General features: G+C 70.5%; 49 protein-coding genes, 2 pseudogenes and 1 riboswitch (1 of these 52 running past the window's edge). Of the genes and pseudogenes, 28 read left to right on the forward strand and 23 right to left on the reverse strand.

Going from position 1 to position 57,671, the window contains the following annotated elements:
- Positions 1-922: 922 nt before the first annotated feature.
- From GVY64_RS10725 to GVY64_RS10740, 4 genes are all read right to left on the reverse strand, one after another.
- On the reverse strand, positions 923-1,888 hold the full coding sequence (locus GVY64_RS10725; protein ID WP_159840374.1) for a phytoene/squalene synthase family protein: 966 nt from the start codon (positions 1,886-1,888) through the stop codon (positions 923-925).
- Positions 1,885-3,603 carry an alpha-(1->6)-mannopyranosyltransferase A gene (locus tag GVY64_RS10730; RefSeq protein WP_159840375.1) on the reverse strand — a complete coding sequence of 573 codons (1,719 nt, stop codon included), beginning with the start codon at positions 3,601-3,603 and terminating at the stop codon, positions 1,885-1,887. The genes GVY64_RS10725 and GVY64_RS10730 overlap by 4 nt, the downstream gene beginning before the upstream one ends.
- A gap of 63 nt (positions 3,604-3,666) precedes the next feature.
- Positions 3,667-5,250 (reverse strand): phytoene desaturase family protein, encoded by a 1,584-nt coding sequence (gene crtI / locus GVY64_RS10735; RefSeq protein ID WP_159840376.1) that lies wholly within the window; start codon positions 5,248-5,250, stop codon positions 3,667-3,669.
- A 46-nt stretch (positions 5,251-5,296) separates the two neighbouring features.
- A complete protein-coding gene (locus GVY64_RS10740) occupies positions 5,297-6,430 on the reverse strand; it encodes a polyprenyl synthetase family protein (RefSeq protein WP_159840377.1) in 1,134 nt (377 codons plus the stop codon).
- Positions 6,431-6,613: 183 nt separating this feature from the next.
- Between GVY64_RS10740 and GVY64_RS10745 the strand changes: the two genes are divergently transcribed.
- The gene (locus GVY64_RS10745; RefSeq protein ID WP_159840378.1) at positions 6,614-7,615 is read left to right on the forward strand and encodes a methylenetetrahydrofolate reductase; all 1,002 of its coding nucleotides are present in this window, start codon (positions 6,614-6,616) and stop codon (positions 7,613-7,615) included.
- A gap of 178 nt (positions 7,616-7,793) precedes the next feature.
- Here GVY64_RS10745 and GVY64_RS10750 read toward each other — a convergent pair whose 3' ends face one another.
- The 9 genes and pseudogenes from GVY64_RS10750 to GVY64_RS10790 form a co-directional block, all read right to left on the reverse strand.
- On the reverse strand, positions 7,794-8,954 hold the full coding sequence (locus tag GVY64_RS10750) for an LLM class flavin-dependent oxidoreductase (protein WP_159840379.1): 1,161 nt from the start codon (positions 8,952-8,954) through the stop codon (positions 7,794-7,796).
- Positions 8,951-9,757 (reverse strand): DUF1684 domain-containing protein, encoded by an 807-nt coding sequence (locus GVY64_RS10755; RefSeq protein ID WP_159840380.1) that lies wholly within the window; start codon positions 9,755-9,757, stop codon positions 8,951-8,953. Before GVY64_RS10755 ends, GVY64_RS10750 begins: the two co-directional genes overlap by 4 nt.
- Before the next feature lie 85 nt (positions 9,758-9,842).
- Complete coding sequence (locus GVY64_RS10760; protein ID WP_159840381.1) at positions 9,843-10,172, reverse strand: hypothetical protein; 330 nt, start codon at positions 10,170-10,172, stop codon at positions 9,843-9,845.
- A 176-nt stretch (positions 10,173-10,348) separates the two neighbouring features.
- On the reverse strand, positions 10,349-11,971 hold the full coding sequence (locus tag GVY64_RS10765; RefSeq protein ID WP_159840382.1) for a dipeptide ABC transporter ATP-binding protein: 1,623 nt from the start codon (positions 11,969-11,971) through the stop codon (positions 10,349-10,351).
- Positions 11,968-12,780, reverse strand: coding sequence for an ABC transporter permease (locus tag GVY64_RS10770; RefSeq protein WP_442939561.1), 813 nt, complete (start codon positions 12,778-12,780; stop codon positions 11,968-11,970). Before GVY64_RS10770 ends, GVY64_RS10765 begins: the two co-directional genes overlap by 4 nt.
- A 128-nt stretch (positions 12,781-12,908) precedes the next feature.
- On the reverse strand, positions 12,909-13,913 hold the full coding sequence (locus GVY64_RS10775; RefSeq protein ID WP_159840383.1) for an ABC transporter permease: 1,005 nt from the start codon (positions 13,911-13,913) through the stop codon (positions 12,909-12,911).
- Positions 13,914-13,915: 2 nt separating this feature from the next.
- Positions 13,916-15,535 carry an ABC transporter substrate-binding protein gene (locus GVY64_RS10780; protein ID WP_159840384.1) on the reverse strand — a complete coding sequence of 540 codons (1,620 nt, stop codon included), beginning with the start codon at positions 15,533-15,535 and terminating at the stop codon, positions 13,916-13,918.
- 63 nt (positions 15,536-15,598) lie between these two features.
- Positions 15,599-16,150 (reverse strand): annotated as a pseudogene (locus GVY64_RS10785) (ABC transporter substrate-binding protein); the annotation flags it as partial.
- Positions 16,147-16,488: pseudogene (locus tag GVY64_RS10790) on the reverse strand (ABC transporter permease subunit); the annotation flags it as partial. The pseudogenes GVY64_RS10790 and GVY64_RS10785, both read right to left, overlap by 4 nt.
- 107 nt (positions 16,489-16,595) lie before the next feature.
- Positions 16,596-16,689: riboswitch (SAM riboswitch) on the reverse strand.
- Between the two features lie 387 nt (positions 16,690-17,076).
- Here GVY64_RS10790 and GVY64_RS10795 point away from each other — a divergent pair.
- Positions 17,077-17,784, forward strand: a complete 708-nt coding sequence (locus tag GVY64_RS10795) for a hypothetical protein (protein ID WP_159840385.1) — start codon at positions 17,077-17,079, stop codon at positions 17,782-17,784.
- 25 nt (positions 17,785-17,809) lie between these two features.
- Here GVY64_RS10795 and GVY64_RS10800 read toward each other — a convergent pair whose 3' ends face one another.
- The 5 genes from GVY64_RS10800 to GVY64_RS10820 all read right to left on the reverse strand — a co-directional run bounded on the left by GVY64_RS10800 (position 17,810) and on the right by GVY64_RS10820 (position 22,915).
- A complete protein-coding gene (locus GVY64_RS10800) occupies positions 17,810-18,976 on the reverse strand; it encodes a glycosyltransferase (protein ID WP_159840386.1) in 1,167 nt (388 codons plus the stop codon).
- 34 nt (positions 18,977-19,010) lie between these two features.
- Positions 19,011-19,793, reverse strand: coding sequence for an LppM family (lipo)protein (locus tag GVY64_RS10805; protein WP_442939558.1), 783 nt, complete (start codon positions 19,791-19,793; stop codon positions 19,011-19,013).
- A gap of 80 nt (positions 19,794-19,873) precedes the next feature.
- Positions 19,874-20,734, reverse strand: coding sequence for a carotenoid biosynthesis protein (locus GVY64_RS10810; RefSeq protein ID WP_159840388.1), 861 nt, complete (start codon positions 20,732-20,734; stop codon positions 19,874-19,876).
- Positions 20,731-22,296, reverse strand: a complete 1,566-nt coding sequence (locus tag GVY64_RS10815; RefSeq protein ID WP_159840389.1) for a phytoene desaturase family protein — start codon at positions 22,294-22,296, stop codon at positions 20,731-20,733. Before GVY64_RS10815 ends, GVY64_RS10810 begins: the two co-directional genes overlap by 4 nt.
- A 7-nt stretch (positions 22,297-22,303) precedes the next feature.
- Entirely contained in the window at positions 22,304-22,915 is a 612-nt protein-coding gene (locus GVY64_RS10820; RefSeq protein WP_159840390.1) for a GNAT family N-acetyltransferase, read from the reverse strand.
- Between the two features lie 170 nt (positions 22,916-23,085).
- Here GVY64_RS10820 and GVY64_RS10825 point away from each other — a divergent pair, with 170 nt between their 5' ends.
- From GVY64_RS10825 to GVY64_RS10935, 23 genes are all read left to right on the forward strand, one after another.
- Positions 23,086-23,526: an SAV_6107 family HEPN domain-containing protein gene (locus tag GVY64_RS10825; protein WP_201297969.1), complete on the forward strand. Its 441-nt coding sequence runs from the start codon at positions 23,086-23,088 to the stop codon at positions 23,524-23,526.
- A 153-nt stretch (positions 23,527-23,679) separates the two neighbouring features.
- Complete coding sequence (locus tag GVY64_RS10830) at positions 23,680-24,093, forward strand: DUF3040 domain-containing protein (RefSeq protein WP_159840391.1); 414 nt, start codon at positions 23,680-23,682, stop codon at positions 24,091-24,093.
- Between the two features lie 400 nt (positions 24,094-24,493).
- Positions 24,494-24,925, forward strand: coding sequence for a division/cell wall cluster transcriptional repressor MraZ (mraZ, locus tag GVY64_RS10835; RefSeq protein WP_039797118.1), 432 nt, complete (start codon positions 24,494-24,496; stop codon positions 24,923-24,925).
- Positions 24,926-25,108: 183 nt separating this feature from the next.
- Positions 25,109-26,083 (forward strand): 16S rRNA (cytosine(1402)-N(4))-methyltransferase RsmH, encoded by a 975-nt coding sequence (rsmH, locus tag GVY64_RS10840; RefSeq protein ID WP_159840392.1) that lies wholly within the window; start codon positions 25,109-25,111, stop codon positions 26,081-26,083.
- Positions 26,084-26,210: 127 nt separating this feature from the next.
- Positions 26,211-26,987, forward strand: coding sequence for a hypothetical protein (locus GVY64_RS10845; RefSeq protein ID WP_236566738.1), 777 nt, complete (start codon positions 26,211-26,213; stop codon positions 26,985-26,987).
- Positions 26,988-27,118: 131 nt separating this feature from the next.
- On the forward strand, positions 27,119-28,882 hold the full coding sequence (locus GVY64_RS10850; RefSeq protein WP_159840420.1) for a peptidoglycan D,D-transpeptidase FtsI family protein: 1,764 nt from the start codon (positions 27,119-27,121) through the stop codon (positions 28,880-28,882).
- Positions 28,883-29,184: 302 nt separating this feature from the next.
- The gene (locus GVY64_RS10855) at positions 29,185-30,768 is read left to right on the forward strand and encodes a UDP-N-acetylmuramoyl-L-alanyl-D-glutamate--2,6-diaminopimelate ligase (RefSeq protein ID WP_236566739.1); all 1,584 of its coding nucleotides are present in this window, start codon (positions 29,185-29,187) and stop codon (positions 30,766-30,768) included.
- Positions 30,765-32,294, forward strand: coding sequence for a UDP-N-acetylmuramoyl-tripeptide--D-alanyl-D-alanine ligase (locus GVY64_RS10860; RefSeq protein ID WP_159840393.1), 1,530 nt, complete (start codon positions 30,765-30,767; stop codon positions 32,292-32,294). Before GVY64_RS10855 ends, GVY64_RS10860 begins: the two co-directional genes overlap by 4 nt.
- On the forward strand, positions 32,291-33,367 hold the full coding sequence (gene mraY, locus GVY64_RS10865) for a phospho-N-acetylmuramoyl-pentapeptide-transferase (protein WP_159840394.1): 1,077 nt from the start codon (positions 32,291-32,293) through the stop codon (positions 33,365-33,367). Before GVY64_RS10860 ends, mraY begins: the two co-directional genes overlap by 4 nt.
- Before the next feature lie 47 nt (positions 33,368-33,414).
- Positions 33,415-34,872, forward strand: a complete 1,458-nt coding sequence (gene murD / locus GVY64_RS10870) for a UDP-N-acetylmuramoyl-L-alanine--D-glutamate ligase (protein ID WP_159840422.1) — start codon at positions 33,415-33,417, stop codon at positions 34,870-34,872.
- A gap of 160 nt (positions 34,873-35,032) precedes the next feature.
- Entirely contained in the window at positions 35,033-36,538 is a 1,506-nt protein-coding gene (ftsW, locus tag GVY64_RS10875; RefSeq protein WP_201297970.1) for a putative lipid II flippase FtsW, read from the forward strand.
- Complete coding sequence (gene murG / locus GVY64_RS10880) at positions 36,535-37,638, forward strand: undecaprenyldiphospho-muramoylpentapeptide beta-N-acetylglucosaminyltransferase (RefSeq protein WP_201297971.1); 1,104 nt, start codon at positions 36,535-36,537, stop codon at positions 37,636-37,638. The genes ftsW and murG overlap by 4 nt, the downstream gene beginning before the upstream one ends.
- Positions 37,635-39,158 (forward strand): UDP-N-acetylmuramate--L-alanine ligase, encoded by a 1,524-nt coding sequence (gene murC, locus GVY64_RS10885; protein ID WP_159840397.1) that lies wholly within the window; start codon positions 37,635-37,637, stop codon positions 39,156-39,158. The genes murG and murC overlap by 4 nt, the downstream gene beginning before the upstream one ends.
- A gap of 6 nt (positions 39,159-39,164) precedes the next feature.
- The gene (locus GVY64_RS10890; protein WP_159840398.1) at positions 39,165-39,887 is read left to right on the forward strand and encodes an FtsQ-type POTRA domain-containing protein; all 723 of its coding nucleotides are present in this window, start codon (positions 39,165-39,167) and stop codon (positions 39,885-39,887) included.
- A gap of 350 nt (positions 39,888-40,237) precedes the next feature.
- Positions 40,238-41,482 (forward strand): cell division protein FtsZ, encoded by a 1,245-nt coding sequence (gene ftsZ / locus GVY64_RS10895; protein ID WP_159840399.1) that lies wholly within the window; start codon positions 40,238-40,240, stop codon positions 41,480-41,482.
- 275 nt (positions 41,483-41,757) lie between these two features.
- Positions 41,758-42,486 carry a peptidoglycan editing factor PgeF gene (pgeF, locus tag GVY64_RS10900; RefSeq protein ID WP_159840400.1) on the forward strand — a complete coding sequence of 243 codons (729 nt, stop codon included), beginning with the start codon at positions 41,758-41,760 and terminating at the stop codon, positions 42,484-42,486.
- Positions 42,487-42,763: 277 nt separating this feature from the next.
- Complete coding sequence (locus GVY64_RS10905) at positions 42,764-43,525, forward strand: YggS family pyridoxal phosphate-dependent enzyme (protein ID WP_159840401.1); 762 nt, start codon at positions 42,764-42,766, stop codon at positions 43,523-43,525.
- 105 nt (positions 43,526-43,630) lie between these two features.
- Complete coding sequence (locus GVY64_RS10910; protein ID WP_159840402.1) at positions 43,631-44,407, forward strand: cell division protein SepF; 777 nt, start codon at positions 43,631-43,633, stop codon at positions 44,405-44,407.
- 89 nt (positions 44,408-44,496) lie between these two features.
- Positions 44,497-44,799 carry a YggT family protein gene (locus GVY64_RS10915; RefSeq protein ID WP_039797136.1) on the forward strand — a complete coding sequence of 101 codons (303 nt, stop codon included), beginning with the start codon at positions 44,497-44,499 and terminating at the stop codon, positions 44,797-44,799.
- A 69-nt stretch (positions 44,800-44,868) separates the two neighbouring features.
- Entirely contained in the window at positions 44,869-45,726 is an 858-nt protein-coding gene (gene wag31 / locus GVY64_RS10920) for a DivIVA-like cell division protein Wag31 (RefSeq protein ID WP_159840403.1), read from the forward strand.
- Positions 45,727-45,803: 77 nt separating this feature from the next.
- A complete protein-coding gene (locus GVY64_RS10925; RefSeq protein WP_084488747.1) occupies positions 45,804-46,004 on the forward strand; it encodes a hypothetical protein in 201 nt (66 codons plus the stop codon).
- Positions 46,005-46,274: 270 nt separating this feature from the next.
- Entirely contained in the window at positions 46,275-49,409 is a 3,135-nt protein-coding gene (gene ileS / locus GVY64_RS10930; RefSeq protein ID WP_159840404.1) for an isoleucine--tRNA ligase, read from the forward strand.
- Positions 49,410-49,962: 553 nt separating this feature from the next.
- On the forward strand, positions 49,963-50,514 hold the full coding sequence (locus tag GVY64_RS10935) for an NlpC/P60 family protein (protein WP_236566740.1): 552 nt from the start codon (positions 49,963-49,965) through the stop codon (positions 50,512-50,514).
- Between the two features lie 390 nt (positions 50,515-50,904).
- Here the strand turns inward: GVY64_RS10935 and GVY64_RS10940 are convergent, their stop codons facing one another.
- On the reverse strand, positions 50,905-51,792 hold the full coding sequence (locus GVY64_RS10940) for a UTP--glucose-1-phosphate uridylyltransferase (RefSeq protein WP_201297972.1): 888 nt from the start codon (positions 51,790-51,792) through the stop codon (positions 50,905-50,907).
- A gap of 406 nt (positions 51,793-52,198) precedes the next feature.
- Here GVY64_RS10940 and GVY64_RS10945 point away from each other — a divergent pair, with 406 nt between their 5' ends.
- Both GVY64_RS10945 and GVY64_RS10950 read left to right on the forward strand, forming a co-directional pair.
- On the forward strand, positions 52,199-53,515 hold the full coding sequence (locus tag GVY64_RS10945) for a DNA polymerase IV (protein ID WP_159840424.1): 1,317 nt from the start codon (positions 52,199-52,201) through the stop codon (positions 53,513-53,515).
- 194 nt (positions 53,516-53,709) lie between these two features.
- The gene (locus tag GVY64_RS10950; protein WP_159840406.1) at positions 53,710-54,210 is read left to right on the forward strand and encodes a hypothetical protein; all 501 of its coding nucleotides are present in this window, start codon (positions 53,710-53,712) and stop codon (positions 54,208-54,210) included.
- Positions 54,211-54,318: 108 nt separating this feature from the next.
- On the opposite strand, the gene GVY64_RS10955 is transcribed toward GVY64_RS10950, so the two are convergent.
- The 4 genes from GVY64_RS10955 to rarD all read right to left on the reverse strand — a co-directional run bounded on the left by GVY64_RS10955 (position 54,319) and on the right by rarD (position 56,539).
- Positions 54,319-54,825 (reverse strand): PaaI family thioesterase, encoded by a 507-nt coding sequence (locus tag GVY64_RS10955; protein ID WP_159840407.1) that lies wholly within the window; start codon positions 54,823-54,825, stop codon positions 54,319-54,321.
- Between the two features lie 77 nt (positions 54,826-54,902).
- Entirely contained in the window at positions 54,903-55,295 is a 393-nt protein-coding gene (locus GVY64_RS10960; RefSeq protein WP_159840425.1) for a type II toxin-antitoxin system VapC family toxin, read from the reverse strand.
- Positions 55,292-55,546, reverse strand: a complete 255-nt coding sequence (locus GVY64_RS10965) for a type II toxin-antitoxin system Phd/YefM family antitoxin (RefSeq protein ID WP_159840408.1) — start codon at positions 55,544-55,546, stop codon at positions 55,292-55,294. The genes GVY64_RS10960 and GVY64_RS10965 overlap by 4 nt, the downstream gene beginning before the upstream one ends.
- A 45-nt stretch (positions 55,547-55,591) precedes the next feature.
- Positions 55,592-56,539 carry an EamA family transporter RarD gene (gene rarD / locus GVY64_RS10970; protein ID WP_442939563.1) on the reverse strand — a complete coding sequence of 316 codons (948 nt, stop codon included), beginning with the start codon at positions 56,537-56,539 and terminating at the stop codon, positions 55,592-55,594.
- 32 nt (positions 56,540-56,571) lie between these two features.
- Between rarD and GVY64_RS10975 the strand changes: the two genes are divergently transcribed.
- Positions 56,572-57,671: the 5' portion of a cation-translocating P-type ATPase gene (locus GVY64_RS10975; RefSeq protein WP_159840410.1), read on the forward strand. It continues 1,324 nt past the right edge of the window; only the first 1,100 of its 2,424 coding nucleotides appear in the window; the start codon lies at positions 56,572-56,574; the stop codon falls past the right edge of the window.

Genomic DNA, 57,671 nt, shown 5'->3' on the forward strand with positions numbered 1-57,671 from the left:
GCGGATGTTCGGTCTCGCTTCGCTCGGAAGACGTGGTTGCGGTGAGCTGGGCGCGTTGGAGATGAACCTTGCGGCCCGTAGCGCGCCGTTTCGGAGGCTCCTTTGCGGTGGCCGCCGCTTGCTCCTTCGTCGCGTACGCGGCGGCCACGCAAACGCGAGCCGGGCCGCGAACGGCGGATGTTCGGTCTCGCTTCGCTCGGAAGACGTGGTTGCGGTGAGCTGGGCGCGTTGGAGATGAACCTTGCGGCCCGTAGCGCGCCGTTTCGGAGGCTCCTTTGCGGTGGCCGCCGCTTGCTCCTTCGTCGCGCACGCGGCGGCCACTCGAACGCGAGCCGGGCCGCGAACGGAACATGCTCGGTCTCGCTTCGCTCGAAACCTGGGGTCGAGGTGCGCTGGGCGCGTCGGTAGCGGAACGCGCTGCCCGATGCACGCGGTCCGGAGCGACTGGCCGACAGACCGCCCGAGGCCGTTGCCTGCTTCTTCGTCGAGTGCGTGGCGGCCTTACTGGTATGGGTTTCGCTCGAAGCCGGTGGTCGAGCTGGTGTGGTTGCCTCGGGTGGTGTCCGCGCGATCAGGGGTTGCGGCGTTGCCGTCGGCCTGATGCCGCGCTGGCGGTGCCACTACGGCTGGTGTGTTGGTTCGATCGTGCTTCAACGGCGCTTGCCGGTCTCGCTTCGCTCGAAGCTGGTGGTTGTGTCTGACTGTGACCTTGCTACCACGGGTTGTGCTGTTGCCGCTGGTTTGAGATCGCTGCTCTCGGGATCGCTTCCGGCTGCGGTGCCGGTTCGACCGGGTTTCGGACCGCTTGCTCGGTCTCGCTCTGCTCGAAGCGGAGTTGAGGCGGAAGGCTGTTGGGATTGTGTCGTTGGAGATCGTCTTCGATGTGAGGGTCCGGGCGAAGTCGGAGGGGGTACTGCCGCCGTCAGCGTGTGCGGCGGCTGCGGAGGGTGGCGGTGGTGAACTCGGTGGCGGCGATGCGGAGGCGGTGGTGGTGGGGGACGACCGCGCGGTGGCCGAAGACGGCGTAGTCGCTGCGTTCGATGTGCCGGAGGATGTCGGCGTACAGGGTGGCCGCGGTGCGGATGGCGGGGCGGACCCGTGGTTCGAGCAGGTCGATGCCCGGTTCGGCGCGGCGGTAGAGATCCCGGTTGACGGCGATGAGGTGGGCGAGGGCGCGGCGTACGCGCGGATCGGTCCGGCCGGTGCGGCGGCATTCGAACAGCAGTTCCTCGTCGACGCCGAACGCGGCGAGGGCGTCGGCGGGCAGGTAGACCCGGTCGCGGTCGAGATCCTCGGCGACATCGCGCAGGAAGTTGGTCAGCTGGAACGCCTCGCCCAGCGCGGCGGCGGCGGGCTCGGCCTCACGCACCGGGACGATCGTGCCGAGCACTGGTAGCAGCTGCAATCCGATCGCGGCCGCCGAGCCCCGCATGTATGCGCCTAGCTGAGCCATGGTGGCGTAGCGATTGCGGAAGGCCGGGGTACCGGGCGCGTCCATGCGCATGGAATCCAGGAACGTCCAGAAGTGCTGTGCCGCAATACCGTAGCGGTGGATGGTGTGGGTGACGGCGGCCAGCACCAGGGCACGTGGCTGTGGGCTCGCGGTCCGGCCCACGGGGGATTCGAGTGCGGCCCGAAGGTCCCGCTCGATCAGGTCGAGTTCCGCGGCGGGGACGCGATCGGGCGCCCCGGCGGGACGGTCCGCCCGGTCGACGACGTCGTCCACCATGCGTGCGAACGCGTACAGTGCGTGCACGGCGGGCCGTCGCTCGGCCGACAGCAGTCGGGTGGCCAGGAAGTAGGTGCGGCCGTGCGTGGCGGCGATCTGCCTGCACTCGCGATAGGCGAGCGGAAGCAGAGCGGAATCGGACAGCCGATCTCCGGTCATGGGGCGGCGGACGAAGCGGTGGCCTTGCCGGGCGTGGCCGCGACAGTGCTCGGCGGCGCGGTGCGCAGGCGCAGCGGGTCCACCGTGCGCAGCGACAGCGCCGCCACACCCGCGGCGAAGGTGGCGGCGGCGACGTGCCAGAAGTTGTACAGGCCGATCGAGCCGTCCGGCTGGAAGACCAGCATCAGCCAGGTGCATACGCCGACCAGCGCCATCAGCGTGGTGGTGGACAACGCGAACCCGGCGGCCAGCGCCAGCGGCCAGGAGTAGTACCAGGGCAGTGCGGCGGGCGAGAGGATGACGATCGCGACGAACGCGATGAGGATGCCGAGCACCGCCTCCCGCTCGCTGTGCCGGAACCGCCACCAGGTCAAGGCCAGCACCGCGACCAGCGCCAGCGCGCACAGCGCGCGGGTCACCTCGAGCACCGATTCCAGGCGCAGTGGGGTGATCCAGGTGACCGCGTGCGCCATCACGGTGGGCAGCGACAGCCAATTGATGATCTTCTTGGAACCGGACAGCGCGGTGAGCCAGCCGATGCCGACGCCTGCGATGGCCGAAGCGGCGACGAAGACGACGGCGAACACGCTCAGACCGAGCCCCGCGATCTTGCCGAACACGAGAGCGGGATGCGGCATGTCCTCGGTGGGCTCCGCGGCGTCACCGGGTCGCTCGCCCGCGGGCAGGTGCGCCGGATCGCGTCCGACCCGCTGCGCCGCGCGGCGCTCGCGTTCGTGCAGCATCCAGATCCAGACCAGGAACGGCAGCGCCACGCCCGCGGTCGCCTTGATGGCCACCCCGATCGCGACGACCACGATGCCCGCCACGTGGTGGCGCTCCAGCACCAGCGCGATGCCCGCGCACATCAGCCCGACCATCAGCATCTCGTTGTGCACGCCGCCGATCAGATGGATCAGCACCAGCGGGTTGAGCACCGCCAGCCACAGCGCGACGGTCGGCTTGCCGCCGAGGTGCTTGGTCAGGTACGGCACCGCCCACATCATCAGCGCCAGGCCGGGCAGCATGACCAGGCGCATCGCGATGGTGCCCGCCACCACGTTGTCGCCGGTGACGGCGGTGATCGCGCGTCCGAGCAGCAGGAAGACCGGCCCGTAGGGGGCGGTGGTGGTGGTCCACACGGGGCTGACGTTGTCCAGCAGCACACCGGGATTGGCGACCGGTCCGACCTGATAGGGGTCGAAGCCGTCGCGCAGCAGCGCGCCCTGGGCGAGGTAGGAGTAGGCGTCGCGGCTGAACATCGGCACCGCGAACAGCAGCGGCGCGATCCAGATGCCGACGATGGCGCGCAGCTCGTTGAGCGTCACCTCGGCGCCGATCCGGTCGCCCGTCCCGATCGTGGCGCGCCCGAGCCGGACCCAGGCGGTGATCATGAGCAGCACGCCGATCCAGATGCAGATCGTCGACAGCGCGTAGCCGTGCCCGAACCGCAGCCAGGACAGGTGCATGGCCTCGAGCAGCGGATCGCGCTTGCGGACGCTGCCCGCGCCGAAGCCGCCGAACATGATCATGATCGCGCCGAAGAAGCCGAGCAGGGCGGCATGGCCCTCCGGGCTCCTGGCGAAGTCGGCGCAGGTGCGCATCCACCACAGGAAACCACGGGGAGCGGCCGATTCGCGACGTGCGGAGGCGAGTGACGAGGTGCGGACGTCACCGGCGGAGGCGGCCTCTGCGGTGCGCGTTTCGGGGGATGCCATCTGGTGTCGGTCCCCCCGAATGGTCGGCGGTCGCAACCGCGAGCGAATAGGTCGGCGCTTAGTTTACGGCGTCGCCTCGAACCCTATCCGGCTGGTGCGCGGGGTCGCACGCGGAGTGCGCCCGATCTCGCCCGCGATACGGTTTGCCGCCAGTTTCCCGGAAAGCAGGGCGGTCGGCACGCCCACACCTGGCGTGGTGCCGCAACCGGCGATAACCACATTGTCGCTGGAGCGGGGGAAATTGCTCGGCCGGAAGGGGCCGGTCTGGCGGAAGAGATGGGCCGCGGAGAACGGTGTGCCCGCCAGCATGCCGCGGTCGTGCCAGGTCTGCGGCGTGTCGAGCCGGTCGACGGCGAAGTGTTCGGCGATGCCCCGGTAGCCGCGTGCCTCCAGCACGGTGAGCAACTCCCGCAGATAGGCCGGTCCCAGCCGCGGCCAATCCAGCGGGGCCGATGCGAGATTGGGGCACGGCGCCAGCAACGAGAACGGCTCGTGGCGTCCGTCCGGGCGTGCGATGAACTGGCTCGGATCGGTCAGGGCGGGTCGGGTCAGCAGCAGCGAAGGGTCGCTCATCAGCGTTCCGCGGCCCCGGCGGGCGGTGATCTCGGCGAATGTCCGATCCCACGCCTGCCCGAATTCGATGGTGTGGTGCGCCTGCACCGGCCAGTCCGCCGCGACGGCGGCGGGGATCGTGCCGTGCGCCACGACCGCCGATGGCGAAGCGCGCAACCCGCGCCGGATGCGCACCCCGAATCGATCGAGCGAGCCGAGGTCGGCGGTCAGCACGAGCGCGTCGCAGTCGAACGAACGCCCATCGGCGGTGCGCACGCGCCGGGCGCGCCGGCCCGCGTAGTCGATCCCGACCACTTCGGTGTTCAGTTCCAGCGTGCCGCCCGCTTCGGTGAACGCCTGCGCCAGTGCCGCGCCGATCGCCCGCATACCGCCCTCGGGGAAGTAGACGCCCAGCGAGGTGTCCATATGCGGAATCGCGCCGTAGACCGCGAGTGCCTCAGCGGGCGGCATGCCCGCGTACAGCGCCTGGAAGGTGAACAGCCGCGCCAGCCGCGGATCGCGCAGGAATCCGCGCACCCGGGGCCCGAGCCTGCCGAAGCCGCCGAGGCGCACCAATTCGGCCAGCGCACGGCGCTTTTCTCGGCTGCGCACCATATCCAGCGGCGAGTCGAAGTTGGTGTCCATGAACTCGGTGAACTCGGCCGCGTAGATGCGCGCCAGCCAGTCGCGCAGGCGCCGATATCCCCGTGCCTCGGCCGGACCGCCGATCCGCTCGACTTCCGCGGCCATCGCGTCCGGATCGGCGAAGACCCTGATCTCGGCGCCGTCGGCGAACCGGACGTGATAGCCCGGCGCCATCCGGTGGATGCGCAGCGCAGGCACGCAGGTCTCCGGCGCGCGGCCGACGGCGGCGAGCGCGTCGGTGATCAGCTCGGGCAGCGTGAGGACGGTGGCGCCGGAATCGATGTCGTAGTCCGCGCCCCGATAGCGCCCCACCCGGCCGCCGGGATGATCGGCGCGCTCGAGCAACGTCACCGTGTGACCCGCACCGGTCAGGTACAGGGCGGCCGAGAGGCCGGCCAGTCCCGCGCCGACCACCACGACGCGATCGGTCGGTCCCGCAACGGTTCGCACCCGATTCACCTCCTCGCCGTCCGGCGGATGGCGCGCGATGCCGTGCTCACGCCGTGCGTTCGGTCGCCGCCAGCGCCATGGCGCGCAGCCGTTCCTTGGCCACCGCGGTCGCCGAGCTGGTCTCGATGGCGGCCAAGCCGCTGTCGGTGAGTTCGGTGATCCGGCGTTCCACCTCGTCGACCGCGCCGAGTTCGACGAGCAGTACGCGCAGCCGCTGCACCTGCTGCGCGTCCAGGTCGGTGCCGATGCTCGAGCGCAACAGCGCGGCCGCGGCGGCATCGGACTCGTCGGCGCGGCGCAGCGCCTCGGCCAGCAGCACGGTGCGCTTGCCTTCGCGCAGGTCGTCGCCGGAGGGTTTGCCGGTCACCGCCGGATCGCCGAATACGCCGAGCAGGTCGTCGCGCAGTTGGAAGGCGATCCCGATGGCGGTGCCGAACCGGCGGTACGCCTCGATCAGCCCTTGGTCGGCGGCGGCGATGGCGGCGCCGAGGTGCAGCGGGCGTTCCACGGTGTAGGCGGCGGTCTTGTAGCGGTTGATGCGCAGCGCGGCCTCGACCGATTCGTCGCCGCCCGCCTCTCCGCTGACGTCGAGCAGCTGGCCGCCGAGCACCTCGGTGCGCATGTCGGCCCACACCGGCGCGAACCGGGCGATGGCGGCGGGCGCCAAACCGGATGCGTGCACCATGTCGTCGGCCCAGGACAGCGCCAGATCGCCGATCAGGATGGCCACGCTGGCGCCGAAGTGCGCCGCGTCGCCGGACCACCCGCGGTCGCGATGCCGCTGCTCGAAGTCGACGTGCACGGTGGGGAAGCGGCGGCGGGTGCGGGAGGAATCGATGATGTCGTCGTGGATCAGCGCGCAGGCCTGCACGAGCTCGAGCGCGGAGCACGCGGTGAGCACCGCGGCGGCCTCGGGCGCGTGCGGATCGCCGCCCGCACCGAGCCACCCGGTCCAGGCGAACGCGGGCCTGGTGCGTTTCCCGCCGCGCAGCACGAACTGCTCGAGCGCGTCGGTGGCCTCGACGAAGACCGGGCCGAGGCGCTCGGTCGTCGGACGGCGGGTGGCGAAGAAACTGGTCAGGGCGTCTTCCACGGCGGTGACGAAGGCGGGGGTGCCCGGCTGCGGCACCGCGGGGCGCGGCGTCTGAGTCCCGGTTGCGGCGGACAGGGGAGCCTCCAAGGTCGTGCGGATGGTGGACGCACGGGGTCGCGACGGTGCCCGGGCGCTGCGGGTGATTCGGGGCCGAGCGGAGGCTGTCGCGCGTGTCGCTCGGCGTGGCGACCAGGTCGCCCGATGCGAAGAATACGCGGGGCGTCCGAGCGACCCGACGGGGCCGCCACCGGCCACCTCTACACTGAACCGGTGACTTTCGACAACGTGCGGGGAAGCTCGACCCCTGGCCGGCCGTCCCGGACGCACCCGAACGTCTCTGGCACACCTTCGGTCGTACAGAGTCTGGGGGCTCACACGGGGCACGCGGTGCCGTTCTCCGTGGAGTTCAATCCGCCCCGCGACGCCGCCGCCGAGGCGCGGCTGTGGCGCGCCGTGCGGCAATTCGAGTGCATGCATCCCGCGTTCGTGTCGATGACCTACGGTGCCGGCGGTTCCACGCGCGACCGCACCGTCCGCGTGACCGGGGAACTGGCCCAGGAGACCACGCTGCTGCCGGTCGCCCACCTGACCGCGGTGGGGCACAGCGTCGCCGAACTGCGCTCGCTGGTCGGCGCGTACGCCGACTCCGGGATCCGCAACATCCTGGTGCTGCGCGGCGACCCGCCCGGTGACCCGCTGGGCGAGTGGACCAAGCACCCCGACGGCGTGTCCTACGCCGAGGAACTGGTGCGCATCGTGCGCGATCTCGGCGACTTCCACGTCGGCGTGGCGTCGTTCCCCCAGGGGCATCACCGCTCGCCGGACCTGGCGACCGACACCGCGTTCCTCGCCGCGAAACTGCGTGCGGGAGCGGAGTATTCGATCACCCAGATGTTCTTCGACGTGGAGCACTACCTGCGCCTGCGGGATCGGCTCGTGGCGCTGGACCCGATCGAAGGTGCCAAGCCGATCATTCCGGAGCTGATGCCCATCACGTCGCTGCGCACGGTGCAGCGCGCCGAGGAGCTGTGCGGCAGGCCGTTGCCTCCCGCCGTCATGGCGCGGCTGCGCAAGGCGGCGGGCGACGGCGGCGAGGAGAACACTGCGGCGGTGCGCGCGGCGGGGATCGAGATCGCCACCGAGATCGCCCAGCGGCTGATCGCCGAGGGCGCGCCGTGCCTGCACTTCATCACGCTGAACTTCGCCAAGGCGACCAGCGAGGTGCTGACCAACCTCGGTTACGGCGTCACGGCCACACCGGTCGGCGTCTGAACTCTCCGGTCACGCGCATCGCCGGGTGTGCTGCTCCGACGCCGTGACCGGTGGCATTTCGTCCCTCCGCCGGCGGCGGTACCTACGAGCGGGTCCAGGACGAGTACGCCGCCGATCGGTGGCACGGTTTGCCGACGAGCACGTCGGCCGGCGCGAGGGTGCACCGGCCGGACTCGGGTCAGGCCGCGCGGGCGGCGCGCGACCCCCATGCGTCGGCGAGCAGCCGGTGCGATTCCAGGCGGTCGGCGTGCCGATGAGTGATCGTGGTGACCAGCAGCTCGTCCGCCCCGCTGACACGTCGCAGTGCGGCCAGCCGCTCCACGACGGTGCCGGGCGATCCCACGAACCGGGTGGCCAGGCGATCGTCGACGAGCCGCCGTTGTTCCGCGGTGAGCGGGGCGATGGCGGCCGGATCGGGGTACTCGGCCGCGCCCGCGCCGCTGCGGATGCTGTAGACCCAGTGGCCGTAGCCCGCGGCCAGCCGCCGCGCGGTCGCGTCGTCCTCGCCGACGACCACGTCGGCGGATATCACCACGTACGGTTCGGCCAGCTCGGCAGAGGGGCGGAACGCCGCGCGATACGCCTCGATCGCGTCCAGCGCGGTGCCGGGCGAGACGTGGTAGGCCGCGGCGAACGGCAACCCCAGCCGCCCGGCCAGCTCCGCGCTCTCGCCCGCGGTGCTGCCGAACAGCCACAATCGCACCTGCGCGCCCTCACCGGGGACCGCGTGCAGCGCAACGCCTTCCGGGCTGACGAAGGTGCCCGCGAGCAGGTCGCGCACCTCGTCGACCTGTTCGGCGAAGTCCAGTGGCTGCGCGCCGCGCTGCTGCAACGCGCTCACCGAGGCGATGAACCGCGATTTGTCCGTGATGCGGCCGGGGTCGAACGGCGGCGGAACCACCACGCCGTCGCGGATCTCGGTGCGCCCGGTCACCGCGTCGGCCACCGGCTTGCCGCTCTCCGGCCGCGCGGCTTCCGCCCCGAACTGGCCGCGCCGATGACCCGACCGGCCGAGACCGAGGTCGATCCGGCCCGGGTACAGCGCGTCGATGGTGCCGAACGCTTCCACGATCGAGGCGGAGGTGTGATGACCCACCTGCACGGCCGCCGAACCCACTCGGATGCGCGCGGTGGCCGCGGCGACCAAGCCGATCAGGGTGATCGAGGAGGAACTGGCCACCGACACGAAGTGGTGTTCGGCCAGCCAGTATCGGTGGTAGCCCCACTCTTCGGCGTGCTGGGCCAGGTCGACGGTGTTGCGCAGGGCCTGCTGCGCCGTCGAGCCGGCGCTGATCGGCGAGAGGTCCAGGATCGAGAGGGGAACCGGCCGGTCGCTCATGCCGCCCGCCCCTGCCGCGGATCCTGCTCGCCCGCTTCGATCGCGACGCGCAGCCGGTTCTGCGCGGGCGCCACCGGGCAGGTCGCGAAATCGGTGAAGGCGCAGGGCAGATTCGCGGCGCGGTTGAAGTCGAGCAGCACCGCGCCGTCCGCGTCCGGTGCGCCGACGGCGAGTGAACGCGCCGCCGGGTAGGTCGTCACGCCGCTGGTCGCGTCGGTGAACAGCACCCGCAGGTCGTCCCTCTCGCCGAAGGCGACGACGCGCTCGGTCACCTCGCCGATGCGGAATTCGATGGTGCCCGCGGCGCTGTGGTGGTGTTCGAGGCCCGCCAGCACGGCTCCGGTGACCACCGTTTGCTGTCGCGCGAACGGCGTGAACCGCCCGGGGACCACCCAGCGCGGGTCGGGCCGGTAGGCCGGGATGCCGTCGAAGGTCAGCAGGGCGGGCGCAGCCGGGTCGTGCACGCGCACGGCGTAGCGGCCGGTGCGGCGGATCACCTCGAGCACCCGCCGCTCCTGCCGGACGTGCAGCCCGGGCGCGCCTTCGGTGGGCGTGACGATCTGCACGCCCGCGATGCCGAGCCCGTCGTATTCCAGCCGGTCGGCGGGCTGGGCGGTGATGAACACCTTCTCGTCGGTGACCCACCAGGTGCCGGGCACGTCCGGCAGCCGCTCGGGGCGGTCGGTGAGCCAGTGCAGCCCGGTCAGGCTGAGAAAGCCGAGCGGGTCGCGCATCTGGTCTTCTCGTGCGTGGTGCCACTGCGCCCACTCGGTCTCGAAAACGCTGGTGATGCTCGTGGTCATGACGTTCGGGCTCCTTCGTGGGCGGTGGTGCGACGGTGGGGATGGCGCAGGCCGGGGTGGTCGCGCAAGCGGGTGGAGAGCGGCATCAGGCGGTTCCCTCCGCGTCGATCCGGTTCCGCAGCGCCGGGTGTGTTCCCGCGGCGGCGACGTCGGGCGCCAGGAGCAGCGCCTGCCGCCACAGCGCGGCGTGCGCGCCGGGCGAGGATCGGATGACGCGGCGGTCGCGCTCGCCGCGGGCCGGGGCGACGGCGTGCACCCGCGCGTTGCCGGAGGTATCCGCGGCGCGCGGGGCGCGCAGTCGGGTGCGCCACCATCGGGCCGGGTCCGGTCCGAAGGCGACGGGGGCGGCGGGAACTTCCGGTGCCGGAGTCGATTCGGCGCCGGCCGGTTTCCGGTTGAAGGCGGAGTACACCATCAGGACGATCCTTTTCGGTCGGTGCCACCACGTGGTCGGCTTGTGGCCGGTGGTGGGCTCCGGTGAGCGGAGAGGGGTGATCGCGGAGGACGGGACGGGCTCCGGGCGGCTGCGGCACGGGGCCCGGCGCTGCTGCCGGTTCAGCACCCGGCTGTGCCGGTAGGTCTGATTCGGCATCACGACACCCCTTTCGCGACGGCGGGCGCCGGGATGGCCGACAACAGTTCGCGGGTGTACTCGTGCCGCGGGTCGCCGAAGATTTCGGCGGTGCGACCGTATTCGATGATGCGGCCGTGCCGCAGCACCGCGACATGGTCGCTGATGCGGCGCACCACCGCCAGATCGTGTGAGATGAACAGGTAGCTCAGCGACAGCTCGCCTTGCAGACGATCCAGCAGTTCGAGGATCTGAGCTTGGACCGAGGCGTCCAGCGCGGACACCGGTTCGTCGAGCACCAGGAGTTCGGGGTGCAGCGCCAGGGCACGGGCGATGGCGACGCGCTGACGTTGTCCTCCGGACAATTCCGCGGGTCTGCGCTGCGCGAACCCCGCCGGGAGCGCGACCTGTGCGAGCAGCTCCGCCACCCGGTCGCGCCGTTGTGCGCGATTCCCGACGCCGAACGCGCGCAGCGGTTCCTCGACGATCGCGCCCACCCGCCAGCGCGGATCCAACGAAGCGTAGGGGTTTTGGTACACCACCTGGAAGCGTTTGCGCAGCGCGCGCAGTCGCGATCCGCGGGCCTCCGACAGCGGCTGCCCGTCGAAGACGACCTCGCCGCGGTCGGCTTCGGTGAGCCGCAACGCGATCCGCGCGGTGGTGGACTTGCCCGAGCCGGATTCGCCGACCAGCGAGAGGGTTTCGCCGCGGCCGAGTTCGAAGCCGACTCCGGCCACCGCGGTCACGCTGTCGCCTCCGTGCGCGCGGAATGTCTTGTGCACCTCGCGCAGAACCAGCAGCGGTTCGCCGTCCCGGGGCTTGGGCGCGCGGTAACCGCCCGCCGGGGCGAGGCTCGGCGAGGCGGCGAGCAGGCGCTTGGTGTACGGGTGCCGGGGCGCGGCCAGCAGTTCGGCGGTCGGGCCGGTCTCCACCACTTCGCCGCCGTTGAGCACGACGAGCCGGTCCGCGCGTTCGGCGGCGACGGCCAGATCGTGGGTGATCAACAGCACCGCCGTGCCGCGCGCCGCGATCTGCTCGGCGAGCCGGTCCAGTACCCGGCGCGCGACGGTCGCGTCCAGGGCGCTGGTCGGCTCGTCGGCGATGATCAGGTCCGGTGCGCAGGACAGGGCCGCGGCGATGAGCACCCGCTGGCGCTGCCCGCCGGACAGCTCGTGCGGATACTGGGCGGCACGCAGTTCCGGCCGGTCCAGCCCCGCGTCGGCCAGCAGTTCGATCGCCCGCGTCCGCGCCGTCTTGCGGTCGGCCGGCCCGTGCACCAGCAGCGCTTCGGCCACCTGGTCGCCGACGCGCCGGACGGGGTTGAGCGACAGACCGGGATCCTGCGGGACGAATCCGATGCGGGCTCCGCGCAGCCGTCGCAGCACGCGTTCGGAGCCGGTGTCGACCACGGCGCCGTCGAAGGTCACGGTTCCGCCGGTGAGCTCGGCATGTGCGCCGAGCAGGCCGATCACGGCGTGGGCGAGCGTGGACTTGCCGGAGCCGGACTCGCCGACCAGCGCAACCACTTCGCCGCGGGCCACGGTGAGCGACACACCGTCGAGCGCGGTGACCGGGCCCGCGTCGGACCGGTATCGCACCCGCAGGTCCGCCACGTGCAGCAGCGGTGTCGCCGGGGCGCTCACGCGGGTGCTCCGTTCCCGATGACGCGGCCGAGGCGCTGGGCGGCGAGCACGACGGCGATGATGACGAAGCCCGGCAGGGTGGTCATCCACCACGCGGTCGCGAGGTAGTTGCGGCCCTCGGAGATCAACGTGCCCCACTCGGGGGTGGGCGGTTTCGCGCCGTAACCGAGGAAGCTCAGCGCCGACACGGCCAGCACCGCCATGCCGAACTCGACCGCGGCCAAGGCGAGGACGGGCTGGACCGAATTGGGCAGCACGTGCCTGGCGAGCACCGTGTACCAGCGCACGCCCGCGGCGTGGGCCGCCTCCACGTACACCGCCTGACGGACCCGCAGCACTTCCGAGCGCATCACGCGCGCGAAGTTGGCCACCAGCGAAACGCCCACCGCGACGGCCACGTTGCCGGTGCCGAAGCCGAGCGCGGTGACCAGCGCGAGCGACAGCAGCAGCGCGGGCACCGACAGCAGCACGTCGACCAGGCGCATGACGACGGCGTCGACCACGCCGCCGACCGCGCCGGCCAGCAGCCCGAGCAGCGACCCGGCGACGAGCGCGATGCCGACGGCGGCCAGGGTGGCGGTCAGCGAGAGACCGGCTCCGTGCACCATCCGGGTGTACAGGTCGCGTCCGAGATTGTCGGTGCCGAACCAGTGTTCGGCGCTGGGGCCCTGCAATTTCTGCGCGGGCACGGCGGTCAGCGGGTCGCCGCCGGCGAAGACCGACGGCGCGAGCGCCCATCCCAGCGCCAGCAGCGCGACGGCGCTCGCGACCAGCACGCCCGCGTTGCCACGCACCCGCTTCCAGCGCACGGTGGGCCGCCGCAAGCCGGGTAGCGCCGCGCGGCGCTGTTCCTCGGTGACGTCAACCACGAATCCGCACCTCCTCGGTGAACGGCGCGCCGGTCACGGATCCGGCGGCAGGGCTGACGAAAGTGGCGTCAGACACGGATGATCGCCTCCTCGGCGGTGTCGGCGGCGGCCTGCTCGGACTCGCCGCTCACGGCCGGGGAGCGGGCGGCGATGCGCGGATCGAGCAGCGGATACAGCAGGTCGACCGCGAGATTCACGCTGACGAACACCGCCGAGGTGAGCAGCACGATGCCCTGTACCACCGGGATGTCCTGCGCCAGCACCGCGGTCTGGGTCAGCCGGCCGACGCCTTGGCGCGCGAACACCGTCTCCACCACCACCGATCCGGCGAGCATGTTGCCGACCAGGACTCCCGCGATGGTGAACGCGGGCACGCTGGCCGGCCGCAGCACGTGCGTGCGTTGCACCCACCAGCGCGATCCGCCCTTGGCCAGCGCCACGTCCACGAACGGCTGCCGCCAGGTGGCTTCGAGCCCGGCGGTGAACACCTGCGCTATGACCGCGCCGATCGGCAGGGCCAGGGTGAGCGCGGGCAGCACGGTGCCGGCGAACCCGTGCCCGCCGAACGCGGGCGCCAGCCGCAACTGGAACGAGAACACCTGCAGCAGAAGCAGTCCCGTCCAGAAGGACGGCACGGAGACGCCCAGCGACGGCAGCGCGGCCAAGGTGTTACGCAGCCACGGCCGCCGGGTCTGGGTGGCCGCGAAGGCCAGCGCCACGCCTCCGGCGACCGCGAAGAGCAGCGCCGCGCCGGTCAGTGCGAGTGTGGCGGGCAGCGCGTCGCCGATCGCGCCGGTGACCGGCTGCCCGGTGGCGATGGAATGTCCGAGATCGCCGCGGACGGCGTGCCCGAGCGCGGTCCAATACTGTTCCCACAGTGGCCGATCCAGTCCGTAGCGAGCCTGCAACTCGGCGATGGCGGCCTTGTCCACCGGTGTGCCCGAGCCGCCGCCGTCGGCCGCGATCGAGACCGGGTCGGCGGGCAGCAGGTACAGCACCACGAACGAGAGCGTGAACGCCGCCCACAGCACCCAGACCGCTTGCAGGGCCCGCAGGGCCAGATAGCGTGCCATGGCTAGCGTCCGCTCAGCCAGGTGTCGAAGAACTGCAATCGCGCCGAGGCTTCGAACTTCAGATCCCGCGTGTTCGCGCCCGCCCCGATCGCCTGGGACAGCTCGACGGTCGGGATCTGCAGTCCGGCGTCGAGCACCTGTTCCTGCGCGATACGGATGAGCCGGTTGCGTGTCGCGGTGTCGATGGTGCTGACCTGCCCGTTCAGCGCGTCGTCCAACGCGGGGACGGGGCCGCGCGCGTTGAGATTGCGTCCGTCCAGACCGAAGGAGGTGCGCAGGATGTCACCGTCGGCGCGGGTGGTGTTGCTGTAGGAGGTGTCGAAGTCCTTGCTGTTCTGCCGCGCCGTGGTCTCGGCCACCGACACCAGGTCCAGCTTCAGCTCGACGCCGACCTGCCGCAGCTGCTGCTGCACCAGTTCGAGGATTGCCTGATTGCCCGCGAACACCTGGCTGAACAGCACCGAGAACGACAACCGCTCGCCGTTCTTCGCCCGGACGCCGTCCGCGCCTGGGATCCACCCGGCCTGGTCGAGGATGGTGCGCGCCTTCGCCGGGTCGTAGGCCAGGCGTGCCGAGAGGTCGGTGTAGCCGGGGGTGGTGCCGGCCAGCGTGCTGGTGGCGGGCTTGAACTGCGGGCCGAGGACGGTGTCCACCAGCTGCTTGCGATCGATCGCGGGCAGCAGCGCCTGGCGCACCGCCGGATCGCGCAGCGGCCCGCGGGTGACGTTCACCTGCAAGCCGAACGGCACGCCCGGGTTTGCGGTGCTGAGCACCCGGCCGCCCGCCGCCTCGATCTGCGGGGCGTCCTGCGGCAGCGCGTCGCTGATCGCGTCCAGCTGCCCGGAGGCGAGACTGCCGGTGCGCACTCCGGATTCGGGCACCACGGTGAACTCGATCTTGTCCAGGTAGGCCTCGCCGCGGTGGGCGAACACCGCCGAACCCCAGTGGTAGCCGGTGCGCTTGACCAGCGTCGCCGAGGCGTCCTGGCGGTAGGCCGCGTAGGTGAACGGTCCGCTGCCCACGTTGTCGCCGAGGCAGCGCTGCTCGGCCGGCTTGGCGGTGGTCACGTCGGCCTGGATGCCGAGCGCGGCGGTCGAGGACGCCTGCAGGAACGGCGCGTTGGGCTTGCTGAACTCGACCCGGGCCGTGAGCCGGTCCACGGCCGTGGTGCCGACGTAGCCGGTGAGATAACTGCTGCCCAGCGGCGCCTTGCCCGAGCCGAGCTTCACGACCGAGTCGAAGGTGTTGCGCACCGATTCCGCGGTGAGCGGCGTGCCGTCGCTGAAGGTGACGCCGTCGACGAGATGGAAGGTGAAGACCTTCGCGTCGGGGCTCGCCTCCCAGCTCTGGGCCAGCCACGGCTTCAGCTCGCCGGTGGCCGGGTCCTGGTCGGTCAGCGAGTCCACGATCTGGCGGGCGACGTACAGCGTCTGGTTGGTGCCGGCCTGGGCGGGATCCGAGCAGGTCGGCGCCTGGGACAGGCCGTAGCGCAGGGTGCCGCCGGGCTGGGGCGGGCCCGCGTCGCCGCCGAGCGCGGCCGAATCACTGCCGCAGGCGGCCACGGTGGTGGCCGCGGCGAGCGCGCCGGCCAGCGCGACGATTCGGTGACGGGTTCGAGTCACGGGGCAACTCCAGATACTTCGGTGCGGGCGAACGGCTCGCCCTGGGCGGGGTATGTCATCGGCTCACCGTTTCTTCGGCAGGCCGGGCGGGTTGATCCGCGATTCGGTGACCGTCTCGCTCTGCAGGCCCCAGCGGTCGATCACTTGCTGGTAGGCGCCGTGCTCGATGGCGTGGGCCAGCGCGTGCTGCACGGCGGTGATCAGCCCGTTGTCCTTCTTGGTGAGCACCGCGATCTCGCCTTGCAGCGCCTCGCCCGCGCCGGAGAAGGTGCCCACGATCCTGGTCTGCTTCGCGGTGGCAGCGTGGTAGACGGCGGTCGGGTTCGGGCCGAGGTAGCCGTCCAGCCGCTGCGAGGCCAGCGCCAGGTAGTAGTCGGTGACCTGCTGGAAGTAGGCGATGTCGATCGGCGGCAGGCCCTCGGCCCGGTTCTGCTCGTTCCACTTCACCAGCAACTGCTCCTGATTGGTGCCGCTGCCGACGCCGATCCGCTTGCCCGCCGGGCTCGTCCGATCCTTGTATTCCGACTTGCTCTGGATCGGTACCTCCAGCGCGACGTTGTCCTTGCGGTAGGTCGCGAAGTCGTACTTCTCCTTGCGTTCCTCGGGCAGGACAACAGCTGCACGATGAGCGGGATGGAACGAAACGCCCAGATGTAGACCCACGAGATCACCCGCAGCACGGGATTGTTCGACAACCGGGCGATTGCCAGGGCGGTGCCGAGCAGAAAACCCAGCGCCGTGCCCCAGACGGTCAGCTCCAGGGTGACCCGCAACGCCGACAGCACCGACTTCGCCGTGATGTACTGCGCGAACGTCGGCCGATCCCAGCCGGGATCGGTGGCCAGACCGTGCGCGAACTGGGCGAGCAGGATGAGCGCGACGGCGCTGACCACCCAGCGCCAGGGGTGCCGGGTCTTGGCCACGGGGGGCGTCGCGCAGGAATCGGCGGGCACGGGGACGTGGGCGCCGACCGGGCCCGCTTCGGTGGCCGTGACGGTTTCGGGGGCGACGTCAGGTGCCGTGGACGCACTCACGACGGGTCCTCGATGATCACTTCGTTCCTCCATCGGTCCCGGCGGAAGCACCCGCACCCGGTGACCGGGGGGTTGCTGCGACGTCGACGAGCCAGGTCTCTCGGTCGCTCTGGATGGTTGGCGCCGAACCCCCGGCAACGAATGTCGGGGGCGAGCCGAATCATGATGCCCAGCAAGGGAAGCGCGGAACAAGGGAAGTAATCAGCGTGAGCGTAGACCTTGTCGACGCCGATGCCTCGGATCTTTGGAGTAACCAGGGATGCGCTGCTCGCTCGCGGGCGGCGGTGGGGCCTGGTCGCGTCGCGGAGGGCGAGCGTGCGAAGGCGGGATCCGGCGGCCCGATGCAGCATACGACTATCGCCAGGGCTGGGGAACGCCGGTCGGGCACGCGGAAGTCCGTTCCGGGCAAACAGGACTCGCCAAGAAATTGCTATGCCAAATCCGGGCTGTTGGAGGCGTTTGCCGGAGTACTGTGCCCCTCGATCGTTCCGCCGATGAGGAGGTTTCGTGACCATATTGCGCCGTCTGACCCAGTTGTCCGCTGTCGCGACCAGTTCCATCGTCTTCGCGCTCGCCGGCCCGGCCGCCGCGTTCGCGACTCCGGATGCCACGCTTCCCGCGTTCTCCGATCACTCCGTGCCGGTCGCCGCCCCCGGTGACCTGTTCGGCGCCTACCAAGCCGCGATCGACGCGCTGCGCGCCCTCGGTATCCAGCCCTTCGCCTATCCGAGCGCGTCGGCATTCTGCCTCGACAACACCACGGCCGGTCTGGCGCCTGCCGTGGCGGGCGCCATCCCGGGGCCCTGGCCGAAGAACACCGTGCAGATTCCCGGCCAAGACCTCAGCGCCGTCAAAGCGGGGCAGGCCATGTTCACCTTCGTGCCCTACGGTCTCGGACCGGACGGTTCCAACACCGGGGGCATGCAGGTGGCGTGGCTCAACCTGAGCACCGGCCGTGGCGGCACGGCGGCCATGGGGCCGCTGCCGGAGGTCGCCCGCTCGATGATCCCCGCGGCCGTTCCCGCGGACCTGCGGCCCGCGGCCGAGCAGGCGATCCGGGACTTCCTGGTCGCTTCCCTCCCGATGGGTGGGGTGCGTGCGGTCCCGGTGGACACCGGCAAGGGCACCGTTCTCGCCGCGGTGTTCGGCACGGTGCAGAACGGCGCCAAGTCCTGCATGTTCTTGCCGACGGTCGGAATCACCGCGGTGCCGTGAGTTCCGCAGGCCGCGGCGCGGCCGCTCAGGTGAGTGAGCGACCTTTCCAGCGCGCCGTGCCGCGGCGGCGGGCCCGATGCGAACGCGCCCACAGCAGCAGATACGCCGCCACCGACACCGGATGCGCGACGGCGGCCGCCACATCCGCGCGGCTCACGGGGCCGCCGGTTTCGGTCGAGCGGGCCAGCAGTCGCCCGGCGACGGCGGCGAGCCAGCCGAGCAGGCCGATCCGCCGGACCCTGCCCCGGCCGGCTACCGCCGCCACGGGCGGCACCCAATAGGCCAGAGCCGCCAAGAGTCCCACCGCCGCTCCACCCGCGATCGTGCCGTCGTAGGCCGACCATAGCCACCGGGTGTAGCCCGCGTCCATTTCGGCCGCACCGCGATACATCCTGGTGCGCGCCAGCCCTCCCGCAGCCGCCAGCGCGGTGGAGTGACCGGCTCGCCGCAGCGTGCGGGCGATGTCGAGGTCTTCGGTGACGCTCCCGGCCACCGCCGTGTGACCGCCCACCGCGCGGTAGGCGGCGTTGTCGAACACGAGGAACTGACCGCAGGCCACCGCCGTCGCGGGCCGCAGGCTCCGGTCGGCCACGGCCACCGGCAGCGTCGAGGCCCACGACCAGCACAGCAGGGGCTGCACGACGGCCTCCGCCACGGATGCGGCCACTTGCATCGGCCATGGGGAGACCAGCGCGGCTCGTCCCGCTCGCAGCGCGCCGACCGCCGCCGCGAGCGCCTGCGGCGCCAGCCGCACGTCGGCGTCCAAGAAGATCAGCACCGGCGTCGACACCTCCTCGGCCAGACGTACGCAGGCGGCGGCCTTCCCGGTCCAGCCGGGGACGGGATCGGACTCGGTGCGCAGCACGGTGAAGCGCGGGTCGTCATCGATGGCCGCGCCTGCGGCCGCACCGGTGCCGTCGGTGGAGGCGTCGTCGAGGATGCGCACCGCCAGGCGCGGTACGCCCACCTGGGCGCGCAGATCGGCGATCAGATCGGGCAGCCGGTCGGCTTCGTTGCGCGCCGGGACGCAGACGGTGACCGGCTCGATCACCGTCGTCGGAGTGTTCGTCAACCGCCGCAGGGTGAGCCGGTTGTATAGCGCGAACCCCGCGCCGAGCGCAGCCACCGCGGTTGCGCAGGCAGGCAGAATCGAGTTCGCACGCAACGTCTTCGGCAGGTCGGCACTCACCATGGGGTCACGCTATCCCGGCACACCGACCCGCCGCTCAGCGATTCTGCGTCACCGAGCGCCACCAGCGGCTCAGCGAGAAGCCGACTTCCGGCGCGCCGGGCGCGGCGGGGTTGCGGTCCATGTACGCCATCGCGGCGACGATGGCGGCCACCGCCAGCGTGATCCCGCCCGCGATGCCCGCCCAGCCCGCGAACGAGCGGGTGTTCGGGTCGGCGTAGCTGACCTCGGCGTGGAGCTTGGAGACGTCGCCCGACGGCAGCTTCCAGGAGACGACGTTGTCGCCCTCGCGGTTGCCGTTGGTCTTGGCCACGCGGGCCGGGAACGCGATGGTGAACTGCACGTCCGAGCCGTGCGGCGGCACGGATTTCAGATCGACCCGCCCGCTCAGGCTGACCAGGTCGCCGGTGCGCTGGAACTGCAACTGGAACATGCCCTGGGTCTGCTCGGACAGCTGCCCGAGCTGCTGCACCTCCCCGAAGGACAAGTCCTCGAAGAAGACCTGGCTGCCTGCGTATCCGTCCTGGGCGTACTGCTCCACCCGGACCTTCGCCGCCAGCGTTTCGGGGGCCTTCAGCTGCGGGCCCTTGTCGCCGGGGTCGGCGGGCACCACGGCGGCCACGAGTCGTCCGGACACCCGGTCGTTGGACGAGACCCCCATCGACACCTGCACCCGCAGGCAGCCGGCGAGCATCGGGACCAGCATCGCCGCGAGCAGGAGGACCGAAGCGACGCGCGCGCCGCGGCGTCGGGTCCGCCGCGGCGCGAGGTCCGTGGCATCGGATTTCGTGGTGACGGGACTCGGCTGCACGGGTGACATCGTGCCAGGCCAACCGCCGGTAATGAAACGCGCCAGTCGCGGCGCGCGTCGGCGTGCTTCGCGCGGCGAGGCGGGCCCGGTCAGCGGCGCGCGCGAGCCAGGACGACCAGCAGGGGGACGCCCAGCAGGCCCATGCCGGCGAAGCCGTACCCCGCGGACGACGGAAGGTCCAGGAACACCGCGTGGGCCAGCGCGGATCCGAGCCAGGTCCACAGGAACAAGGCCACCGGGACGGTGAGCGCGATCGCGGGGCTGCGCACCCGCGCGGGATCCGGCGCGGCCCGCTCCCAGCTCGCGAGCAATCCGCCCATCAGGAGCGCGACGGCGAACCAGCCCAGGTAGTTCGTCACCGGAATCCACTCCAGCCCGGGTAGTCCGGAGCTGGTGTCGCACCAGGTCCACTGCCCGTCGGCCACCATCTGCGGATCGAGGAACAGGTCCCAGCCCACCGCGCCCGTCGCCGTCGCCACGACCCGTGCGGCCGTGCGGCGCGACACCATCCCCGCCACCACCCACACCGGATACATCCCGCCGGTCCAGGCCAGCGGGACGAGCAGCGGCACCTCGAGCAAGGCGGGGCCGAGCCGGTCGGTCGCGTACTGGTAACAGCCGAACGGAACGCCGGTCGCGGTGCCGATCACCTCCGCCGCGAGCCCGATGCCGGAGACGATGACCAGGAAGCCGACGGCGTAGCGCAAGCCCCTGGTCGTGGTCGCGTGCGCCAGCGCGGCGGCGGCGGAGAGCACCACGACCGCCACGGTGACGCGGTCCCGCGCGCTACCCGTGGCCAGCGGATATCCGATCTGCGCGGCGACCGTCAGGACGACGAGGGCCAGCGGTAGGAGGAAGGCCGCCGAGCGATACGGCGACCGGGAGTCCCCGGGCCGGCCGGATGCCGTCCGATTCGTGGCGGCACGCGGCGGGTCACCCGGATCGGTCATCGGCGCAGCCACCGCGACAGGCCGCGCCGGTGCAGGTCGCGCAGTGCGAGAGCGGCGGCCGTGCGGCCGCTCGCGCCGGAGACGCCGCCGCCGGGGTGGGTGGACGCGCCGGTCAGATACAGTCCCCGCGCGCCGGGCACCCGCTGGCCCGCCAGCTCGGGCAGCGGGCGCCACAGCATCATCTGGTCCAGCGACATCTCCACGTGCATGACGTTGCCGCCGATGAGCCCGAGTTCGCGCTCCAGCTCCACCGGCGTCTGCACGTGGGTATGCGTCACCGTGTCCGCGAAACCGGGCGCGTACGAGTCGACTTCGGCGATGATCCGCTCGCCTTCGCGCTGCGCGAGATCGGCCCACTCGGCGCCGGAGGACAGGCGGTAGGGGTGCCACTGCGCCCACAGCGACAGCTGATGCGCGCCGGGCGGCGCGATGGTCGGGTCGAGGGCGCTGAAGCTCATGGCCAGGACGACCGGGCGCGGCGGCAGGTCCCCGGCCAGCGCCGCGCCGTGCGCTCGCCGAAGCTGCGCGCGATCGGACACCAGGAATTGCAGGCCGCGGGCGGACTGGTCGGCCGGGCTGCCGGGATAACGAGGCAGTGCCGTGGTGGCGGCCCGCACCACCATCCCGATTCCGGGCCCCACGCGGATGCGCCTGCGCCAGCTGTCGAGCTGCGCGCCGTCGAAGCCGCCGGCGCGCAGCAGCTCCAGCGTGGTCAGCACATGGCAGCCCGCGACGACGATGTCCGCGCCCAGCTCTCGCCCCGACGCGGTGCGCACCCGCCAGCGCTCGCCGTCGCGGCGCAGCGCGGACACCGCGTCGCCCGCGCTCACCACCCCGCCGTCGGCACGCAGCCGCGCCACCAGCGCCGTGGTCAGCGCCCCGCTGCCGCCGACAGCGCGCCCCGGCGGCAGCGTGTGCATGAGCGCGGCGAACCCCACCATCGGCGCCGTGCCCGGCTCCGACATCGGCGGGCCGGACTGGGCGCCGAACCACGCCAGCGACGCCTTCAACCGTTCGTCCTCGAAGCAGGCGTCCAGCAGCGCGTCACCGGATTGCAGGAACTCCCTGGACAGGGCGCTGCCGCCGTCCTTCGCCTCCAGACCCCAGAACGACCGCACCAGCCTGCCCGGCGTCGGACCGCCGCCGAAGGCCCGCATCACCCGGGCGCTGCGCGGGCCCCATGCCCGCACGAAGCGGCGGTAGGCGTCCGCGTCGCGCGGGCCGCAGGCCGCCGCGATCGACGCGCAGGTCGCTTCCAGATCGCGATGGAACACCAGGGCGGGGCGACCGCCGTGCGCGGGAGTGAAACCCCATGGGTCGCAATCGATGTACCGCAGGCCGAAGCGATCGAGTTCGAGTTCCTCGATGATGCCGGTGTGGCGGATCATGATGTGCGCCGACGAACCGCGATCGACGCGATGGCCGGGGAACCGTTCGACCGTCGATACGGCCCCGCCGAGGACCTCGTCGCGTTCGAGCACCTCGACCCGGTGTCCGGCGCGGGCGAGGTAGCACGCGGCGACCAGGGCGTTGTGACCCGAGCCGACGACGACCGTCGTCACGTGACCCTCACAGCGGCAGCCGCCTGCCGAGAATCGCGAAGGGCCGGTTGTCGCCCGCGAAGACGAAATTACGGACCACGTCGGTGAAACCCTGCCTGCGGTACAGCCGCCAGGCGCGGTTGTCCTCACCGGCGACCTCGGGCGTCGACAGCAGCACGGCGCGCTCGGTGCGATCGCGCAGCAGCCGTTCCAGCAGAGTGCCGCCGATGCCGCGGCCCTGCGCGGCTGGATGCACGTGCAGCTCGGTGAGCTCGAAGTAGTCCGAGAGCAGTTCCCGCACGGAGTTTTCCGGCCAGCCCGAGCGGCGCATCCCGCTGTGCACCTGCTGGTGCCACCACTGATGCGCGGCGCCGCGATAGCCGTAGGCGACCGCCACGATCGGTGCGGTGCGCAGATCGATCCGGCCGGAGTCGTCGGGCAGCACCGCGGCCACCGCCTGCCAGCCGGGCCGGGTGGTGTGCTCGGTCCACATCGGCGCGCGATGATTCTCGGTCCCCCGCGGATAGTCCATGGCGGCCACGTAGACCGCCAGCGCGTCGTGCAGCCGGGAGCGCAGAGCCGCCACCGAGAGATCGATGACGGCGGGTGCGGGAGTGTGATTGGGCTTGACGGCGGTCATGGCTCTCGTCGGTCGCGCGGACGCGGAAGTTTGTCGGTGGGCGTCTTTATATTGAAGCTCAATTCAAACGTTCGAATACCTGTTCGGTCCGGGCGGTTGCTGGAAAGCGGTGGGGCACCCCGCCTCCAGCACGGATACCGGCCAAGGTACGCGATGGTGGAGGGACGGCGATGTCTGGTCGAGTGGAACAACCGGGCCGGCCCGGCCGGGCCGGCAAACTGCTGGAGCGCGCGGACGGGTTGCTCATGCAGGCGGCGGGGGAACGGGATCCGCGCGAGCGGTTCCGCACCGCCTACCTGGCGGCGCTGCGCGGCGCCGGCGCGGTGATCGCCCTCACGGGCGCCGATGCCGCACCCCGGGCGCGCTCGCGCAATGCGTGGGTGCTGATGCAGCGCGCCGCGCCGGAATTCGTGATGTGGGCGGATTACTTCAGCGCACGCTCGGAACTCCGGGCGGCGCTGGAGGCGGGACTGGACCGGAATGTCGACGAACACGAGGCGGACGAGTTCTCTTCGCGGGTGGCGGCATTCCTGCACGACGTGGAAGATCTCCTCGCGGCATCGGCTCGGTTGCGGCCCGCCCCTGGATTGTCCGGCGGGATGACTGCTTAGTTAACGGGCTGAAGACGGACTACGTCCGACTGCGCACATTAGGTGGTCTGGCCCTGATCGAACTCGTATCATTGGTGTCAGATGGCCGCCAAGGTCGGCTATCTGTCGTCTACCCGGAGGCGACAGCCACGTCCTAGTGCCGGGGGAGGTACCGTGCCACTCTCCGAGCACGAGCAGCGCATGCTCGAACAGATCGAGAGCGCTCTCTATGCTGAGGATCCCAAGTTCGCCTCGTCCGTCCGCGGCGGACGGCTACGTTCGACCTCGAGTCGTCGCAGACTCCAGGCCGCGGCGTTGTTCGTCCTCGGCCTCTTTCTCCTCGTCGCAGGCATCGCCGCACCAGTGAAGCCCGGCGGCTTCCCGATCATCAGCCTGATCGGGTTCATCGTGATGTTCGGCGCCGGCGTGCTGCTGCTGCTCGGCACCTCCAAGAGCATCGCCAAGACTGATCGGCCCGGCGGCCAGGCGGCGTCCGGCGGCTCGGGCAGCCGGGGTCGCCAGCGGAAAACCGGCGGTTTCTCCGAGCGCATGGAGGATCGCTTCCGGCGGCGGTTCGAGCAGGAGTAGCTCGCCCGTAGCCTGACAACTTCAGCACGACCGGCGACGCCGCACCGCAATGGTGCGGCGTCGCCGGTTCGCGTATGTGGCCCCCGTGTCGTGAATGATCTTCGGGCCATGCTTCCGCCTTCCCCCACACCTCCCCACAAAGTTCCCCACCGGGCCCCCGCGCTGCGGGCGCCAGGGTGTTTGCTGGGTGTTTTCGGGCGTTTGTCCGCAGGGGTGGCGCGTGTCGGCAGAACTCGCGAAAGTTCTCCACGGCGGTGATAGCTGGCATGACCTGCGGAATCGTCTGGGTCGGGAGCCAGATCACCGCTTGTTTCGATTGAAAGTGGGGGAAAGTGGGGTAATGTGGAGCGCGCAGTACTGAAGGGCCGACCATCGAGGTGATCGTTAGGGAGGTATCGAGATGTTTCTCGGTACCTACACACCTCGCTTGGACGACAAGGGGCGACTCACGTTGCCTGCGAAGTTTCGAGACGATCTGGCGGGAGGGTTGATGGTCACGAAGGGGCAGGACCACAGCCTTGCCGTGTACCCGAAAGAGGAGTTCACCGCGCTCGCCCGGCGAGCCGCGGCCGCGTCTCGAAGCAATCCGCAGGCCCGTGCGTTCGTCCGGGCCCTCGCGGCCGGAACGGACGAGCAGCGTCCGGACGCGCAGGGCCGGATCGTGTTGTCCGCCGACCATCGTCGCTACGCCAACCTGCAAAGGGATTGTGTGGTGATCGGTTCGGTCGACTTCCTGGAGATTTGGGACAAGCAGGCGTGGGAGTCCTACCTCGCCGAGCACGAGGAGGACTTCTCGCAAGCCAGAGACGAGTCGCTGGGCGGAATCTTCTAGCCGCGGGCGCGCGAGTGCCACGCGGTCTCTGCCCGGACGCGGACCCTGACGTACTTCCCCGACGCCAGGTGCCGAAGTTCGGTCAGAGACCACGGGGCATTCGCACTTCTATCGAAAGCACTGTGTATCAAGGCGACCCGTGTGCGGTGCGCGACGACGCGAGGCAGACTCCGGGAGGTCGAGGTGAACCGTGAACAGCGCGGTCCCCGCCATGTTCCGGTTCTGCTCGAGCGAGCCGACGCGCTGCTCGGCCCGGCCTTGTCCGAGCCGGGCGCGGTCTACGTCGACGCGACGCTCGGCCTCGGGGGGCACGCCGAGCACTTCCTGAGCACCTATCCCGGCCTCCATCTGGTCGGGCTGGACCGCGACACCACCGCGCTACAGCTTGCCGGCGAGCGGCTCGCGCCCTTCGCGGACCGAATCACGCTGGTGCACACCCGCTATGACGGCATTGCCGACGCGCTGCGGGAGGCGGGGCTGCCCGCCACCGGTTCGGTCTCGGCGATCCTGATGGACCTCGGTGTCTCGTCGATGCAGCTGGATGAGGCCGACCGCGGGTTCGCCTATTCCGTCGACGCCCCGCTGGACATGCGGATGGACCCCACCAGCGGGCTCACCGCCGCCGACGTGCTCAATACCTACAGCCACGGCGACCTCGCCCGGGTGCTGAAGACCTACGGAGAGGAACGTTTCGCCGGCCGGATCGCCGCCGAGGTGATCCGCCGTCGCCAGGTCAAACCGTTCCGTACCAGCGCCGAACTGGTGGAACTGCTGTACGCGACGATCCCCGCGGCGACGCGCCGCACCGGCGGGCATCCGGCCAAGCGCACCTTCCAAGCGCTGCGGGTGGAGGTCAACGGGGAGCTCGACTCCCTGCGGGCCGCGCTGCCCGCCGCGCTGGCCGCGCTGCGCGTGGGCGGCCGCATCGTCGTCATGTCCTACCAATCGCTGGAGGACAAGGTGGTCAAGCACGAGCTCGCCGCGCACACCGCGTCCCGGACGCCGGTGGACCTGCCGGTCGAACTCCCCGGCATGGGACCGGAGTTCCGGATGCTGACGCGGGGCGCGGAGAAGGCGACCGAGCAGGAGATCGAGGACAACCCGCGGGCGGCTCCGGTACGCATGCGCGCCGCCGAGCGGATCGAGGAGGCGCGGTGAGCGAGCAGTACCCGGCGCTTCGCCGCGCCGGCCGGGCGCGGATGTCCCGCGCAGCCGGCGGAGGCCGGATGAGACAGCGGCGCGCTGTGCCGATCCGGCGTCCCGGGAGGACAGAGGAGGGGAATCGATGAGCGTGCGGACGCGGACCGTCGAAGCGCCGGGCCGGGTCGCCCGGCGGGTCCAGGATGCCGAACGGGTGAAATCGGGCGCGGCGCAGCGCGCCTACGCGCGGCGGCGGATGCGTGCCGAGACCGGGTCGGACAGCACCTTCCTGCCTACCGTGCGGCGCTCGGCGATGGCCACTCGCATCCCGTTCGTCACGGCCATCATCGCCCTGCTCGGATGCGGCCTCGCGCTCACCTTGCTGCTGACCACCCGTGCCGCCGAGGACAGCTACCAGCTCGGTGACGCGCGGGCGACGAACCGGCGGCTGGCCGACGAGCGCGCGGCCCTGCAGCGCGAGGTCGAGGTTGCCGATTCGGCGCCGGAACTGGCTCTGCGGGCCCGCGAACTGGGGATGATCCCCGCCAAGGACCCGGCCCGTCTGCTGATCGGACCGGACGGCTCGGTCACCGTGATCGGCAAGCCCACCCCGGCGCAGGGCACTCCCGTGCCGCCGCTGAACGCGGGGCCGTCGGCGCGTTCGCCGCAAGGCGAGCGGGTGGTTCCGGTCACCACCACGCCCGGAGCTCCGGTACCGGGCAGGCCGAACACCGGGCCGCGGGCCGACGCCCAGGTGAACGCGCCGGCCGGCCCGGTCCCGGCAGCGCCCGCGGCGGTCGTTCCGCCGCAGGCGGGACTGCCCGCGCCCACGCCGCCCCCCGCCGCGCCGCGGCCGCCCGCAGACGCAACCTCGACCGACCCGGAAGCGCCGCAGCAGGCGCCCCAGGGAGTGCCGCAGTGACCCATCCCGGGCCCGCACCGCGCCGGCGACGCGGGCCTGCGGCACCCCATGCCACGGGCAGGCCGCGGCCATCCGCCGCGGCTGTCCCGGACGGTCCGCTCCGGTTGCGTCTCGGCGTCGGCCGGGTGGTCATGCTCGTCGCGCTCGCGGTGGTGGCGCTGCAATTGCTGTGGGTGCAGAGCGTCGCGGCGCCCGGGCTGTCCGCGCAGGCGGCCAGCCAGCGCACCACCCATCAACCCGATCCGGCCACCCGCGGGCCGATCACCGACCGCAACGGCAAGGCGCTGGCCTTCACCGTCTCGGCCAAGGCGCTGCACTTCCGGCCGGTCGCCGTCCGGAAGGAATTGGCGGACGCCAGGGCCAAGAGCGACAAGGCGCCGGATCCGGATCAGCGGCTGCGCGACATCGCGCGCACCGTCCACGAGAAGCTCGGCAAAGACGCGCCCGCGGAATCGGACCTGCTCGCGAAGCTGAACAGTGACGAGCAATTCGTGTTCCTCGCCCAGAACGTCGACCCGCGTATCGCGGACGAGATCACCGAGAAATTCCCGCAAGTCGGCGCCGATCAGCAGAGTCCGCGGGTGTATCCTGGCGGGTCGCTGGCGGCGAATGTCGTCGGCGCGGTCGGCTGGGACGGCCACGGGCAGGTCGGGCTCGAGTCGTCGCTGGACTCGGTGCTGGCCGGTACCGACGGTTCGCACACCTACGATCGCGGTTCCGACGGCGCGGTCATCCCCGGCAGCTGGCGCGACGAGCAGCCCGCGGTCAACGGGGCCTCCGTCGAACTCACCCTGGACTCGGACCTGCAGTACTACGTGCAGCAGCAGGTGCAGCAGGCCAAGGACGTGTCGGGTGCGGGCAGCGCCTCGGCCGTCGTCCTGGACGCCAGGACCGGGCAGGTGCTGGCGATGGCCAACGACAACACCTTCAACCCCAGCCTCGGCCCGCAGAAGTGGGCCAACGCCCAATTGAGCAACCCGTCGGTCACGGACGTGTTCGAGCCGGGCTCGGTGAACAAGATCGTCACGGCGGCCGCGGCCATCGACTACGGCCTGACCGATCCGGACGAGGTGCATCAGGTGCCCGGCGCGATTCAGATGGCGGGCGTCACGGTGCACGACGCGTGGTCGCACGGTGTCGAGCCCTACACGACCACGGGCATTTTCGGCCGGTCCTCCAATGTGGGCACGCTGATGCTCGCGCAGCGCGTGGGCGAGGATCGCTTCGCCGACATGGCGCACCGGTTCGGGCTCGGGCAGCGCACGGGCATCGGCCTGCCGGGCGAGAGCGCGGGCCTGATGCCGGACCGGGAGCAGTGGTCCGGCGGCACCTTCGCGAATCTCCCTATCGGGCAGGGTCTTTCGATGACGACGCTGCAGATGGCGAGCATGTACCAGGCGATCGCCAACGACGGCGTCCGGATCCCACCCCGGATCGTGCGGGCGAAGGTCGCGCCCGACGGCACGCGCACCGAGGAGATCCAGCCGGACGGCGTGCGCGTGGTGAGCAGGCAGACCGCCGCCACGTTGCGGACCATGTTCCAGGCGGTGGTGCAGCGTGACCCGATGAACGCCAACCAGAACGGCACCGGATGGCCCGCGGCCATCACGGGCTATCAGGTGGCGGGCAAGACCGGTACCGCGCAGAAGGTCGATCGCGCTTGCCGGTGCTACTCCACGTCGTCGTTCTGGATCACCTTCGCGGGCATGGTTCCCGCGGACAATCCGCGGTACGTGATCGGGCTCATGCTCGACGCGCCGGTCCGCAGTTCCGACGGCTCCGGCGGCGGTTCGGTCGCTCCGCTGTTCCACAACATCGCCTCGTGGGCCCTGCAGCGCGACCGCATTCCGCCGTCCACGCAGCCGTCCCGGCAATTCGTCCTGCAGGCGGGATGAACGGGTTGTCCCGCCCGGTGTGCCGGGGCTGCGATCGCTAGCGAGACATCGGATCTGTGCGGAGGAAATTGCAGGTGAGTGCGGTATTCGAGGGCCGGAGACGTGTGCAGGCCCGCCGCGCGCGTCGCGTCCTCGGGCGGTGGCGTCCCGATGCCGCGTGGCGCGGTCCGGAGCGGGCGGGCGAACCCGTAGGGTGCGGTGGGCGACCTCCCCGGCCTTGCGATGGGGCGCATGGTCCCGCTGTGACCGGTCGCCGGTAACCTGACACGTCGATCGCCGCCCCCGAAAGGAGCCTGGTTTCTGTGCAGTCCGGTCAACCGCGCGCATTGCGGCCAGAGCGTTCGCCGTCGACGCCGCTGGCGTCGCTGGCCGCCGTCATCGGCGCCGCGACGAGTCCCGAATCGGCTGTGCGCGGAGTGTCGGTCACCGGCATCGAGCAGCGCTCGAACGCCGTGTTGCCCGGTGACCTGTTCGCCGCGCTGCCCGGCGCCCGCGCGCACGGTGCGCGTTTCGCGCGGGACGCGGTCGCCCGGGGCGCGGTCGCGGTGCTGACCGACGCGGCGGGCGCGGAGCTGGCCGGCCCGCTGGACGTGCCGGTGCTGGTGCGGGAGAACCCGAGAGCGGTGCTCGGCGAGCTGTCGGCGACGATCTACGGCAATCCGTCCGAGCGGCTGCGCATCGTGGGTATCACCGGCACCTCGGGCAAGACCACGACCTCCTATCTGGTGGAGGCGGGCCTGGCCGCGGCGGGGCTGTCCACCGCGTTGATCGGCACGATCGAGACCAGGATCAGCGGCAGGCGGGTGCCGAGCGCGCTGACCACGCCCGAGGCGCCGCAGTTGCACGCGATGTTCGCGCTGATGGTCGAGCAGGGCGTGGACGCGGTGGTGATGGAGGTGTCCAGCCACGCGCTGACACTGGGCCGGGTGGACGGGGTGCGGTTCGCGGTGGGCGCGTTCACCAACCTGTCCCAGGACCACCTCGACTTCCACGCCGACTTCGAGGACTACTTCGCCGCCAAACGCAAGCTGTTCGAACCCGATTCGCCGGTCGCGGCGCGCACCGCCGTGGTCTGTGTTGACGACGAGTGGGGGCGGCGGCTGGCCGCGGGTCTGCCGAACCCCGTCACCGTGGCGACCACCGGGACCGCCGCCTGGAGCGTCACCGGCGCGGTGGCGGCGCACGGCGGCGAACAAGACTTCACCGCTGCCGGTCCGCACGGGGAGATCGCGGTACGGCTGCGGCTCCCGGGCCACTACAACGTCGCCAACGGCCTGCTGGCGGTGGCGGTGTGCGCCGCGGCGGGCGTCGAGCCGTCGGTCGCGGCGCCCGCGCTGGCGACCGTGGACGTGCCCGGCCGGATGCAGCGCGTGGAGCGCGGACAGGACTTCCTGGCGATCGTCGACTACGCGCACAAGCCCGCGGCGCTGGAGTCCGTGATCGCCACGCTGCGAGGGCATCTCGCGGCGGACACCGCGGGACGGCTCGCGGTGGTGGTCGGCGCGGGTGGCGACCGGGACGCGGCGAAGCGGCCGCTGATGGGCGCCGTGAGCGCGCGCGGCGCCGACCTGCTGGTCATCACCGATGACAATCCGCGCACCGAGGACCCGGCGGCCATTCGCGCCGCCGTGCGCTCCGGTGCGCTGGAGGTCCCGGAAGCCGAGCGCGGCGAGGTGCGGGAGATCGGTGACCGAGCGGAAGCCATCGCGGCAGCGGTGGCGTGGGCGCGCCCCGGTGACGTGGTGCTGATCGCGGGCAAGGGACATGAGGCAGGGCAGGAGATCCAGGGCGTGAAGCACCCCTTCGACGACCGCGACGTACTCGCGGCCGTATTGGAAAGACGCAGTCCGCAAGGTAACCACGCGGAGGACTTGACGGTTTCATGATCGAGATGACACTGCGGGAGATCGCGGAGGTCGTCGGCGGCACGCTGCACGACGTCGCAGACCCGGAGGTGCGAGTGACCGGCGCGGTCGAATTCGATTCGCGCCGAATCAGTTCCGGCGACCTGTTCCTGGCGCTGCCGGGCGAGCGCTCCGACGGCCACGACTACGCGGGTGCGGCGATCGCCGCGGGTGCGGTGGCGGTGCTCGCGGCGCGGCCGGTGGGCGTGCCCGCCATCGTGGTCACCCCCACCCGCGGCGCCGTGCCGTCGAGGTCGGTTGCGCTCAGCCATGATTCGGATGGCTCCGGCGCCGCGGTGCTGACCGCGCTCGCCGCGCTGGCCCGCGCCAGCGTGTCGCGTCTCGTCGCCGCGGGCGGGCTCACCGTCGTCGGCGTCACCGGCTCGTCCGGCAAGACCTCCACCAAGGACCTGCTGGCCGCCGTCCTGGCGCCGCTGGGCGCGGTGGTGGCCCCGCCGGGATCGTTCAACAACGAACTCGGGCATCCGTGGACGGCGTTGCGCGCCGACGCGGGCACCCGGTTCCTGGTGCTCGAGCTGTCCGCGCGCGGGCCAGGGCACATCGCCGCGCTGGCCGAGGTGGCGCCGCCGGGCATCGGCGTGGTGCTCAACGTGGGCACCGCGCATCTCGGCGAGTTCGGCAGTCGCGAGGCCATCGCGAAGACCAAGGGCGAGCTGGTCGAGGCGTTGCCGCCGACCGGGCTCGCCGTGCTCAACGCCGACGATCCGCAGGTGGCCGCGATGGCCGCGCGCACGTCGGCGCGGGTGGTGACCGTCGGGCAAGCCGCGACCGCCGACGTGCGGGCCACCGACATCCGGCTCGACGACCAGGCCAGGGCCGCGTTCACGGTGCACACCCCCGCGGGCAGCGCGCCGGTGCGCCTGGCCGTGCACGGCGAGCACCAGGTCGGCAACGCGCTGTCGGCGATCGCGGTCGCGCTGGAGTGCGGCGCCGATCTGGACACCGTCACCGCGGCGCTGTCCGGTGCGCGCGCCGCGTCCGCGCGCCGGATGGACGTACGGACCACCGCGGACGGCGTCACCGTCGTCAACGACTCGTACAACGCCAATCCGGATTCGGTCCGCGCCGCGCTCAAGGCGCTGGTGAGCATGGCGCCCGCGGCCGACTCGCCGCGGCGCAGCTGGGCGGTGCTCGGCGAGATGGCCGAACTCGGCGAGGAATCCGTCATCGAACACGACGCCATCGGTCGGCTCGCGGTGCGGTTGGACGTCAGCCGGGTGGTCGTCGTCGGCACCGGGCGGCCCGCCCGCGCGCTGCACCAGGGCGCGGTGATGGAAGGGTCCTGGGGTGAGGAATCGGTCCTGGTACCGGACATCGGCGCGGCGATCGCGCTGCTCGAACGGGAAGTCGCGCCCGGCGACGTGGTGCTGGTGAAGGCATCGAAGTCGGTCGGCTTGTGGGCGGTCGCCGAGCATCTGACCGACCCGGCCGCCCGTGGCGGCGCGGCGAACAGCGGGGTGGGACAGGACACGGAGGCAGCAGGATGAGGCAGATTCTCTTCGCCGCGGCGATCGCGCTGACGGTCTCGATCCTGCTCACCCCGCTGCTGATCCGGTTGTTCGCCAAGCAGGGCTTCGGGCAGGAGATCCGGGTCGACGGACCCGCCAGCCACCAGGCCAAGCGCGGAACCCCCACGATGGGCGGCGTCGCCATCCTGGTCGGCATGTGGGCCGGTTACCTCGGCTCCCATCTGATCGGCATCGGCTACGACGCCGACGGTCCGTCGGCGTCGGCGTTGCTGGTGCTCGGCCTGGCCACGGCCCTGGGCGCGGTGGGTTTCGTCGACGACTTCATCAAGATCCGCAAGCAGCGCAACCTGGGCCTGACCGCGGCGGGCAAGTACATCGGCCAGCTGTCCGCGGCCGTGATCTTCGGCTTTCTCGCCTTGCAGTTCCGCGGTGGGAGCGGGTTGACCCCCGCCAGCAGGCACCTGTCCTACGTGCGCGACATCAGCACGGTGACCATGGGCGTGGTCGTGTTCCTGGTGTTCGTCTGCTTCGTGGTGGTCGCCTGGTCCAACGCGGTGAACCTCACCGACGGTCTCGACGGGCTGGCCGCCGGATCGATGAGCCTGGTGCTGGGCGGATACGTGATCATCACGTTCTGGCAGTACTACCACGCGTGCGAGACCAAGCCCGAGACCGGCTGCTACAACGTGCGCGATCCGCTGGACCTCGCGCTGGTCTGCGCCGCGGGCGCGGCGGCGTGCGTCGGGTTCCTGTGGTGGAACGCCGCGCCGGCCAAGATCTTCATGGGTGACACCGGTTCGCTCGCGCTGGGCGGCCTGCTTGCGGGCCTGTCCATCACCACCCGGACCGAACTGCTGATGATCGTGATCGGCGCGCTGTTCGTCGCCGAGACGGCGTCGGTGGTGTTGCAGGTCGCGGTCTTCCGCACGACGCGCAACCGGTTGTTCAAGATGGCTCCGTTCCACCATCACTTCGAACTCAGCAAGTGGGCCGAGACGACGGTGATCATCAGGTTCTGGCTGCTGGCCGCGATGGCCTCGGCCGTCGGGCTCGGGCTGTTCTACAGCGAATACCTCTCCGCGGTCGGGTGAGCGAGATGGTCGAACATTCGCCGCGGGCCCTGCGCTCACCGGGGCCGATGCTGGAATTCCTGCGGGGTCGCGACGTTCTGGTCGCAGGCTGGGGAGTGTCGGGACGCTCGCTGGTCGAACCGCTGCTCGACATCGGCGCGCGCCCGGTGGTCACCGACGGCGGCGCTGCCGCCTTGGCCGAGGCGGCCGGGCTCGGGCTCGACGTGGCCACCACCACGGAGCTGGAGAACGCGGACTGGAGCCGGTTCGCGCTGGTGATCACCAGTCCGGGCTGGCGGCCGGACTCGCCGGTGCTGGCGTCGGCGGTGGCCGAGGGCACGCCGGTGTGGGGTGACGTGGAGTTCGCCTGGTGGGTCGACCAGGCCAGGATCTACGGTCCGGTCCGCAAATGGCTGGTCGTCACCGGCACCAACGGCAAGACCACCACCACTCAGATGACCCACGCGATCCTGCGTGCCGCGGGCATCGCCAGTGTCGCCTGCGGCAACATCGGCCTTCCCATCCTGGACGCCCTGCGGCGCAACCCCGGTCCGCAGGTGCTCGCGGTCGAGCTGTCGTCGTTCCAGCTGCACTGGGCGCCGTCGGTGCGCCCGGAGGCCGGGGTCGTGCTGAACGTGGCCGAGGATCATCTGGATTGGCACGGCGGCCTGGACGCCTACGCCGCGGCCAAGGCCAGGGCGCTGGTCGGCCGGGTCGGCGTGGTCGGGTTGGACGACCCGGTCGCGGCCTCGCTGGCCCGCAAGTCCAAGGCACGCCGAACCGTTGGTTTCCGCGTCGGAGTGCCCGCCGACGGCGAGCTCGGCGTCGTGGACGGCAAACTGCTCGATCGCGCGTTCACCAAGGCCGCCATCCTCGCCGAGGTCGGCGACATCAGCCCGCCCGGCCCCGCCGGCGTCGCCGACGCGCTCGCCGCGTCCGCGCTGACCAGGGCGATCGACGTCGCGCCGCAGTTCGTCCGGGAAGGTTTGATCGAGCACAAGGTCGGTCCGCACCGGTCGGCGTTCGTGCGCGAGCTGGCCGGCGTCGAGTTCGTCGACGACTCCAAGGCCACCAATCCGCATGCCGCGCGTTCGTCGATCCTGGCGCATCCGCAGGTGGTCTGGGTGGCCGGTGGCCAGCTCAAGGGCGCGCACGTCGAGGATCTCGTCGAGGAGGTCGCCGATCGGCTGGTCGCTGCGGTGCTGATCGGCGCGGACGCGCCGGTGATCGCGGCCGCGCTGGCGCGACACGCGCCCGAGGTCCCCGTGGTGGAGCTGATCGCGGGAGACGATGCAGGGATGGGTGACGAAGCGTCGAAAGCCGCCGCGGCCGACGCCGTGATGGGGCGTGCGGTGCGAGCGGCCGCCGGATTCGCCCGCCGCGGCGACACCGTGCTGCTGGCCCCCGCCGCCGCGTCGCTGGACATGTTCGAGGACTACACCCATCGGGGCCGCAGCTTCGCCGCTGCGGTGCATGCCCTGGAAGACGGTGACCTGGGGACCACCGACGCCGGAGGTTTGCGGTGACGGCCGACCGGGGCAGGTGCGGTGTCCAGGCCCGCCCCGGTCGGCCGAGTCATCGCCCCGCGAACGGCAGCCACACCGGTGCACGCCGTCGCCGCGCTTCCGGCCGCGCCCAGGACGTCCTCCGAGAGCGACGACAGCGGGCAGGGCGGGAGAACCTTTCGTGACTTCGGGTAACGGCAGGCGTTGGACCGGTAGGACAGCCCGGGCATCGGCCGCGCGAAAAGCCGGCCCGCAAGCGCCGCGGGTCGGCGGGGCGGGACGAGGTCCCGCGTCGTGGCTGGCGCGGCCGCTCGCGTCGTTCCATCTGGTCGTGACGATCGCCACGCTGCTGACGGCGCTCGGACTGGTCATGGTCCTGTCGGCATCCGGAGTCGTGGAGTACGCGGAGGGCGGGTCGGCGTATTCCCTGTTCATCCAGCAGACGTTGTTCGCGGCGATCGGCGCCGTCCTGTTCTACCTGGCCCTGCGGGTTCCGCTGCGCCTGTTGCGCCAGGCGTCGTTCCCGCTGTTCGCGATGTCGGTGCTGGCGCTGGTCCTGGTGCTCATCCCGGGTATCGGCACGCAGGTGCAGGGGGCGCGTCGCTGGTTGATCTTCGGCCCCGTCTCGGTGCAGCCGTCGGAGGTCGTGAAGGTGACCTTGATCGTCTGGGGCGCGCACCTGCTCGTTTCCCGGCGCGCGATCGGGTCGAGCCTTCGGGACATCCTGGTGCCGCTCGTCCCTGCGGGCGTGCTGGTGTGCCTGCTGATCGTGGTCCAGCCGAATCTCAGCACCACGGTGGCGGTGGGCATCATTCTCGGCGCCCTGCTGTGGTTCGGCGGTCTGCCGGTGCGGCTGTTCGTGACGATCGCGATCTCCGGTGTCGTCGCCGCGGGCGTGCTCGCGATGTCGGCCGGTTATCGGTCGAATCGGGTCCGGTCGTTCTTCAACCCCGGCTCCGATCCGCAGGGCGACAATTATCAAGCACGACAGGCCCTGTATTCGCTTGCCGACGGTGGCATCTGGGGCAGAGGGCTGGGACAGAGCCGGGCCAAGTGGAGCTATCTGCCGAACGCGCACAACGACTTCATCTTCGCGATCATCGGCGAAGAACTGGGCTTCCTCGGCTGCGCACTGGTGCTGGGGTTGTTCGCGTTGTTCGTCTACACCGGACTGCGCATCGCCGCCCGGTCGGCTGATCCGTTCCTGCAATTGCTGACCGCCTCCGCGACGACGTGGATCGCCGGACAAGCCATGATCAACATCGGGTACGTGGTGGGCCTGTTGCCGGTCACCGGGCTGCAGTTGCCCCTGGTGTCGGCCGGTGGCTCGTCGCTCGCGATCACCCTGCTCATGTTCGGGCTCATCGCCAACGCCGCGCGACACGAGCCGGAGGCCGTCGCGGCGCTGCACGCCGGACAGGACGGCCGTTTCAGTAGGCTGTTGCGGTTGCCCAAACCCGAGGTGTACGCCCCGGCTCGGGCGAGCGCGGCCCGCCGCGGCCGGGCGCCGCGGCAGGCCGACCGCGGACCGTCGGCGCTCCCGCGGGGGCGGGGCGGCCGGTTCGGCGCGGAACCGGCGCGGCGTCGCTCGCCGGAGAGCCGCGGCACCAGCTCGGCGCGCGCCACCCGGGCTTGGGAACCCAGCTATCCGGTCAATCACGCAAGAGAACGGGGAAGATCCAGGTGATCTCGGTAATCGTCGCGGGCGGCGGCACGGCGGGCCACATCGAACCGGCGCTGGCGGTGGCCGACGCGTTGCGGCGGCTCGACGACGGCATCCGAGTGACGGCACTGGGCACCGAACGCGGCCTGGAGACCCGCTTGGTCCCGGAACGCGGCTATCCGCTCGAGCTCATCCCTCCGGTCCCGTTGCCCCGCAAACCCACCGCCGATCTGCTGCGGTTGCCCGGCCGGGTGCGGGCCTCGGTGGCCGCCACCCGCTCGATCATCGATGCGGTCGAAGCCGACGTGATCATCGGTTTCGGCGGCTACGTGGCGCTTCCGGCGTATCTGGCGGCGGGTGCGGGCGTGCTGCGCCGCAGACGTCCGGTCCCGGTGGTGGTGCACGAGGCGAACGCGAAGGCCGGTATCGCCAACAAGGTCGGCGCTCGCCGCGCCGCGCGAGTGCTCGCGGCGGTCCCGGACTCCGGTCTGCCGGACGCGCGGGTGGTGGGCATCCCGGTGCGCGCCTCGATCACCACACTGGACCGCGTCGCGCTGCGCGCCGAGGCGCGGGCGCACTTCGGTCTCCCGGCCGACGGGCCGGTGCTGCTGGTCTTCGGCGGTTCCCAAGGTGCTCGGACGCTGAACGAGGCGGTTTCCGGTGCCGCTGCCCAGCTCGCCGCCGCGGGCATCTCGGTGCTGCACGCGCACGGCCCCAAGAACACCCTCGACGTGGACCAGGCCGAGGGGGACGGCGCCCGGTACGTGGCGGTGCCGTACCTGTCCCGGATGGACCTCGCCTACGCCGCCGCCGACGCGGTGGTCTGCCGATCAGGCGCGATGACCGTCGCCGAGGTCTCCGCGGTCGGGCTGCCCGCGTTCTACGTGCCGCTCCCGCACGGCAACGGGGAGCAGGAACTCAACGCCCGCCCCGTGGTGCGCCAGGGCGGTGGCAGAATTGTCCCCGATTCCGAGTTGACGCCGAAGTACGTGATCGATGAGGTGATTCCGCTGCTCATGGACCCCGAACGGCTGATCGAGATGGGCCGGGCCGCCGCAGGCGCCGGGCACCGTGACGCCGCCGACGAGGTGGCGCGGATCGCGATGGAGGTGGCGCGCCGATGAGCGACACCACCGCCGACCGGGTGGCACCGGACACCGGCGCCGAACGGACCGGGCTGCCTCCGGAGCTGGAGCGCGTGCACATGGTCGGCATCGGCGGGGCCGGGATGTCCGGCATCGCGCGGATTCTGCTGGCTCGCGGCGGCGCCGTGTCGGGGTCGGACGCGAAGGAGAGCCGGGGCGTGCTCGCGTTGCGCGCTCGGGGTGCGCAGGTGCGGATCGGCCACGACGCCACCGCCTTGGACCTGCTACCCGGCGGCCCGACCGCGGTGGTGACCACGTACGCGGCCATCCCGAAGACCAATCCGGAACTTGTCGAGGCCGCGCGGCGGGAGATCCCGGTGTTGTTGCGGCCCACGGTGCTGGCCTCGCTCATGCAGGGGCATCGCACCCTGCTCGTCTCCGGCACGCACGGCAAGACGTCCACCACCTCGATGCTCATCGTGTCTTTGCAGCACTGCGGGCTCGATCCGTCCTTCGCGGTGGGTGGCGAGCTGAACGAGGCGGGCACCAACGCCCATCACGGCACCGGCGACATCTTCGTGGCGGAGGCCGACGAGAGCGACGGCTCGCTGCTGCAATACGACCCGGACGTCGCCGTGGTCACCAACATCGAATCCGATCACCTGGATTTCTTCGGCTCCGACGAGGCCTACGTGCGGGTCTTCGACGACTTCGCCGATCGGCTCGCCGCGGGCGGCCTGCTGGTGGTATGCCTGGACGATCCGGGCTCGCGAGCGCTGGCCGAGCGGGTCGGCGCGCGCTTGGCCGAGCGGAACGTGCGCGTCCTCGGCTACGGCTCCGGTGACCTCGCGGACGCGCCGGTCCCGGTGGGCGCCCGGTTGCACAGCTGGGAACCGCGGGACGTCGGCGGCCTCGCGCAATTCCAGCTCGCCGACGAGGTCGCGCCGCGCACGCTGCGCCTGTCGGTGCCGGGCAGGCACATGGCGCTCAACGCGCTCGGGGCCCTGCTCGCCGCTCAGGCCACCAGCGCCGACGTGGGTGAGATCCTCCAAGGCCTGGAAGGGTTCGGCGGCGTGCACCGCCGGTTCCAGTTCGCCGGGCGGGAGAACGGCGTGCGGGTGTTCGACGACTACGCCCACCATCCCACCGAGGTGCGTGCCGTACTCGGCGCCGCCGCCGAATTGGTCCAGCAGGAGGCCCGCGACGGCGCCCGCTCCAGGCAGGGGCGGGTGATCGTGGTCTTCCAGCCGCACCTCTACAGCCGCACCGCGACCTTCGCGCAGGACTTCGGCGCCGCGCTGAGCCTGGCCGACGAGGTCGTCGTGCTCGACGTCTACGGCGCGCGGGAGAAACCGCTGCCGGGCGTGAACGGAGCGCTGGTCGCCCAGTCGGTGACGAAGCCGGTGCACTACCAACCGGATATGTCGCGGGTCGGACGCCAGGTCGCGGGGTTGGCGTTGCCGGGCGACGTGGTGATCACCATGGGCGCGGGCGACGTGACGATGCTCGGCAGCCAGATTCTCGACGGATTACGGGCGCGTCCCCAGCACGGACGGTGACCGGGGGTGCGCGGAGTCGGGTCGGCGCGCGCGGCCGGGCGTCGCGCGGGCGATCGGTTCGGTGAGATCGAATGGCGCCGGATTCGCCTGTGGGGATTGCTGGGCGTGTGCGTCTTCACAGTGGTCGCCGCGATCGCCTGGTTCACTCCGGCGCTGTCGGTGCGCACGGTACGCATCGACGGGGCGGTGGCGGTGCCCGAGCAACAAGTGCGGGATCTGCTCGAAATTCCGTCCGGCCGCTCGATACTGCGGATCGACACCGACGCCATGGCTCGGCGGGTGGCGAACATTCCGAAGGTGCGCACGGCACGGGTGCAGCGGATATTTCCGTCCACGGTCCGAGTGACGGTCGTCGAACGGGCTGCGGTGTTGTTCTACGACAGCCAGGACGGCGCGCATCTGCTGGACGCCGACGGCGTGGAATTCGCGGTCGAGCCCGCGCCGATCGGCGTGCCGAAGTTGATCACCGCTCATCCCGGCCGCGCCGATCCGCTGACCAGGGCGGCGGTCGCTGTGCTCGCCATCGTGCCGCCTGCGCTGGCAGTTCAGGTGAGTGAGGTTGCGGCGCGGTCCCTTTCGGACATTTCGCTGAATCTGAAGGATGGCCGCACGGTACTCTGGGGCGGGAGCGACGACGCCGAACGAAAGGCGGCGGTGGTGTTGCCGTTGTTGACGCGCCCCGGAACGGTGTTCGATGTGTCGAGTCCCAATCTGGTCACGGTAAAGTGATCCACACCCATTGCGCCCAGGTATTTTTCGGCGGTCCGGGAGTAGTTCCGGCACGGAGAAGGGGGCCGGGGGGCAACCGTTCACCATACGACGTGTGGAGCGGCGAGACGAGCGGGATCACGCAAGATTCTGGCTCTCGTTTCGGCGCGCCTGCGCGCGTATCGCGTCGGCTGCGAATAGCGTTCCGCACCAGTCGGATACTTGACATAACGCTAACCCTATGGTTGAGCTTTAGAGTTTGCCCGAGCCGCGGTTCGCTTCTCCAGCGACCCGACCCCGGAGCGGGCCGCGAAGCGGCGTGCCGAGAATCCGGAAACGACAGGCTTTAGATCGAAGGAAGGCGAGAGCCCATGACGCCCCCGCACAACTACCTTGCGGTGATCAAGGTCGTCGGTATCGGCGGCGGCGGTGTGAATGCCGTCAACCGGATGATCGAGCAGGGACTCAAAGGTGTCGAGTTCATCGCGGTCAACACCGACGCCCAGGCGCTGCTGATGAGCGATGCCGACGTCAAGCTCGACGTCGGCCGTGAGCTGACCCGCGGTCTCGGCGCCGGCGCGGACCCCGAGGTCGGGCGCAAGGCCGCCGAGGACCACAAGGACGAGATCGAAGAGGTGCTCAAGGGCGCCGACATGGTTTTCGTGACCGCGGGTGAGGGTGGCGGCACCGGCACCGGTGGCGCACCGGTCGTCGCGCAGATCGCGCGCAAGCTCGGTGCGCTCACCATCGGCGTGGTGACCCGTCCGTTCTCCTTCGAGGGCAAGCGGCGCGGGAACCAGGCCGAGGTCGGCATCAACCTGCTGCGCGAGTCGTGCGACACGCTGATCGTCATCCCGAACGACCGGCTGCTGCAGCTCGGCGACGCGGCGGTGAGCTTGATGGACGCCTTCCGCTCCGCGGACGAGGTGCTGCTCAACGGTGTGCAGGGCATCACCGACCTGATCACCACCCCCGGTCTGATCAACGTCGACTTCGCCGACGTCAAGAGCGTGATGTCCGGCGCGGGCAGCGCGCTGATGGGCATCGGTTCGGCGCGTGGCGAGGGCCGCTCGGTGAAGGCGGCCGAGTCGGCGATCAATTCACCGCTGCTGGAAGCGTCCATGGACGGTGCGCACGGCGTGCTGCTGTCGATCGCGGGCGGGTCCGACCTCGGCCTGTTCGAGATCAACGAGGCGGCGTCGCTGGTGCAGGAGGCCGCGCACATCGAGGCCAACATCATCTTCGGCACCGTGATCGACGATTCGCTCGGCGACGAGGTCCGGGTCACCGTGATCGCGGCGGGCTTCGACGGCGGCGGCCCGGCCCGGCGCACCTTCGAGAGTGCGGGCCGCGGCACCATCGGCACGGCTCGCTCGGGCGAGATCGGGCAGAGCCGCACCAGTGAGATCACCTCGCGCGGCAGCGACAGCACCCCGAGCGCGTCTCCTACCGGTACGGCGGGCCGCGGCACGCTGCCGAGCTACCGGGACACCGAACGGCCGCGCACCCTGGGCGAGCCGACGGTGACGAGCAACACGCGATCACACATCACGCCGCCGGACGCAGGCGACGATGACGACGACGTCGACGTGCCGTCGTTCATGCGGAGGGGCTGAGCGCTGGAGTCCGGTTCCGGCGCAGGCCGGGACCGAGCTGGAAAGAGCGATCCCGGCCCGCGCCGGGACGCGTCGGCGGGACACGGGGAGTGGTGTCCCGGAGTACGACCGTCGATCGATGAAATGAATACGGGGGACGCCGGCGCGGGGGCCGGCCGGGGGGTGACCGGGCTTCGGGTGCCCGATGCGACGCAACTGTCCCGACACCGGCCGAAGTTCCGCTCTCTACCTGGGCATTTCGACGCCGTTCGCGGAGCGCCATTACGCTCGTCGCCATGACTATCGCGCCGACCATCACTGTCCGACGGGTCACCACGACCAGGTCCGGAGGCTTCTCGGCGCCCCCTTACGACTCGTTCAATCTGGGTGACCATGTCGGCGACGATCCGGCGGCCGTGCGGCGCAACCGCGACCGGTTGGCCGAGGGCATCGGCCTGCCGCCCGAGCGCCTGGTCTGGATGGAACAGATCCACGGCCGCAATGTGGAGATCGTCGACGGGCCGCGCGCCGAACCGGTCCCGGCCACCGACGCGCTCGTGACCACCGTGCCCGGGCTCGCGCTGGTCGTGCTCACCGCCGACTGCGTGCCCATCCTGCTGTCCGACGACCAAGCGGGCGTGATCGCCGCCGTGCACGCGGGGCGGATCGGCGCGCGCATCGGCATCGTGCCGCGCGTGCTCGAGGCCATGGTGGCGGCCGGCGCCCGGCTGGAGCGGGTGGGCGCGTTGCTCGGTCCCGCCGCCTCCGGCCGTCAGTACGAGGTCCCGGCGGCGATGCGCGCCGACGTCGAAGCGCACCTGCCCGGCAGCGCGACCACCACGGTCCGCGGCACCCCCGGGCTGGATCTGCGCGCGGGCATCTCCCGGCAGCTCACCGAGGCGGGCGTCGGGGCGATCGCCGTCGACCCGCGCTGCACCATCGAGGACCACACCTTGTTCAGCCATCGCCGTGGCGCGCCGACCGGCCGGATCGGCGGCGTGATCTGGATGGAGGCCACGGCATGAGCGGTCAGGCCCGGAGGCGGCAGCGCAGCGTGACCACGCAGGGCCCCGCTCATGCCGACAACAGACACGGCATGAGCGGTCAGGCCCGGAGGAGGCAGCGCAGCGTGACCACGCAGGGCCTCGCTCATGCCGAAATCGGATACAGCATGAGCGGTCAGGCCCGGAGGCGGCAGCGCAGCGTGACCACGCAGGCCCCCGCTAATGCCGACAACAGAGACAGCATGAGCGCGCGAGCCGCCGCTCGGCCGATGCCGCGGAGCGTCGCCGAGGTGCGGGCATGAGCGCCGACGCGAAGACCGAGGTGGACGGCGCGCTCGCGGCCCGGACCGCCGAACTGTCGGAGAACCTGACGGGCCTTCTCGCCCGCATCGAGGCGGCGTGTCGCGCGGCCGGGCGGGCGCCGGATTCGGTGCGGCTGTTGCCGGTGACGAAGTTCTTCCCCGCCTCGGACGTGGCGATCCTGCACCGGCTGGGCCGGCGCGAGTTCGGCGAGTCGCGCGAGCAGGAAGCCGCGGCCAAGGTGGCGGCCCTGCGTGAGGAAGACCTCACCGGCGTCCGCTGGCATATGATCGGGCGGTTGCAGCGGAACAAAGCGCGCGGTGTCGCCCGCTGGGCGCACACCGTCCACTCCGTCGACAGCGAACGTCTGGCAACCGCTCTGGATGCCGGCGCCGTGGCCGCGCTGGAGGCGGGCGAGCGCACCGAGCCGTTGCGGGTGTTGCTCCAGGTGAGCCTGGACGACGACCCCGCCCGAGGCGGTGTCCCGGCGGGCGATCTTCCCGCGCTCGCCGAACGGATTGCGGGCGCTCCGGGATTACGTTTGTCGGGTCTGATGGCCATTCCTCCGTTGGACGCGAAGGCTGATGCCGCATTTGCGCGACTTGCGACGTTGCACACGTTGTTGCTCGCCGATCATCCGGACGCGACGGAGCTTTCCGCGGGAATGTCGGGCGATCTGGAATGCGCGATCGAACACGGTTCGACGGTTGTGCGTGTCGGTACCGCCTTGATGGGTATACGACCGATAACCTCGGGCTAGCAAAGAAACCTCATCAGTCACATTCGACACATATGCTGGGATCTGACGAGGGCTGAGCAAGACTTCAACACCCGGCCGCCACCGGGGCCGAAGGAAGGTCGACCAATGAGCACGCTGCACAAGTTCAAGGCGTACTTCGGCATGGTTCCGCTCGAGGATTACGAAGACGACTACGTCGACGATCGCGCCCCCCGAGGCGTGGACGAGCGCGGTGCTCGCCGGCCCCGGCCCCGTGACTACTCCGACCGCGACGGCTACGTCGACCGCTACGGCGAGGATCGATACGGCGCAGGCCGTTTCGACGAGGTCGACTACCCCGAGCCCGCCTACAAGTCCCCGTACAAGCCGGGTTACTCGGTGTCGCGCCGCGACGACTACGTCGACGAGCCCTACGGCGACTACGACGCGCCCCGGCGGCCCACCCGGATCGAGTCCGCCCCGTCGGGCCGGTTCCGGGCGGGCGGGAGCGCGCCACCGCTGCGCGGTGCCACACGAGGCGCGCTCGCCGTCGATCCCGACGCCGAGGAGCGCAGGCTGGAGGAGCGCGTGCGTCCCGAGCCCGCCCCGGTGCGGCGGCCCGGGATCTTCGAGGACGGAGGCCCCTTGTCCAAGATCACGACGCTGCGCCCGCGCGACTACAGCGAGGCCCGGATCATCGGCGAACGCTTCCGTGAGGGCAATCCGGTGATCATGGATCTGGTGGATCTGAGCAACGCCGACGCCAAGCGGCTGGTCGACTTCGCCGCTGGTCTCGCCTTCGCGCTGCGCGGATCGTTCGACAAGGTCGCGACGAAAGTGTTCCTGCTCTCACCGGCGGATGTCGACGTATCAGCGGAAGAACGCAGGCGCATCGCGGAAACCGGCTTCTACAACCAGAAATAAGGTCGTGATCTGGGGGGTGGAGCAGACCTGGCGCCGGTTGTGCGGCGCGGTCATTTTGCGCGAAGCGATTTTTACGGCAGAGTGAACTGGTGGCCTTGTTCGCGGTGCTGTACTTCGTACTGTTCATCTTCTGGCTGTTGCTGATCAGCCGGGTGATCGTCGAGTTCATCCGTAGCTTTGCCCGAGACTGGCGTCCTACCGGTGTCGTGGTCGTCGTCCTGGAGGTGATCTTCACGATCACCGATCCCCCGGTGAAACTGCTGCGGCGGTTGATACCCCCGGTATCGCTGGGCGGAATTCGCCTGGATCTGTCGATTATGGTCCTGCTTTTCATCGTCTTCATCCTGATGTCGATCGTGGGCAGGCTCGGGCAACCGGTAGCTCCGGTGTGACAGAATGGGCCGTGAAGACAGCTTGCTAGATCTGCTAGATCTCCAAAAGACGCGTGAAGGGATCCTTCCATGCCGCTGACCCCAGCCGATGTGCACAACGTCGCGTTCAGCAAACCGCCGATCGGGAAGCGTGGCTACAACGAGGACGAAGTCGACGCGTTCCTGGATCTCGTGGAGCAGGAGCTCTCGCGCCTCATCGAGGAGAACGCCGATCTGCGCCAGCGGGTCGCCGAACTGGATGCGGAACTGGCCGACGCCAAGAAGAACCGCGGCCCGGCCGTGGCGAACACCGTGAAGGCGCCGATTCCGCAGGCCCCGCCGCCGCCGCCGGAACCGATCAAGCCCCCGGTGCCCGCCGCGCCGCCCGCTCCGATGCCCGCCGCGCCGGTGGCCAAGGACGCGCCCGGCGCGGACGCCAACCTGCAGGCCGCCAAGGTGCTCAGCCTCGCCCAGGAGATGGCGGACCGGCTGACCAGCGATGCGAAGGCCGAGGCGGAAAGCCTGCTGTCGAATGCCCGGGCGAATTCCGAGCGACTGGTCGGTGACGCCAGGACCCGGTCGGAGGCCATGATCGCCGACGCCCGCCAGAAGTCGGACGCGATGTTGTCGGACGCGCAGAGCCGCTCGGACAGCCAGCTGCGCCAGGCCAAGGAGAAGGCCGACGCGCTGCAGGCGGACGCCGAGCGCAAGCACACCGAGATCATGGCGACCATCACGCAGCAGCGCAGTGTGCTGGAGAGCCGGATCGAGCAGCTCAAGACGTTCGAGCGGGAGTACCGGGTGCGCTTGAAGTCGTACCTGGAGTCGCAGCTCGAGGAGCTGGAGAACCGTGGCTCCGCCGTCCCGGTCGACGGCGGCGACGCCTTCGTGGATGCCAACACGGCGAACAACCTCGCGCCGGCGTCCTTCGCCAAGGGTGGCAAGTAACGCGTCGCGCCCCAGCACAGCAGTTCGCATACCGTTAGAGGAACTGTCGAGCCGCCCGGCATGTCTTGGGGGTCATCATGCTCGTCTTGACACTCGTCCTTGCCGCGATCGGCTTCGCCCTGCTCGTGGCCGCGCTCACCACCGGATCGGTGATCTGGGCGTGGGGCTGCATCGTGGTGTGCGTCATCGGCGCGATGCTCTTGCTGGTGAGTGCTTTGTCCATGCGGAGTCCGGATGGTGATTCCCCGCCGCCTCCTGGTCGTCATGCCAAACGCTGACCTGCCTGACAAAGTGAGTTGACCGCTCCGGCTAGAATCAAACATGAATACGGCGTCGATCCGGCCATCACCGGGGAGCCTTCGGAAGAACGGCGGCACGGCCTGCGGGCCGGGCGCTCAGTAGAACCGAACGGGTGAGCCCGTCACAGCTCGGAATGAGAGGTCCGGTGTCCGCCACACCGGACAAGCGGGGTGGTACCGCGGTTTCGGCGCACCGGGCGCCGTCGTCGTCCCCGTGCCAACGACTCGGCACGAGGAGACGTATCCGCCATGGCGGACCAGACTTCCAGCAACAGCGCGTACCCGCGCGTCGACCTGAGCGTCGGCAACGGGGCGTCGTTCCCCGAGATGGAGCGCCGCGTGCTCGACGCGTGGGCGGCCGCCGACACATTCCGCGCCAGCATCGAAAACCGTTCCGGCGCAGCGGAATTCGTCTTCTATGACGGGCCGCCCTTTGCCAACGGTCTGCCGCATTACGGACATTTGCTCACCGGATACGTCAAAGACCTCGTTCCGCGTTTCCAAACCATGCGCGGCAAGCGGGTCGACCGGCGATTCGGCTGGGACTGCCACGGACTGCCCGCCGAAATCGAAGCCGAAAAGCAGCTCGGTATCACGGACAAATCACAGATCGATGCGATGGGCCTCGCGGAATTCAACGCGGCCTGCAAAACGTCGGTGCTGCGCTACACCGGGGAATGGCGCGACTACGTGACGCGCCAGGCCCGCTGGGTCGACTTCGACAACGACTACAAGACGCTGGACACCGACTTCATGGAGTCGGTGATGTGGGCGTTCAAGACGCTGTACGACAAAGGCCTGATCTATCAGGGCTTCCGGGTGCTGCCCTACAGCTGGTACGAGCAGACGCCGTTGTCGAATCAGGAAACCCGCTTGGACGACGCCTACAAGATGCGCCAGGACCCGGCGGTGACCGTCGACATGGCGTTGCGCGTGCCGGCCGAGCATCCGCTGCACGAACTCGACGGCGCCAACGCGCTGATCTGGACCACCACGCCGTGGACCCTGCCGTCCAACCTGGCGATCGCGGTGCACCCCGACGTCCGCTACGTGCACCTGCGCGGGGCCGACGGCAAACGCTATGTGCTCGCGGCCGAACGGGTCTCGCATTACGCGCGGGAGTTCGGCGAGGAGCCGGAGGTGCTCGCCGAGTTCGACGGCGCCGCGCTGGCCGAGCTGTCCTACGCGCCGCCGTTCGACTTCTTCGTCGGTCACCCCAACGCGCACCGGGTGCTCACCGCCGACTACGTGACCACCGACTCCGGCACCGGCATCGTGCATCTGGCGCCCGCCTTCGGTGAGGAGGACATGGACGTCGCCTCCGCGCACGGCATCGAGCTGGTGCAGCCGCTGGATCCGGGCGGCAAGTTCACCTCGATGGTGCCGCCCTACGAGGGCCTCATGGTGTTCGACGCCAACCCGGTGATCATCAAGGATCTCAAGGCCGCGGGAAAGCTGTTGCGGCACGAGACGATCGAGCACTCCTACCCGCACAGCTGGCGCTCCGGGCAGCCGCTGATCTACATGGCCGTGCCGTCCTGGTTCGTCGCGGTCACCAAGTTCCGCGACCGCATGGTCGAACTGAACAAACAGATCACCTGGGTGCCCGAGCACATCCGCGACGGCCAGTTCGGCAAGTGGCTGGAAGGCGCGCGGGATTGGAACATCAGCCGCAACCGGTACTGGGGCAGCCCGATCCCGGTATGGGTGTCGGACGATCCGGCCTACCCGCGCGTCGACGTGTACGGCTCGCTGGACGAGCTGGAGCGCGATTTCGGCGTGCGCCCGGCCGACCTGCACCGTCCGATGATCGACGAGCTCACCCGGCCGAATCCCGACGACCCGACCGGCAAATCGACGATGCGCCGAGTGCCGGAGGTGCTGGACTGCTGGTTCGAGTCCGGCTCGATGCCGTATGCCCAGGTGCACTACCCGTTCGAGAACAAGGAGTGGTTCGACAGCCACTTCCCGGGCGATTTCATCGTCGAGTACAACGGGCAGACCCGCGGCTGGTTCTACACGCTGCACGTGCTGGCGACGGCTCTGTTCGACAGCCCGGCGTTCAAGACGGTTGCCGCGCACGGCATCGTGCTCGGTGACGACGGCCTGAAGATGAGCAAGTCCAAGGGCAACTACCCGGACGTCAACGAGGTGTTCGACCGGGACGGCTCGGACGCGATGCGCTGGTTCCTGATGAGTTCGCCGATCCTGCGCGGCGGCAACCTGATCGTCACCGAGCGCGGTATCCGCGAGGGTGTGAGCCACGCGCTGCGCCCGTTGTGGAACGCGTGGACGTTCCTGCAGCTGTACGCGTCGAAGCCCGGAGTGTGGCGCACCGATTCGCCGCACGTGCTGGATCGCTACATCCTGGCGAAGCTGGCGCGCACCAGGGATGTCATCACCGAGGCGCTGGAGACCTACGACATCGCGGGCGCCTGCGAGGAACTGCGCTCGTTCGCCGACGCGCTGACCAACTGGTACGTGCGTCGCTCGCGCTCGCGGTTCTGGAGTGAGGACCGCGACGCGGTGGACACCCTGCACACGGTGCTCGAGGTGGTCACCCGGCTGGCGGCACCGCTGCTTCCGCTGATCACCGAGGTGATCTGGCGCGGGCTGACCGGCGGCGACTCGGTGCACCTGGCCGACTGGCCGAAGGAGGGGGAGTTGCCGGATGATCCCGAGCTGGTCGCCGCCATGGACGAGGTGCGGGTGGTGTGCTCGACGGTGCTGAGCCTGCGCAAGGCGCAGAACCTGCGGGTGCGGCTGCCGCTGGCCGAGGTCACCATCGCCGCTGCCGACGCCGAGCGGCTGGCGCCGTTCGCCGACATCGTCGCCGACGAGGTCAACGTCAAGAAGGTGGACCTGACCACGGATGTGGACGCGCACGGCCGCTTCGAGCTGGTGGTCAACGCTCGCGCCGCGGGACCGCGCCTGGGCAAGGACGTCCAGACGGTGATCAAGGCGGTGAAGGCCGGTGAGTGGTCCGAGGACGCGGACGGTACGGTCCGGGCGGCGGGCATCGCCCTGCTGCCCGAGGAGTACACCCAGCGCCTGGTCGCGGCCGAACCGGAGTCGACCGCGGCGCTGCCGGGCAATGCCGGTCTCGTGGTGCTGAATTCGGTGGTCACCGAGGAGCTGGAGGCCGAGGGCTGGGCGCGGGACCTGATCCGCGACCTCCAGGAGACCAGGAAGTCCGCCGGGTTGGACGTCTCCGACCGCATCACCGTGGTCCTGGACGTCCCCGCGGACCGGGCCGAGTGGGCGCGGACCCACCGTGACCTGATCGCGGGCGAAATCCTCGCCACGACGCTGACCTTCGGCGACGCGGGTCCGCAGGCCACCGATCTGGTCGGCGGTGTGCGCGCGACGATCGCGAAGGCCTGAGCGCCGGGCACCGAGTGAATCGGGGCGGAACCTGACGGGTTCCGCCCCGATTGCTGTTCCGAACGGCCTTGTGTCGCGCGGGCAGACCGCGGCAGTGATCGGCGAAGGTCGTGCGGCACCTGACGAACAGGGGCGATGTCCTCGGCCGGGCCGGACACGGTCGGCTTGCTCCCCGACACTCGAGGTGACCGTGGCGGCGGTCCGGTCGCGCACCGTGCGCTATCGAAGGGCAACTCGCTGGCAAGGCGCGATCGACTTCCCGCGCCGCCCTCTCGGCATTATTAGTGATATAGATCACATGCTGATAGTTTGCTGATTCCCGACAATTCGCCGATCTCCCAGGCACAATCTGCCATGTCGCTGCTGTTACCCAGGTGATCTCCGGGGCGGCAGTTTCTCTTATCGGCGTGTCGTACTTGGAATTTGGCCGTGCTGGAAACAGGTCCGGCGCGGGTGGCCGCGGCTCCGTATCGGAGACCGCTGTCGATGCCATGTGTTAGCCAGGCTGCCGATCGGTGGCCAAGTCAACTGCGCCCATGGAAGGGGCGAGCACGTGCCGAGAAAATCGTTGCACCGCATCGCACTCGGATTCCTGCTCTCGACCATCGCAATCGTTCTGCTCGCCGGACCCGGCTGGGCCGACACCGGCAGCGCCTCCGGCAGCGGGCCGGGTAGCGCCTCCTCCGGTTCGGCCTCGGGTAGCGGTCCCGGTGGCGACTCCGGCAGCGCCAGCGGCTCGGGCATCCTGCCGGTGCCCAGTGTGTTCGGCGTCGGCGCGCTGGCCGCGGCGACGACGCAGATCGGCAAGCCGTACGAATGGGGCGGGACCGGCCCCAACAGCTGGGACTGCTCGGGTCTGGTGCAATGGGCCTACCGTCAAGTCGGCGTGAGCATTCCGCGGACAACCTGGCAGCAGGCCAAGGCGGGTGCGCCGGTCCCGATGGGCTCGCTGTCGCTCGGCGACGTGGTGGTGCTGAATCGGGATGGCTCGCACGTCGGCATCTACGCGGGTAACGGACAAGTACTCAACGCTTACGACTGGGGTGTGCCGGTGGGCTACACCCCGCTCGACGAATTCGACATCTACGCCATCCGCCGCTTCTGAGCACGCACCCGACCGAGGGCAGCCGACGCTGATCGCGGCTGCTTCCGGGATGGCACGGCCCCGACCAGCAGTGTGGTCGGGGCCGCGTCGGCTCCGCGCTGCCCCGCCGAACAGTTGACGGTCGGCAGCCAGCTGTTCGACCGGCGGACGAATCCCTCGGGAACGGCACCGATCCGGCACATCCTGCCAGCGGGGCCCGCATTCGAGCCAAGGTGCCCAGGTGTGGTGCCGCGATACCTGCCGGCGACACTCCGGCCAGAGATCACCGGAAGTCACCACGTCGAGGACGACGGCCTCCCGTCCTGGTAGGCGGACGGTCCCGCGGCGGTTGCCGTCGGTGGAGCCGGGCCGCGCCGCCGGTTCGGTCGCCGTGGCGGTGCGGCCCGGAGGTCACCGGTCGAGGCCGTCGGCCAGGTCGCGCAGCGAGGGGCCGTACTGCGGATGGGCCAGGGCGGAGGCGAATTGCGCCACCAAGTAGTCGGCCGGGTTACCGGTGTCGTACCACCGGCCGCGGATCACCTGGCCGAAGACCGGGTTGTTCGCCGCGTGCACGTTGATCGCGTCGGTGAGATACACCTCACCGGTGCGGTGCTCGTACCACGCTTCGGTCTGCCTGCGCAGTTCCTCGATGATGCCGGGCGTGACGACGTAGCCGCCGATCGCGGCGAAGGACGACGGCGCGTCCTTCGGCTTCGGCTTCTCCCGCAGCCCGGTGATCCGCAGCAGGCCGCTGCCGTGGTCGTCGGCGACCACCGGCACGCCGTAGCGCTGCGACTCGGCGGGGTCCATCGGCATCAGCGCGAGGACGGGCGCCCCGGTGGCCTCGTAGGCATCGATGAGTTGCTGGGCGCGCGGCACCTCGGCGACGAACACGTCGTCCGGCCACAGCACCAGCATCGGCTCGTCGCCGAGGTTGCGGGCGGCGTTGAGCACGGGAGTGCCGTTGCCGTACGGCCCGTGCTGGTCGAGGTAGGTGATGTGGCCGAGCCGGGACAGCTCGCCGACCTCCTCGACCGCGTCGGCGAAGGCGGTCTTGCCGTCCGCGCGCAGCTGGGCCACCAAGGCGGGGTTGGGGCGGAAGTGGTCCTGGATCAATGATTTTCCGCCGCTGACCACGATGGTGATGTCGGTGATGCCCGAAGCGACCAGCTCACGGACCGTGTGCTCGATGACCGGCTTGTCGCCGACCGGCAGCATCTCCTTGGGGATCGCCTTGGTCAGCGGAAGCAGCCGGGAGCCGATACCGGCGGCCGGGATGACGGCCTTGCGGATATTCATGGGTCCGATCATCACATATCGGACCGCGTGCCCGGCTCCGCGCCCGCGGCACGTCGGCGGGTGTTTCGAGACTGTCGCGTACATGGTCCGTCGGGGAAAAGGGGCAGATCACAGCCGTAGTGACGGGACGAAGCGGCCGCCGCAGCCGAGCCGGAGCCGACGCCGATACCGGCAGATAACCGACAGCTAGCGCACAGCCATCCGACAGCGCCGCCGCCGGCTCCGGGTTGTCGGTGGACGGGCGTACATTGCACCCGTGCGTACCGAGAAACCGATCGTCGAGCGGGTGACCGCGCGGTCGACCGGGACCGGGACGGCACGCGGCGACGGCGCGGTGTCTCCGCGGCATCGTCCGGTGCTCGCCGACGCGGACAGCGCCGCTCGGCGTTGGGTGCTGCACATAGATATGGACGCGTTCTTCGCCTCCGTCGAACAGCTGACCCGGCCGACGTTGCGCGGCAGGCCGGTGCTCGTCGGCGGGATCGGCGGGCGCGGGGTCGTGGCCGGGGCCAGCTACGAGGCGCGGGTGTTCGGCGCCCGGTCGGCGATGCCGATGCATCAGGCGCGCCGGTTGGTGGGTGTCACCGCGGTGGTGGTGCCGCCGCGCGGAGCGGTCTACGGCGTGGTCAGCGGGCAGGTCTTCGACGCGCTGCGCAGCCGGATCCCGGTGCTGGAGACGCTGTCGTTCGACGAGGCGTTCGGCGAGCCCGCCGAACTGGCCGGCGCGACGGTCGCCCGGGTGCACGCGTTCTGCGAGGAACTGCGCGCGGTGGTGCGCGAACGGACGGGGTTGACCGCCTCGGTGGGCGCGGGCACCGGAAAGCAATTGGCCAAGATCGCCTCTGGCCTGGCAAAACCCGATGGGGTTCGAGTGATATCGCCGGTCGAACAGCCGCGCCTGCTCGCGGGGCTGCCGGTGCGCAAACTGTGGGGCATCGGGCCGGTCGCGGAGAGCCGGTTGCGTTCGCTGGGCATCGAGACCGTGGGCGCCTTCGCGGCCCTGCCGGAAGCGGACGCGATGTCGATTCTCGGCGGCAGCGTGGGCGCCGCGCTGCACCGGCTGGCGCGCGGCATCGATGACCGCCCAGTGGCCGAACGCACCGAGGCGAAGCAGATCAGCGCGGAGACCACCTACGAGACCGACATCGTCAGCCTCGCGCAGCTGCGTCCGGCCATCGAGGACATGGCCGCCGCCGCGCACCGGCGCCTGACCGGCGACGGGCGTGCGGCGCGCACCGTGGTGCTCAAACTGAAGAAGTCCGATATGAGCATCGTCACTCGCTCCTTCACACTGCCCTACGCCACCGAGGACCTGGCCACCCTCGCCGCCGCGGCGCAGCGTTCGGCGCTCGACCCGAGGGAACTGGGTCCGATCCGCCTCGTCGGCGTCGGCTACGGCGGTCTTTCGACCGTCCGGCAGGAATCGCTGTTCCCCGAACTGGATCGCGGACCGGCCGCCGAGATCGCCACGGCGGAACCCGAATCCGAGCCGGCGCACGCCGCCGACCGCGACAATGCCGCGCCGGTCCTGCCCGTCGCCGTCTGGCATCCCGGTATGGACGTCACGCACCCCGAGCACGGCCACGGCTGGGTGCAGGGCGCCGGGCTCGGCGTCGTGACCGTCCGCTTCGAAACCCGGTCCACCGGCCCGGGTCCCGCGCACACCTTCGCCGCCGACGATGCCGCGCTCACCCGGGCCGATCCGCTGGGCAGCCTGCTCTGACGGGCACGGCCCGCGGCTCGACATCGCCCGGCGGGGCGCGTACGTTCGCTGCCGACGACCATCGACGGTCCCGTGTGGATCCGAGCGGCGCCGCCCGGTGCCGGTAGCCTGGGACCTCGTGCAGCGCCGCCGGTTCGGGGGCGGCTGCCACGGTGGAACACGACACGGACCTCTCGAACGCAAAGGACGAGCAGTTGAAGCTTCGTAAGACTGGACGCATCGCGATCGCCGGGCTGGCCATCGTCGCCGCGCTTGGCCTGACCGCCTGCGGTGGCGACGACAAGGACAGCAAGCTCGCCGCCAAGACGTCGACCAGCGCCAAGGCGTCGGCGACCGCGAGCGCGAACCTGCCGCCGGTCCCCACGCCCGCGGAGCTGAACACCGCCCTCGCCCGTGCGCTGGACCCGTCGGTGCCCGCGGCCGAGAAGCTGGACAACGTCCAGGGCGCCGAGGCCGATCCGACGCTGCCGGACCGCCTGTCCCAGGCCGCGTCGGGCGCCGACGTGAAGATCGAGGTCACCGACGTCACCTCGTTCGGCGACAGCGTGAACGCGAAGGCCAAGTTCATCCTCAACGGCCAGGAGAACATCGTCGACGTGCCGTTCGTCGCCGACAACGGCAAGTGGAAGATCCAGAAGCAGTGGGCCTGCACCATGTTGACCAACCTCGGCCAGCAGTCGGCGGCCTGCAGCTGAGTTCACTCGACCGGCCGGTCGCCGCGCTCTTCTCGGCGGCCGGCCGGTCGTTGTACGAAGTGGTCTGCCGCAATAGGTGATTCGCGCGCCCCAGCGCCGGTACGCTGTTCAGAGCATGCGCAGAATCGCGTACATCGAGGTTGCTTGCGCGTACAGTTCGCCGTCTTCGGCGCCGATCAAGCGGGCCTCCGCGCTGGCCGTGGTGGAGCCGACGTGGATCGCGGTACCCGTGCAGCGCAGCTTGCGCGTATCGCCGCGCACGGCACGGTGGATGTCGATACCGATCTTGACCGAAGTGGAACGAGTCCCGCTCGCCAATCGCGTCAGCACTGCCGCGCTGAGGGCCGATTCGAGCAGTGTCGCCATGAAGCCGCCATACATCCCGCCCGCCGGGCCGAGCAACTGATCGCCCGGCTCGCCCTCGAACACCACGGTCCCGTGACCGACCTGGGCCAGCCGGAAACCGAGTGCGCTCAGGATCGGCGCGCTCGGGAAGCGTCCGTCGAGCGTTCCTTGCAGGATTTCCCGTCCGGTCATGCCGAGCAGGTCGTGAGTGGTCTCGGCCGGTGGCTGCCCGGTGTCGGTGCGGGGGCGAAGGGGTCTGAGCGCGGTCATGTGTCGACGCTACGAGGAAGCCGAAGCCCGCAGAAGTGTCGGATCCGACACTTTTGCGACCATTTCCGACGAGATCTTTACAGTCTGCGCACCTTCAAGTCGGGCATCGCGTCGTAATCGCCGTCCTGTGTGACGATCGGGATGTCATGGGCCAGTGCAGTCGCGGCGATCCAGCAATCGTTGATCGGCACTTTGCGTCCGGCGGCCCGAAGGCGGGCAACCAGCAGCGCCCAGTGCTCCGCGACAGCCTCATCCACTTCGAGTGGCTGAAATCGTTGTGCCAGCTGATAGGTCGCCAGCCGGCGTGCCGACACTTCAGGGCTCGAAGCTCGCAGTACGCCAAGGCGCAGTTCACCCAGGGTGACCGCAGAGACGCCCCATTCGTACCCGTCGAACTGTGCCGGATCGAAACGTTTCGCCTCGAGACCGATGAATATCGACGTATCGGCTAGCGCGCGTTGACTGTTCACCACGGCAGGTCGTCCGTCGTGTCGGTCAGGGTCTCGCGCAATTCATCTCGGAGACCCGTGGTGTCCGGGCCTAGGCGAACCAGTTCGCGAAGAACTTCCGAGGCGGGCACCCACTGACGCCGCCGAGATATCGGAATGATCTTGGCGACCGGCCGGTTGTCCTTGAGAATTTCGATCTCTTCGCCGGCCTCGACGCGACGTAATACCTCGGCGGTGTGATTCCGCAGTTCACGAGCGGGTAGCGCAGTCATGCTACAAGCGTAGAACATCTACTACAGTCGTAGCAATCGTTCCCGTCAGGTGCTCATGCCGGATTGCGCTTCGTTCGCGTGAGCGCCGGTCCCTGTGGTGTCAGGGCGTGTGCGCCGCGCACGCCGGGCTCGTAGCAGGGCGTCGGCGGTGAATATCGCCAACGCCGCCCAGATGAGGGCGAATCCGGCCCAACGCGAGGCGGGCATCGGCTCGTGCGCGACCGCGACGCCCCAGGCCATCTGGAGCGCGGGGGTGAGGTATTGCAGCAGGCCCATGGTGGACAACGCGACGCGCTGGGCCGCGACGGCGAACAGTAGGAGCGGAACCAGGGTGACCGGTCCGGTCGCCACCATCAGGGCGGTATGCGCTGCGCCGGAGGCGAATTCGCTGTGTCCGGCGAGCGCGAGAGCGATCGCGAACGCCAGCGCGAAGGGTGCGGCGACGACGCCCTCGGCGGCGATGCCGCGCAGCGCGTCCAGCGGGATCACCTTCTTCACCAGGCCGTAGGTGGCGAAGGAGCAGGCCAGGGCGAGGGCGATGATCGGTGGTCTGCCGTAGTCGACCGTGAGCACGGCCACCGCGGCCGCGCCGAGTCCGAGGGCGGCCCATTGGGCGCCGGTCAGCCGTTCGCGAAAGAGCACCACACCGAACGCCACGGTGACCAGCGGGTTGATGAAATATCCGAGCGCGCATTCCACGACGTGGCCCGAGGTGACCCCGTAGACGTACACGCCCCAGTTGAGCGCGATCGCGGCGGAGGCGACGGCCGCCAGACGCCAGACGCGGGCGCCGATGCCGCGCAACTCGCGGATCCGCCCGCTCACGGCGAGCACCGCGAACACGACGACCAGTGTCCAGATGATCCGCTGCGCGACCACTTCACCCGGACTGGCGAAGGCCAGCAATCCGAAGAACGCGGGGAACAGTCCCCACAAGAAGTACGCGCTCGCTCCGAACGCTACACCGGGGATGGACCTGCTTCGCCGCACGATCACGAACGTAGTTGTCCCGTAGCCTTGCGGTCATGTCGATTACCGTGCAGGCGTCCGGCGCCACCGGACTGACCGCGGCCGAAGTCGAGCAACGCCGCCGCGACGGTCTGACCAACGACGTCCCGGATCGGGCGAGCCGCTCGGTCCGCGACATCGTGCGCGCGAACGTCTTCACCCGGATCAACGCCATCCTCGGTGTCCTCTTCGTGCTGGTGCTGGCCACCGGATCGATCATCGACGGCATGTTCGGCCTGCTGATCGTCGCCAACAGCGCGGTCGGCATCATCCAGGAGATCCGCGCCAAACGCACCCTGGACCAGCTGGCCATCGTCAGCCAGGCCAAGCCGACCGTCCGCCGGGACGGCACGGCCGTCGAGGTGGCGCCGCACGAGGTGGTGCTCGACGACCTGATCGAACTCGGTCCGGGCGACCAGATCGTGGTGGACGGCACGGTCGAGGAGTCCGCGCAGCTCGAGGTGGACGAGTCGTTGCTCACCGGTGAGGCCGATCCGATCGACAAGGCCGCAGGCGCCACGGTGATGTCGGGTAGCTACGTGGTGTCCGGGTCGGGTGCGTACCGGGCGACGAAGGTGGGCCGCGACGCCTACGCCGCGCGGCTGGCCGAGGAGGCGAGCAAGTTCACTCTTGTGCACTCCGAGCTGCGCAGCGGCATCGACAAGATCTTGAAGTTCATCACCTACCTGCTGATCCCCGCCGGCTTGCTGAGCATCTACAACCAGTTGGTCTCCAGCGGGGAGTCGTGGCGGCCCGCCGTCACCGGCATGGTCGCCGCGCTGGTGCCGATGGTGCCCGAGGGACTGGTGCTGATGACGTCGATCGCGTTCGCGGTCGGCGTGGTGCGGCTGGGCAGGCGTCAGTGCCTGGTGCAGGAGCTGCCCGCGATCGAGGGGCTGGCCCGGGTGGACGTGGTGTGCGCGGACAAGACCGGCACGCTGACCGAGAACGGCATGCGCTTGTCGGACCTGAAGACACTGGCCACCTTCGACGACACCGAAGTGCGCACCGCGCTGGCCGCGCTGGCCGCCGACGATCCGCGACCGAACGCGAGCGTGCAAGCGATCGCCGAGGCCCTGCCGGACGGCCCCGGCTGGCAGCGCACCGCCGTCGCGCC

The organism is Nocardia sp. CY41 (assembly GCF_009829325.1).
Classification (GTDB): Bacteria; Actinomycetota; Actinomycetes; order Mycobacteriales; family Mycobacteriaceae; genus Nocardia.

What these genes read in the sequence shown, in the direction of transcription:
- GVY64_RS10725 (WP_159840374.1), bottom strand. Translation starts at nt 1,888, where the DNA reads ATGACCGGAGATCGGCTGTCCGATTCCGCTCTGCTTCCGCTCGCCTAT.
- GVY64_RS10730 (WP_159840375.1), bottom strand. Translation starts at nt 3,603, where the DNA reads ATGGCATCCCCCGAAACGCGCACCGCAGAGGCCGCCTCCGCCGGTGAC.
- GVY64_RS10750 (WP_159840379.1), bottom strand. Translation starts at nt 8,954, where the DNA reads ATGAGCGACCGGCCGGTTCCCCTCTCGATCCTGGACCTCTCGCCGATC.
- GVY64_RS10755 (WP_159840380.1), bottom strand. Translation starts at nt 9,757, where the DNA reads ATGACCACGAGCATCACCAGCGTTTTCGAGACCGAGTGGGCGCAGTGG.
- GVY64_RS10760 (WP_159840381.1), bottom strand. Translation starts at nt 10,172, where the DNA reads ATGGTGTACTCCGCCTTCAACCGGAAACCGGCCGGCGCCGAATCGACT.
- GVY64_RS10775 (WP_159840383.1), bottom strand. Translation starts at nt 13,913, where the DNA reads ATGGCACGCTATCTGGCCCTGCGGGCCCTGCAAGCGGTCTGGGTGCTG.
- GVY64_RS10800 (WP_159840386.1), bottom strand. Translation starts at nt 18,976, where the DNA reads ATGGTGAGTGCCGACCTGCCGAAGACGTTGCGTGCGAACTCGATTCTG.
- GVY64_RS10805 (WP_442939558.1), bottom strand. Translation starts at nt 19,793, where the DNA reads ATGTCACCCGTGCAGCCGAGTCCCGTCACCACGAAATCCGATGCCACG.
- GVY64_RS10810 (WP_159840388.1), bottom strand. Translation starts at nt 20,734, where the DNA reads ATGACCGATCCGGGTGACCCGCCGCGTGCCGCCACGAATCGGACGGCA.
- GVY64_RS10820 (WP_159840390.1), bottom strand. Translation starts at nt 22,915, where the DNA reads ATGACCGCCGTCAAGCCCAATCACACTCCCGCACCCGCCGTCATCGAT.
- GVY64_RS10825 (WP_201297969.1), top strand. Translation starts at nt 23,086, where the DNA reads ATGTCTGGTCGAGTGGAACAACCGGGCCGGCCCGGCCGGGCCGGCAAA.
- mraZ (WP_039797118.1), top strand. Translation starts at nt 24,494, where the DNA reads ATGTTTCTCGGTACCTACACACCTCGCTTGGACGACAAGGGGCGACTC.
- GVY64_RS10845 (WP_236566738.1), top strand. Translation starts at nt 26,211, where the DNA reads ATGAGCGTGCGGACGCGGACCGTCGAAGCGCCGGGCCGGGTCGCCCGG.
- GVY64_RS10850 (WP_159840420.1), top strand. Translation starts at nt 27,119, where the DNA reads ATGCTCGTCGCGCTCGCGGTGGTGGCGCTGCAATTGCTGTGGGTGCAG.
- GVY64_RS10860 (WP_159840393.1), top strand. Translation starts at nt 30,765, where the DNA reads ATGATCGAGATGACACTGCGGGAGATCGCGGAGGTCGTCGGCGGCACG.
- mraY (WP_159840394.1), top strand. Translation starts at nt 32,291, where the DNA reads ATGAGGCAGATTCTCTTCGCCGCGGCGATCGCGCTGACGGTCTCGATC.
- murD (WP_159840422.1), top strand. Translation starts at nt 33,415, where the DNA reads ATGCTGGAATTCCTGCGGGGTCGCGACGTTCTGGTCGCAGGCTGGGGA.
- murC (WP_159840397.1), top strand. Translation starts at nt 37,635, where the DNA reads ATGAGCGACACCACCGCCGACCGGGTGGCACCGGACACCGGCGCCGAA.
- ftsZ (WP_159840399.1), top strand. Translation starts at nt 40,238, where the DNA reads ATGACGCCCCCGCACAACTACCTTGCGGTGATCAAGGTCGTCGGTATC.
- pgeF (WP_159840400.1), top strand. Translation starts at nt 41,758, where the DNA reads ATGACTATCGCGCCGACCATCACTGTCCGACGGGTCACCACGACCAGG.
- GVY64_RS10905 (WP_159840401.1), top strand. Translation starts at nt 42,764, where the DNA reads ATGAGCGCCGACGCGAAGACCGAGGTGGACGGCGCGCTCGCGGCCCGG.
- GVY64_RS10910 (WP_159840402.1), top strand. Translation starts at nt 43,631, where the DNA reads ATGAGCACGCTGCACAAGTTCAAGGCGTACTTCGGCATGGTTCCGCTC.
- wag31 (WP_159840403.1), top strand. Translation starts at nt 44,869, where the DNA reads ATGCCGCTGACCCCAGCCGATGTGCACAACGTCGCGTTCAGCAAACCG.
- GVY64_RS10925 (WP_084488747.1), top strand. Translation starts at nt 45,804, where the DNA reads ATGCTCGTCTTGACACTCGTCCTTGCCGCGATCGGCTTCGCCCTGCTC.
- ileS (WP_159840404.1), top strand. Translation starts at nt 46,275, where the DNA reads ATGGCGGACCAGACTTCCAGCAACAGCGCGTACCCGCGCGTCGACCTG.
- GVY64_RS10940 (WP_201297972.1), bottom strand. Translation starts at nt 51,792, where the DNA reads ATGAATATCCGCAAGGCCGTCATCCCGGCCGCCGGTATCGGCTCCCGG.
- GVY64_RS10945 (WP_159840424.1), top strand. Translation starts at nt 52,199, where the DNA reads ATGGACGCGTTCTTCGCCTCCGTCGAACAGCTGACCCGGCCGACGTTG.
- GVY64_RS10955 (WP_159840407.1), bottom strand. Translation starts at nt 54,825, where the DNA reads ATGACCGCGCTCAGACCCCTTCGCCCCCGCACCGACACCGGGCAGCCA.
- GVY64_RS10965 (WP_159840408.1), bottom strand. Translation starts at nt 55,546, where the DNA reads ATGACTGCGCTACCCGCTCGTGAACTGCGGAATCACACCGCCGAGGTA.